We start from the raw sequence: 43,843 nt of genomic DNA, 5'->3' as shown, positions 1-43,843 counted from the left end.
TGCAGCGGTTGTCCCTATGCAGAACGATGCAAGAAGACTCCGCGTAACAAACGGATCAGCCTGAATCGGGAACTCACGAAATTCCATGAGGAGGTTAAAGGACGGCTGACAGATAGCCGCGGATTCCTGCTGAGACGGAATCGTGCGATACAGGCAGAAGGTACTTTCGGGGTCATAAAAAATGACCGGGAGTATGATCGGATTGTCCGAAGAGGTCTGGATTCAGTGAAAATGGAAGTTTTCCTGGTTTCTATTGGCTTTAACTTATACAAATACCATAAGAAACAGCAAGCACATATGGATATGGCAGCTTAATTAAAAAAGCTGATTTTTGGGGAAAGGGGGAAGTATGCTCTTTTCTCCTCAAATTTTGTTGAGGGAGCCATAGAGATAAAAAAAGAAGGGGCTGTGAAGAAATGAATTCTCATTTCTTCACAGCCCCTTTGTTGAGGATTTGTCGCAAAACCATTCTAACATGAAACTTCACTATGGATTTTTGTTTTTTTAGTTAACTATTCAAGTTCATTCTGTAACAGACCAACTAAATTTTAAAGTTGATATCAAAAAAAGCTTTAGGAAATTTTGTAATTCCCTCTTGGGTTAATTTGATGATATCTTTTGTTTTTCTATAATATCTTTCTACAGTATTAGGTTGATAATAAGGATTTTCCAAAGGATTTACTTCAGGTTTAATGGTCAATTGATCCATTGCAGAAAGAATACTAGCTGTATCGCAAGTAACATCAATTACGCTGTTGCCTCTGACTCTTCCTTTCTGTCGATCACCAACATTGATAGTATAAATGCCCAAGCTAGGTGCTTCTATAATTCCAGAAGAAGAATTGCCTAATAAACATATAGAATTCTTCAACAGAGCATGATAACCATCTGTTGGTAAATTTTCAAAATACTTAGCATTATCATTTGCACTTACGAAACTCTTAATAGCTTGACGAATTTCATCACCATGTGTATCAGCATTTGATCCAAGAAAAACGTACTCAAATTCTGGATGTTTTTTTACCGCCAACAGAATTTGATTAACCTGCTCCACCGGATTTCGCTCAGTCAGCGTTTCCGGATGAAATAAAACAACAAAATATTGTTTTGAAGGCATTTTTTTTACTGTCTCAGGTACTAAGGCGTCATTAATTTCCAGGCAATTTTCCGCCCCTAAAGCACCTAAGTTAAATACTCTTTCAGGTGCTTCTCCTAACTGGATAACTCTTTTTCGATATATTTCTGTAGCCGTAAAATGGAACCAACTCATTTTTGTAATAGCATGACGAATAAATTCATCATAATTAGCAAATGTAGCTTCTCCCCCATGAATATGTAGAATAGGGATACGTTGCATAGCTGCTGCCAATGCTACAGGTAGAATTTCATATCTATCTCCTAGAACCAAAAGCAAGTTATAGCAATGATTCTGGAAATATTCGCCAAATTTATCTAACGCAACTGCCATAGTATGCAAGACACCAGCATTACTAGAAGGATTTATAGGCAAAGAAATTTCTACACCAATAGGAAATCCATCATTTTCAATTAGACTTACTTGCTTGCCAAATCTTGAATCAAGCAATGCTCCTGTTACCAACAGTTCTAAATCAATTGATGCATCTTCTTTTAGTTTTCCTAAATAATGTCTCATAATGCCATAATCGGCCCGAGAACCCGTTACAAAAGCAATTTTTGTTTTACTCATCCTTGCTTCCTTTCATTTTTTATTCATGCAGAAACAAGCAAATTCATAATCTAGTTCATCATCAATATCAATAGAATCTTGCTTATTCATCATGTATGCCAGGCTTTTTGCACCAAAAAAATGTTTTTGCTTTAAATATGCTGCAGGTTTTGCCATGAAAATAGCACCATTAGGGGAATATGCTTTATAGCTTTGTCGCTTATAATTAGAGAAATCCGTATCAAAGTGTTTTAAACTTTCGTCTTTCTCAATTGGTTTAACCAAAACCCCTGCATGCTCAGCTTCCTTAACTGAAACAAGAAAATCAAATGCTTGATAATTCAGCTCAAACTTGTTTACTGCTTCTAAAATATGCTTATGTGTTCTCATTGGCGAAGTGGGCTGTAATAAGACAAAATAATCGAATTCAGTATCTAATCGATTTAAAAGATCTTTCAAAACATCAAAGGTTGTTGCGGTATCATTTGAAAGTTCTTTCGTCCGATACATAACTTCTGCCCCATATTTTTTAGCAATACTACCATATTCTCTTGAATCTGTTGAAACAATAATTTTATCAAATATTTTACTTTTTACTGCTGCTTCAATAGAATAAGCCATTAAAGGCTTGCCACAAAGATCAATAATATTTTTATTCTTTAACCCTTTAGATCCTGACCTAGCTGGTATAATTGCGATTTTTCTCATTATGTAACTCCTTACTTATTCTTGCCATCTGAATCCTGAAGCTTCTATCAACTGTTCTTCACTGAAATCTTTTTCTGCTTTTTTCCCTAAGATTTTATACCATTCCATTGGACTAATCCCATTTCCTGGGCGTTTACATGTTAAATTATCCATTGTAAATAATTCACCTTTTTTAATTATATGGCTCGCAACAATAGATTTTCTAGCTACAATTTTATTTTTACGTTCAGACTCTGTTACGATTTTTTTCCCTTCTCCAGCCAACAGTTCCATTCTGCGTACATTATGACACAATGCTTTAAGTTCTTCAGGCGTAGCAGAAGCTTTGTGATCAGGCCCAGGGAAATCCTTATTCAGAGTAAAATGTTTTTCAATCATTGTGATGCCAAGAATAGAAGCACCAACAGCCGCAATATAACCTACGGAATGGTCAGAAAATCCCACTTTATACCCTGGAAAATGTTTTTTTATATCCTCAATAGCTAAAATATTTACATCTTTATCTGGTGTAGGATACTCAGTGTTACAATGTAAAATTGTAATTTCATCTGCTTTAGTACCCGCTTTTTCTAAGATGTCTAAGCTTTGTTGAATTTCATCCAAATTGGCCATACCTGTAGATAACAGGATTTTTTTATCTGGACATTGGAAAGAACCAATTTCCTCCAAATAAGGTAAATTTGTAATTTCCCCTGAAGGAATCTTCCAAACATGTTGATTATTTTCCTCCAAAAATTTAATGGATGGCATATCAAACGCCGTAGAAAATACTTCCAACCCTAAACTTTCTGCATATTTTTTTAATTCTAAGTAGTCAGCAGGTGCTAATTCAAGTTTCCGGGTCATTTCAAGTTGGCTATCTGCTGTACCAGTTGTTACTTTCTGATACTCTGCTTTAGGAGCATAACGAGAAATTAAAGCATCCGCTTTAAAAGTTTGAAACTTAACTGCATCCACACCACATTCTTTTGCTTTTTCAACCATGATTCGAGCAAGTTCCTTACTTCCATTATGATTGCACCCTATTTCTGCCACAATGTAAACATGTTTCATCCTAACATAGCCCCCTTCTTGATAGTTTTAGCCGGTACACCTGCCACCGTTATGCCGTCACCAACATCGCGAATAACCACTGACCCGGCTCCAATCGTTGACCATTGACCAATATGTAATTGACCAATGGTAACACTGCAGCTTCCTACAAAACTGCCTTCTCCGACTACGACATCCCCATTAATTACAGAATTTGTTGAAAGATTAACATGATCATGAACAGTACAGCCATGCTCGACCAACGCTCTTGTATTGACAATACAATCATTACCAATCACGGCCTTACTATTGACAATTGTTAGCTTACCTACAAAACAGCCGTTACCTATTTCAGCCCGAGGTGAAATGATAGCACTACGATCCACAACATTTATCAAACGTAATTTATTGTCAATCAATCGTTTATACCAAATACTTCGTTTTTCATTATTCCCAATTGATATGAAATAAAAATACTGATGCATATCGTCTAAATCATTTAAAGATCTGCCGAGAATCGGATATCCTAAATGATCTTTTTCATTAGAAATTTCATCGATAAAACCAACAACCTGGTAATTGTAATAATCAATCGAATCTAATATGGATTTGGCATACCCGCCAGCCCCTATTAAAATGAGTTTCTCCATGCCTATCCCTCTTTTATTTTTCTGCTTTCAAACGAGAAGTAGTTGTTTTAACGAATCTAATCATATCACGAAATGTTTCCTTAAAACATAAAAACATAATAATCCAAATGCAAAATATAACTAGCAATTCATAGTAATAGTGATCGTTAAAGATATAATTTGAAATGCCAAGTACAAGAAGCAGTACCACGCCAATTGCAGTCTTTTTAATATTTTTAATACTTTTATAATAGTGCTGTCCCCGCCATGTAGCTAAAGTGAAACGAATAACAGAAGCTATAGCAGCTGCCATTGCGACACCAGGCAATCCACAAAGAGGAATCAATGTATAAGCCAATATTAAATATAAGGCAATCGCTAAAAGATAAATAGCAGTCATTTCACGATTTCTTTTAGCTAATGCCATACCATAATTTGTCGTTTGTTCTAATAAAATAATTAAGGGATCAAGCAACACCAACGAAAAGAAAAGACGGCTACTTTGGAATGCCTTACCAATAAATAAATATGCCACATGCTGGAATATCAAAAAACCACTTAATAGAGCTATGACAAAAATAATGATGTAATCATGAACTTGAATGATACGTTTTTGCTCTGTTTTGTAATGCGCATACATAAAAGCAGCCCAGTAAGTACGAAAACCACTTTGTACTACATTAAAAGCAGTAACAAAAAAACCTGTAGAAGCAAATATACCTAGAGAGTAACTATCTGTACGGATTTTAATAATAAAAGGAATCAAAAAACTGCTGGCAGAAAACGCCATGGATAATGGCCATCCCCATAACCCATATCGAAAGACCTCGCCAAACCCTTGATTGCTCCAATGAAAATGGCCTGGCCAAATTGACTTTTTTTGGACAAACGAATAAACGACCATAAGCACAAAAAGGCCAGACGTATTAAATAGCAATACCGTATCAGTTGTTGGAGAAAGTAATGCTGCTGCTACCACAAATAGTTTAGAAAAAAATTGAACCAGTACTGTTTGGATAGTATAATGCAAAGAATCGTTATCAAGCCGATAATATTGAGAATAATAATTGTTCAATACCACCATAGATAATGCATTCATTGATAACAAAACTGTAAAAAATAGGCTTACCCTATTAAATAATGTAAGGGAAATCTTTCTATAATAGAAAGCAGAAGAAAAACAAGTAAGGATCAACAAAAATAATACAGAGTAGAACAAGCATTTTGTAAATACTTGTTTTTTATCCCACCCGACTGGCGGTTCATTAAAGAACCGTAGCATCGCCCCATCAAGCCCAAGACAGGCAAAACTAGCCAAGAAGGTACTTGCTGTATTAAATATATTCAATGTACCATAAATTTCCGGTGTAAAAAGTCTCGTTGTAATAACTACTGAAGCAATACCGATAAAAAAATTAATCCAAGAAGATACAGAGAATTTTAATATGGATTTTAAAAATCCGGATGTAGATATAGAATTACTTTGAGTCCCCATAATTACCCCAATGCATTTTTTCTAGCAAGATATGACCTGCATATCCCCAAGAAAAACATTAAAAAAATACAGATCATCGTTTGATAAGAGAAAATCATATAAAAATCAGATTGTGTCAGAACCGTGTTCATTATTACCATCATTTTTCCGCTTATGATTAATTCTGGAATATGCATATAAGAATATGCTGCTAAAAAATATCTTGTAAGTCCCCAAAATAATATGCCAAAAAGAATCGCCGAAATCATCAATCCTGGTTCTTTGAAATAATAATATATTGATGCAAATGTAGAATCGGCATACCGGCTGTTACTATTAATTTTATTCCAAAACAAATCTAATGGCGTTGTTTTTTCCATGATCTTATAAATTCCAGATTTATAAGTAGGCTTATTGTTAAGTGTAAAAAACATATCTAATTCATCATTTAATTCGTAAGTATCAAGATTTGAGGCATTGCTTAAATCATACATGGCCCACCACAATTGACCATTTTGCGCAATCCGCTGAATCAGATAATTTTTATTCTGGCTGACAGTTGAATGATATAAGAGGATACGATGCCCAAAAATAACTCCTGTTAATAGGAATAAAACCAATAACGCTCTAGTAAGATATTTGATTGTTGATTTTAAATCTAAATTTTGCTTTAAATAACTGATAATAGTAAATATATAGCAAAATACTAGAAAAAAAGCACCAAATTTTTCGCCTGTCCAAAATTTGTAAACAGCAAATACTATCAATGCTCTCAAACTCATCTTACGATAGTTTGAATGAAAAATACCTGCAACTATGGCTGGAAGAATGTATGTAAAATATCCAATCAATTTCCCCTGCAATGGTGAAATATATTTTTCAGCATACAAAAAACGATCCATCTGCTCTAAAAAGAAAGGATGGAAAAATACAGATAAAAATTGCAGTAAAAAAAATCCAGTAAAGACAATCCCAACAATTGAAAATATCGGAACACCAATATTTCGTATTTTTAAGTTCAATGAGGTTTCTTTCTTAAAAATAACAGATTCACTTGAAGGTAAAAAAAATTCTAATATATAAATGGATGATAAAACTAAAAACCAGGTAAAAACTAAATAGAATAGGGAATGTTTGGAATAACCGTATGTATTCAATTCTGGTAAAAAAAGACTTGTCCGCTCAATAATTAAAACGCCTAAAATGTTGGTAACAGCAGTAAAAATAACAAAGGGATAACGCAAATAAAACATAGGAAAATGAAAAAAAACAACAATTGCCCAAATCTCTAAAATAAGCAGACCAAGCCAATTTGCCTTTTCTCCAACACTTGCTGCCCAGCAGACAGCAAATAAAATGTATGCTATTGCAGTACATATCAGAGTTATATTGCTATTCTTTCCCATATAATCATTACTCCAACAACGTTTAATAACTATGGTGTCCCTTAGCTTTAGAAGTTAAAAGATAATGCAACATACTTATACAACCAGAGAAAATAATTGATCCCAAAAATATAGTTAACATTTTTTTTGATTTTCCTTGTTGCGCATATTGAATATTACCCTGGTCGCCAGTCAAATCAGTTGCACTTGCTAAATGAATCTTATCATAAATAGAATTATAATCAGTAATATTCCCACTTTGTGCATTTTTCAATTGCCACTCATAAGCGAAGCGTTCTTGCATTAATTGGTTAATTTCTTCAAGTAATTTAGGTTTAACTTTCTGAGTAAAAGCAAGAACTCTTTCTTTATCCTGACCCGTTACAGTAAAATTAATAATTGTTGTTCCTGGATTTGTATTTCCTTTAAATTTTACGCCATAATTTTTAATTCCAACTTCGTTTGCAACATAATTCTCTCCAAGATAAATTATAGTCTGTGTATCTGGATTGGTAAAAATATATTGGGGTAATTTAATAGTTATTTTACTTTGAAAATCAGATTTTTGTGCTTTAAACAATACAAATGTTGCAACGACATTAATTAAGATCATAATAACAAGTGTAATTTTCCATTCTTTTTTAATATAATCAATAACGTCAAATTCCATATATTCTTGTATGATGATTACAGAAGCAAAATCTCATATTTCCTTTCTTTTTATTCTGTGGTTCAATACATTCAGATACTGTGGGACTTTTAATGGTTTCCTGTAGCTCTGGCTACTTTATAGGAGTATATTGCCGCTGCCTTTATCTGAATTGTTTATTAGCTGGATGTGCCGGAGAACTTCTCTTAAGTACTTATTTCAATCAAGTCTACGATGATAATCGCTGGTAGATGCCACAGTATCAGGAACCCCGAAGGAGGTTTTCTTCATGTACTACGTCGACATCGATATTGCCAAACTCAATCATTTTGCCTCTGTTGTTTCAGCAGACGGTGAAGTACTTGTCAAGCCGTTCAAATTTACGAATGACAATGATGGCTTCTGTAAGCTGCTCTCTACGCTCGCACCATACGAGCAGGGCAGCCTCATCATTGGTATTGAATCGACGGTACACTATGCAGATAACCTGGTGGAATTTCTTGTGTCCAGGCGCTACCAGGTCTGCGTCATCAACCTCATCCAGACTTTCTCGATGCGTAAGAACAACATCCGAAAGACCAATAAGGTGGATACGCTTGTCATCGCCAAGACACTCATTACACAGCCTCACCGACTCATCTCGCAGGAGGATATTGACCTCATGCACTTGAAGAGTCTCGGCCGTTTCCGGCAGAAGAACATCAAGGAACGCACTCGACTGAAGATACAGCTCACGGCTTACATGGACCGTGTCTTTCCAGAGCTCCAATACTTCTTCAAATCCGGACTTCATCAGAAGGCCGTTTATGCTCTCTTCTGAAAGAGGCTCCTTCGCCTGAACGGACGGGCTTCTATGCATCTGACCCATCTGGCGCGTCTGCTTGAAGTTGCACTTCCATAAAGGGCAGGCCAAAGAATTAAGGATTCTGGCACAGAAGTCTGTCGGTCCTAGCGACAAAGCCCTATCCTTATAAGTAACACAGACTGTAGAGCAGATTGAGTTACTGGATAGGCAGATCAAAGATATCGAATCCCAGATGAACGAAATTATGCTGGGACTTGATTCCGTTATTATGACCATTCCCGGCATTGGATACATCAATAGTGGGATGATTCTGGGCGAGATTGGCGATATCCATCGCTTCTCCAAGCCCTGTCAACTGCTTGCATTTGTTGGACTGGACCCTTTGGTGTATCAGTCCGGCAATTTCAATGCTCACCACTCAAGGATGTCCAAGCGTGGATCCCGAACTCTCCGGTAGGCATTGGTCAATGCAGCTCACAACGTAACAAAGAATAACAAGACCTTCAAGGCTTACTATGACTATGACGCCAAGATGGCCGAAGGCCGGACTCACTACAATGCCTTAGGGCATTGTGCCGGCAAGCTCGTCAGGGTCATCTTTAAGATGCTGACGGATGATGTGGCATTCAATCTCGAGTAAGTTCTAACCCGAGACCATAGTAGATTTTAAAAAACACCCGTAAGGGGGTTCTATTAGAGTTACCCTTTTTACAGCCACAGACAAAAAGATAATTTTCTGCTAATCTATACTTGACTTTTCATAGCTGGTCTCCCTTCTTACAACACTTTAAGATATTTTTCCAATTGATTCCAATTATTAGGTTCATATATTCTACCACCATATCGACTATAAACTATTTTAAATTTTTTTATAAATTTATTTAATCTACTAGAATTTATTGATTGATTAGCAATCTGATATAATAAAATTATTTTGGGCGTATAACCCCAAAACATAAATGGAGTAAATGCTGCTGTTGAAAATAATGTTATCAATACAGTATCATTAATATCTGAGGATATAGAGGCTTCAAAAATATCCGTTCCATTAACTTTTAATACTTTGGAAGGTATGCTATAACTTTTAGGAGTTCTAGGATGAATTTTTATATATAATTTTTTATCTTTGCAAATATTACATATCTTACTAATAGATTTAGTCTGTGTATCCTCAAAGCATGCTAATTTTTTAGAATCATAAATAAAAGGCTGTTGTAAATATAGAATATCACATTTAGGTATCATACCTTTAGTAAATATCTTCTTTATTAATTCTTTAAATCCGTTGTTTTTTAAATCAGGGTGATTGATATGTTTTAGAATAAATTTTTTGTTATCTACTACTAAATCCGGTTCCATAACATATAAAGTTTTATACATTTGTAGATATTGATTATAATTGAGCAAATTAGATATTTGATTCTGACTTTCGCTTAGCATCGTATATTCATCGTGATTAATATAACTAGCTAATCCATCATCGCCAAATCCAAACTCACAATCATGACTATATTTAGAAATATATTTCGCAAACAAGCTGGCAATAATAAGATTCCCTGGAAAAAAAATAAATTTTTTAAAAGTATACTTTTTACATAAATCTATAGCCTTTCTATAAAAGAAAAAGAATCTGATTTTACGTTCGATAGCATATCTTTTTGTTCCAAAATAGTCATTTAGTATTACAATTTTTTTAAACAATTTTTTCCCTATATTACTATTTAAATTATTTATGATTTTCTTATTATCAACAAAATGAGGGGAAACAAATAAGATTACTTCTTGATTTTTAAAATCGTTTTGAGTTAGGGAAATTGCCACCAACAAATGATAAATTGTAGTGCAATAAATGCCTATCATTTCTAAATCAATCCTTTACAATTTTTTATAAGCAATAATATTATGTCCTACTCTCATTTCTACTGGCGGCAATTTAGTATAGTCTGTATACATATTCTTAAGATATTGTTTCCAGCACGACATAACAGAAAACTGTTTGCCTTCAAACTCTATTATTGTCATTCTTTCAAAATCACTTTTTAATAATTTTTCTTTAACTCCTTCTCCCCAAGCAATGACACCTACATATTTAGCATCTTCATAAGGATAAGTTTTAGCTAAAGCATCCATTTTCTTTATACAACGATTAATTCCATACAGGCGACATAACGGGACAATAAATAATTTTCCCAACACATGTGCTACAGTCTTTCCTTTAAATAATCTAGCAGATGCTAAAGTTACTATTTTTTGTAATTTTTGTGATTGATTGTAGATTTTTTTCATTTTAGAAATGTCTTCCGTAAATCCATCTACAGGAAATACATCTATCCACAAATACTGACTCCTTTTTGTCATACTATACGTATTTTTACAAGGAATATCCCGATTAATAACCGCAGCATAAGTTGCGTCTAGACTATGGTTTAAATCATCAGCAATTAATTCTATTGCTCCATGGTTAAAAGAACTATGCAACGTCACTAATTTTTCATAATCAGGTCGTGGCATAGCTACGTCAATATCATCATCCCAAGGAATGAAGCCTTTATGGCGAGCTGCTCCAATCAAAGTTCCATATACGAGAGAATATTTTAGCTCATTTTTTTTGCAAAATTCGTCAAAATAGGATAAAAGGTTCAATTCTTCTAATTGAATCTCTCTCAAAGTTAATTGTTTCATTTCATAGCATCCCTTAAAAGTAACTAGTTAAATTTTTATTTTGAAATACTTGCAATACCTTGCTCTCTGCTAAAATGTCATCTTCAGCAAGGTACAGATTTTCTTTTTCTTTTATATTTTTGATAAACTCAACTATTTCATATCGCAATCCTTCCCCTTCAAACTTATAGAAGAACTTGCTATTTTTATTTATATCTTCATAGCGAAGTTCATAATACTCCGTTTTCCACCAGGGAGCTGGCACATATACATATCCTTTTGTACCAGAAATGACCAAATCTCCTTCTGCTTTCGCATTGATAGCCACCAATGCAGATGCCATTGCATGGTCATACACAAAATTCATCCGTGTCATTGTATCTACACCATTTTCCTGATGACTAATGAAATCGATTTTTTTATAATCATAACCGAGTAATTTAAAAATAGCCAAAAGAGGATAAGCACCTAAAGACAACATGCTGCCACCAGCAATACGGATCTGATTTTCCAACTCTTTACCAAGGATTTGCGTAAAATTAGCCTCTACACTTAAAACTTTCCCAATCCGGCCACTTTTCACTAACGCTATCAGTTTCCCAAATGCAGGACAGTAGGCAGTCTTTAAGCCCTCCATGAGAAGAAGATTATTTTCTCGTGCTAAATCAAGTAGTTCTTTCGCCTTGTTATAATCTGGACAAAAAGGGAATTCCGTTAAAACATGTTTTCCTGCTTTCAATGCCTTCTCTATCAAATCAGAACGCTGAGAAAGAGGAGCATTAATATAAACAGCATCTATATTTTTAAACAGATTCTCTAATGAAAAATATTGAAGTAAATCTCCACTTTTCTTAGCTTTATATATATAGTCTATATCGTCATTTTCGGCAAATTGGCCAGCAATCTCCATGCCACTAACAAATTTACTTTCATCCAGAAAGCGGTCTAAAATACGTTCATTACCAATGACACCCAAGCGAATACAATGAGCATTTCTGATTTTCGTACTGGAAATCCCTTCTGTACGTTCTAAATAAATGACTTTACAGTATTCATTCAGATAGTCAAAGTAGCCTTTCCAGTCAGAACCAACAGTAAAGATGTCCACATTGTATTTTTGAATATCATCAATTTTTTGGCCCACATATTCTTCGATAACGATTTTATCAGCAAAGCCGGTTTTTTTGACATTTTCAACCCGGGTCATTAGATCGTCGTGAACATTAAATTTACCTCGAGATTTATCAAAATAATCCGAAGTAATGCCAACGATCAAATAATCGCCCAGTGCTTTAGCTCGTTTTAGTAAATTATAATGGCCTTGGTGAAATAAATCATAAGTGCCATAGGTAATAACTTTTTTCATTCCTCTTCCTCAAGAATTGATTTAATGACATTATCCATCACTTGAATTAACATCTTGTTATCCTCTACTGTGGTGTCCCCGATATGAGCTACCCGCAGCACATAGTTTTCACGAGCTCCACCCGTGGGATTAACAAAGATATCATATTGATCTTTCAATACTTCAAAGACTTTCTTAGCGATTGGTTTATCAAAAATGATAGGAGTAACAGCATTACTCAAAGGAAATTTAGGAATTTTTACAGGTAATACCTGTACTCTTTTTCGAAAGTCTTTTGCTACTTCGCCAATCCGATTGAGAAAATCCGTTTCTCCTTCTTCATCTATTAAGTGAAGAGCTCTATTCATTTCCAGGCAAATACCTACGCAAGGAGTAAACGGAGTTTGCCCCCTTTGGAAGTTCTTGAGGTACTCTTTAAAGTTAAAATATAAATTTTGAACTTTGCTCTTTTTAACACGTTCCTCGATAATTCTAGGACTCAGCATGACTACAGAAAGGCCTGGAGCAATACACATGCCTTTTTGAGAGCTGACAACTACAACGTCAATGCCATTTTTCTCCATATTAAAAGGGTCAATCAGATAAGAGCTGATTGCATCAACAATAAAATAGCAATGGTTACGTCGACAAAAATTAGCCAGCATGTTCACATCATAAAGTTGCCCTGTTGAAGTCTCATCAATATTAACTAACAAAGCAGTAAATCCAATATTATCAAAAGGAGCTAATTTGTCCTCAGTCAACTGTTCATCGGCTTTTAAGTGTACACATTCATAAGGGATTTCATGAATGGCACATAATTGAGCAAAGCGGTGTCCAAAGGTCCCACCATCAATGACCAATACTTTATCTTCCTTCGTAAGACAATTCATAATAACTGCTTCCATTGCGCCTGTCCCAGAAGCTGTTAAATAAATTCCTTTAGAACCCTCAGGAGCATGCATGAATTTCTGAACCAATCGATCCGAATCTAACATCAAATTAGAAAATTCCTGGGTTCTAAAATAAGGAACCATCTGTCCCCCGACTTCCATGATTTCTTTTCTCATTTGTGTAGGACCGACCGTAAAAAGTTTCATGATAATATTCTCCTCTATTCTTAACGCCAATATACTTTAAAATTATGATGTGGAACCCGTCTATCTACTGGCGGCATCTCCATATAATTATGAAATAAATGGGTTAGATAAAAATCATAATTTCCAATTCCTATGAATTGATACTGTTCAAAGTTATACAATTTCGGTTCAAGGAATATATTCTTTGGAAGAATTTCCTTCTTATTCCCTGAAGAACAATCGACCAATACACTCACATTTGTGGATTGATCAAAAGAATATCGACTAGCATCCCGATTGATTTTTTTTACCAAGCTGGCTGTAGGTAATGGATGCATCAACGTAATGGCAATAAATTTTAAAATAGTACGACTTAACGCTTTTATTTTAACATAAGAATCTTTAGAATCAACATAATGATGACTAAAAGTGTATTTCATACATGATCCATGCAACAATAGATTTAATAATTGTTGGTGTTTGAACAATTTACGCTGTTCTAACATAGTTTGAGGAAGTCCGTCGATGGGGAAAATATCTACGAATACTCCTCCATACGGATACTGCTTCCATAATGTAAAATCTTTCAATTTTGTCCTCTGATCAAACACTTTAGCCATTGTATAAGGATAATTATCATCAGATTCAATCGAGCAAACTTTATATTTTGAATCATATCCATTGTATAAAGAAATGAATCGATTATAATCACCTCTTGGCATCATAATGTCAATATCATCATCCCAAGGAATAAAGCCTTCATGCCGTACAGCTCCAAGCATCGTACCATATGCCAAGTAATAACGTAAATTATTTTTCTTACAAAAATCAGCAATGCTTTTTAATATTTCAAGGGCAAGTTTTTTTTGCTCTTCCATCAGAATTTCTCTCATTTTTAATACCCTTCAATAATCTAACGGCTTTATTTTTTCGATCATCTTTAATAATTCTTTTGCTCTTTCATTATTAATACCTTGGCATATAATATTAAAAAAATTCCTTGCATCATCATTTTTAAGATAAAATTTAACCTGTTGATTTAATAAGGCGACATCTATCAATTTGTTTTTCTGACTCATAGTCCAATTGGGTATTTTAGTCATAGTAGAAATAAGATTATTTGTTTGTGCAAACGATTGACTGTCTTCCAAAGCACTAATTAAAGCATCTTTTTCTTGTTCTTCATTCGATTGACTCTGGCATTGTTTATAAGCTTCATTTTGGGCATTATAGTAAGCCATCTCAAGTACTTCATTTGCTTGAGTACGATCTATGATTTTATGAATTAGCTCTTCAAGCTGTGATCCTTTAGTATAGTCAGCTGGCATAAAATAACGAATACGATGTTCATTCATCATTTTATATACTTTGGTTTTATCCTTAGTCTCACTATTATATACACCAATAGAATAGCCTCCATTTAAATTCACAAGTTTCATGCAAGGTACATCTGTGTCACTATCACCAATATAAACTATATTACGAAAAGGAATTCTAATTTTTTCAGGAGGATAAAAATCATTTACTCTCTGATCATTCACGTCAAGAATTCCTTTTTCTATTCTGAAAAGAAATTGTGTTTTATTCGTATAATTAACAACCTGAGCCGGCCATACAGCTATTCCTGCCTGATCATAGTAAAAAGAACTAGCATAAATTTTCTTAAAGTGTGTAGCAATTATATTTCCCTCAATCATTTCTTTGAGACCGGAAGAAATGATATAATGTTCAACTACAACATTACGCCTTTTTGCATAAGTATCAATCCGTTTAAACCATGTTGACACACCAGGGAACAATTTTAGTTTTGCTCCATAATCCATTAACATTTTTTTATTAAAGACATGCGTCCCTCTAGATTTTGTTGCCATCAAATACATATAAGCTAGATTCTGATCCATGTCATTATTTTTAGCTAAACCATTAGATTCTTGCCAAAACTTCCCCACATCCGAGTGGACTGATTGAATAAAGCCTTGTGACTGCATATCGTCAAGAGACAAAGTTTTATCAAAGTCATAACAAATAGCAATGATAGGTTTCTTTTTCAAATCAGTCATTCTAAATCACACTTTCTATTTATGAACCCAATTAATTCAAAAAATGATAATTAATAAAAGGTTCGTTGTAAAATGAATTTAAACAGTTGATCAGAAAAAAACAAAATCCATAGTGAAGCTTCATGTTAAAATATTTTCGCAACAAATCATCAACAAAGGCGAGGACGTACATACACCCGGCCGCCATCCACATGGCATGAATTCAGTCTCTGTATCGTCAAGAACTTTTCCTTCGTGATAACGCTGCTACAGTGGTTTGTTTCCACACGAACGTTTTCTACGAACTTTGACTTTGTTCAAATGCAACTTGCAATTTACCTGGCTTTATCCTTGCTATCTATTATAGCAGAATCGGAGCCAGTTGATGGGAAGTTTTTACACTAAATTGGAGATGCCAGAAGTCAGAACGGCCCTTCGGGCCTAAAGATGTCAGCTTGGTAGTGCGGACAGTTCGGTTCTACCCACAACCGCCACTTTTGCGTAATTTTTTTACTTTTGTTTGGCTTATCAGTACTATCTTACTTCTTATCGCCAAACAAGCTGACGTCTGACTTCTTGAAGCGAATGTAGCGAGCGCTCTAACTTCTTATCCAGTGCTCGCTGACATCTGACATCTTTCAGCCCCTTCAGGAAGCGCTCTGACGTCTTCTCCAAGGCATGCTGACTTCTGACTTCTCAATCATTTCTCAGTACCATTCCAACTTTCCGCATCATTTCGTACAAATCCATGTAAGGAACACCCATCCGCTTGCAGATATCAGGAATTTTAACTTTCATTGTATTCGATGGCGGCATTTTTTCGAATGTTACCACTGTATCTCCCCAAGCCTTTGCGGCAGCAATAATCCAAGGATCTGCCCCTGACAAAAAGTTTTCCTTGTTTTCAGGTTTAAATTGCGCATTTCCATAAACCAGTTCTGCAATCTGGCGATAATATTCCACTACTTTTGCATCTTCTTTAGCCTTGTGGATAAAATTTTGCGGTGTCGCTTTTTCTATGTTTTTGATCCAATCTTTTAAATCATCATTTCCCTTAGTGATTTCTTCCTCTATAGCGTCAATCAGTTTACATTGTCCTGCAATCATTTTTCCTTCAAGCTGATTCCAGAATCCAGGAGCAATATCAAAGGCATAGTATTCATTTTTAGGATTGATGAACGTATTTGAATCTAACAAATAGTGCATCCCTTATTTCGCCTCCGCTTCTTTCATCGCATGTTGGAACGTTTTACCCCTGATTCCCAGCAAACGATAGGCATCCGTATAGAGCAGATTTCCTTCCTGCACGGCATTGAATACGAAATGACTGAAACTACGTCCAATTCGATTGGGTAGGATATAATTAAAATTGCCACCGCCGCCTGTTTCTTTTTTATTCAACTGTTTGAGAAAGCCAAAGTGTAATTTTTCCCATTCATTCTGAGATATCAATCCAAGAGTCAATGCAACTCGATAAAGGACCAATTTGCTTACAGGAAAGAGATCAGCTAAAACATCAAAATCATTAGGGTACTTCCTCCATTCTTTCTTGAAAGATGCATAAGGTACCAGAATCCCTGCGGCAATTTTATTACAGAAGGCCTCTGTTCCATCATCCAAAGCTTCCTGCCCTAAAAAGAGATGGACCAATTCGTGCAGCAGGGTAAATAATCTTCCATTACTGGTATCAGCGCCGTTAATAAAAATCAGCGGGGCATATGGCTCTGGCAATGCAAAACCACGGAACTCTTCCAGATTTAATTTTCGATGGGTGTTATTCCCTACAATCCCATTCATAAAGACAACAACACCCAAAGCTTCTATCCTGTTTCTAAAATAGGTCATGGATTCATTTTTCTTACAATCTTCAAACCACTTTTCTGGTATCCCCAATGCCTTCCGGATGACAGAGAATATCTCCTGCTCATCCATAGTGGTAGTTATTGTACCGAGAAAAGTTACTGGAGCATAGGAATTTTTCTTCTTATATTCACTTAACCACTCCTGCCGTTCCCGCATGGTCCTAATGGTATCTCTTAATTCCGTGCTATACCCTTCTGGACGTTGTTTACGATTCCGAATCGTGCGAAAATCTTTGACCGGTTTTACCTTGATTTGCGGAACTTCCTTCAACAGCAGATAGCCGAAAGGAACTCCTGTAAATTTGGCAACTCCTTCCAACTGGCGAATGGTAGGATTCTTATCACCATAGATCCATTCTTCATATTTAGGAAATTTTTTGAGGATTTCCCCTTGATTTTTTCTTGCATAAGAAAACGCCCATTCAAGGACTTGGGGATTAATCGTTACCTGCATGGGTGCTCACCTCTACAATCATCATTTTATAGTACAAGTATACGCCATTTTAAAAGAAGAATTCAATTGGGATTTAGAGCAGTTCTGTAATAATTGTCAGTGGCTTGTTAAAATGTCAGATGTCAGAACGGCTCTCAGAGCCTAAAGAAGTCAGCTTGGTAATGCAAACAGTTAGACTCTACATCTAGCCGTTACATTTGCATAAATTCTTCACTTTTGTCCGGCTTAGCCGTATTAGCCTGCTTCTTATCACTAGATAAACTGACATCTGACATCTTTAAGCGAGCAAAGCGAGCGCTCTGACTTCTTTACTGTTTTCTACCAAGAAACTTTCTCGCCAAAAACTCCCGAATCTTCTTCGGCCAGTCGACTCTCTCCAAAAACACCACCGGCACTTCCACTTCTTTCAGCCCCTGCTTTTCCAGCCAGACGTTAAAGAGGCGTTCGGACAGGAAGCCGTAGATCCGGGCTTCATACGGACTGTAGCCGGAGATGTCGATGCGGCTTTCCAGGGTGAACAGGATGTCGAACAGCCAGCTGCAGTACGCATCGAACAGGCTCTTTTTCATGGCGAACATGTTCAGGATGTGCAGTTTGCGCCGGTTCATAACGGTGGTGAAAGCAGCGCTGTATGCGGGATATTTTTCGGCAATGATGGCTTCCACTTCGTCCAGATCTTTTTTATAATGGGCATGCTCGTACTGGCTGCGCACGGTTTCAATATAATAGTTCCGTTTTACCGGCAGGATCACGTCATACTGGCCCAGGAGCTTTTCGTAATCGGAGCTGCTGAAGATGGCGGTCTTTTTCTTTTCCAGGTCATCCGTATGGACCCGATGCCCGAAATACCTCCGGTAATGACACAGGCCGATGTATTCGCAGGAAAGGTTCTTCCAGGCCCAATACAGTCCGGTCAGTTCGCAGTAATGGGGATTCTTCGCCGAAATGTTGTCCCCAGTATTGTCCGGCGTATACCCCGGAATGAGAGCTTTTCCCTCAGCCCCCACCTGCAGCGGCAGGTAGACAGGGTCGGTGGGCATCCAGTAGGGTTTATGGGCGGCGATGAGGATTTTGAGGTCCAATTGATTTCGTTCCTTTCTTTTAAAACGGCGTATGTCGATTGGCAACGTCGTTGTAGATACAGTATAGTTTTATGAGATGTCAGAAATCAGACTCAGTCCTATCGGACCTCGAGATGTCAGCTTGGTAGTGCGGGCGTTCGATTCTACATCCAACCACTACTTTTGCATAAATTAATTTTTCACTTTTATCCGGCTTAGCAGTACTATCCTACTGCTTATCACCAAACAAGCTGACATCTGACTTCTTATCCTAGTCATAAGTTTCTTTCGCTATGAGCGACGTCAGCATACGTCTTACTTCATCCGACAATGCCATCAGAGGTTTGACTTGCTCGAGGGTCAGGTATTCCAATTCTTGACAGACTATTAATTGCGCATGGAGTTCGTTGACAGAACCACGAGCAATGCCCAGGAAATAACGAGTTTCCCGGGCTGTGACTCTGCCAGAGCCTTCAGCAATATTGGAGATGATGGAAATGGCTGCACGACGCATTTGGTCAGATAACGAGTACAATTCTTCTTTGGGTAAAAATTTCACAAGGCGATAGGTGTCAATGGTCAGTTTCTTTGCTTTATCCCACACAATCATCTTCTGGAAGAACACGACTTTCATCATCCTTTTTAAGATGTCAGAACCGACCCTAACGGGCCTAAAGATGTCAGCGGCTTGTTAAGATGTCAGATACCAGACTCGGCCCTACCGGGCCTAGAGATGTCAGCTTGGTAGTGCGGGCAGTTCGGTTCTACATCTAACCGATACTTTCATATATATATTTCACTTTTGATTGGCTTAGCAGTACTATCCTACTACTTATCACCAGTCAAGCTGACATCTGACTTCTTTCAGTCCCCTTTAGGGGACGGTCTGTCTTCTTATCCAAGCCAGGCTGACATCTGACTTCTTTCAGCCCCGTCAGGGGCGGTCTGACTTCTTACCTACCGGGGCAATCCAGCAGCACTACTTACGCAATTCTTTCTTTGCCGCAGTCAGTGCGACCTCGAGGACCTTGTCCATATCATAATACTTGTACTCTCCAAGCCGGCCACCAAACAGGATTTTTTTCTCGTCCGTGGCACGCAGCTTGTATTTCTGGTACAGGCTGCTGTTCTTCTCGTTGTTCACCGGATAGTAAGGTTCATCTCCGGGTTTCCATTCGCTGCTGTATTCTTTGCTGATGACGGTTTTGGGCAGGTCGTTGCCCTTGTCGTCCTTACCGAACTGGAACCATTTGTGTTCGATGATCCGGGTCCAGGGTGTTTCCCGGTCGGTGTAGTTCATGGCCGCCACGCCCTGGTAGTTGGGTTTATCCAACAATTCTGTTTCGAACCGGACGCTGCGGTATTCCAGGGGGCCGTATTCATAGCCAAAGTAGGCGTCGATGGGGCCGGTATAGACCACTTTGTTAGCCATAGCATCCCATTTCTCCTTGTTGGCCAAGTAATCTTCATTCAGACGCACTTCGATGCCTTCCAGCATATTGGCCACCAGTTTGGTGTATCCGCCCACGGGGATACCCTGGTACAGGGCGTTGAAATAGTTGTTGTCAAAGGTCAGGCGCACGGGCAGCCGTTTGATGATGAAGGCAGGAAGTTTCGTACAGGGACGTCCCCACTGCTTTTCGGTATAGCCCTTGATCAACTTTTCATAGATGTCGGTGCCCACCAGGGAAATGGCCTGTTCCTCCAGATTTTTGGGGTTGGTGATGCCCGCCTGACGTTTCTGTTCTTCGATTTTGGCTGTGGCTTCTTCCGGCGTCACCACGCCCCACATTTTGTTGAAAGTATACATATTGAAGGGCAGGGAGAACAGTTCCCCATGATAGTTGGCCACCGGGGAGTTGGTAAAACGGTTAAAAACGGCGAACCGGTTCACATAATCCCATACTTCCCTGTTATTGGTGTGAAAAATGTGGGCGCCATACTGGTGTACATGGATGCCTTCCACATCCCGGGTATATACATTGCCGGCGATCTGGGGCCGTTTGTCGAGGACCAGGACGGATTTGCCCGCTTCCCGGGCCTGCTGTGCAAAAGCGGCGCCATACAAACCGGCGCCGACGATAAGGTAATTATAAATCATTGAATCTCCTTTTTCAGCCCCGTCAGGGGCGGTCTGATTTCTGATAGATAGACCCAGCCATAATACTATTATTATACGTTTCACAGGGGAAAAAGGCAACGAAAGTATATTCCATACAAAACAAGGGGGTGTGAAAAATGCTTTTTCACACCCCCGTCACTAGTCACCAGTCACTGGTCACTAGCCAATAGAAACCAGCTTCTGATGCTAGTAAAATACTGGAGCTGTGGAGATTATTTCACAGCCCCTTCACAGCCCTATTTCACAGCAAATACGGCAAAAACATCTTGGCCAGGCCCAGGAATACGAAGAACCCGCACACATCGGTGAAGGTAGTGATGAAGATGCTGGAGGCCACAGCCGGGTCGTAGTTCAGCGCCTTTAAAATGACGGGCACCAGGAACCCTACCAATGCCGCAATCATCAGGTTCACGATCATGGCCACCAGGATGATGATGCCCAGGGCGATGTTGTGATTGATCCACACAATCACCGCTCCGGCAATGAGTCCGTTCACCAGGCCGTTGATGAACCCTACGGCAATCCCTCTGGCAATCCGCACTCCGTTGCCGTGGAGCTTAATGTCGCCCAACGCGATGCCCCGCACCACCACAGCCAGAGTCTGGGTACCGGAGTTTCCCCCCATGCCTGCCACGATGGGCATGGCGGCAGCCAGTGCCACCACCTGGCTGATGGTATCTTCGAACAGGGAGACCACGGAGGATGCCAAAAACGCCGTCACCAGGTTGATGAGCAACCAGGGAAGCCGCAACCGTACGCTTTCCAGTACGGTGCTGTCCACGTCTTCTTCCTTGCTGACACCACCCATTTTCAACATGTCTTCGGTATTTTCTTCTTCGATGACATCGATGATATCGTCAACGGTGATGATGCCCAGCATACCTTTCCGCTTGTTCACCACAGGGATGGCGTGCAGGTCGTATTTGGAAACCAGCCGGGCAACGTCTTCCTGGTCGGCCTCAGGTTCAACGGAAATCACGTTGTCCTCCATGATATCCTGCAGGGTATCATAGTTCTTGGCCACCAGCAGTTCCCGCAAAGAAATGGTACCCACCAGCTGTTTCTTGTCGTTCAGTATATATAAGATGTTGATTTCTTCCGTCTTGGGAGCGATTTCCTTCACTTTTTCCAGTGCCTGGCTCACCGTAAGGCTGGCCCGCATGGAAATGTATTCGGTGGTCATAATACCGCCGGCGGTACTTTCCCCATAGCCCAGCAGGTTCCGAATGACCTCCTGGTCGCTGGTCTTCATGAGCTTGACAAGCTCTTTCCGACGGTTGGCAGGCATGTCGCCCAAAATATCGACGATATCGTCCTTGGACATATGCTGGAAGATGTTCAGGATCTTGTTCAGATCGAACAGCTTCATGATCCGCACCTGGAGCTCATCATCGGCCTGTTCAATGATCTCGGCCATCTGCTGGTCCGTGAACAGGCTGGCCAGGAACAGGATCTCGCTGTCGCTGGCTTCTTCCAGAGCGTAGGCGATATCAATGGGATGAGCGTCCTCCATCAGCCGACGGACGGATTTCTCATCTTTATTTTTCAGGGCGGAAATCAGTTCATTCTCTACCCGTTCTTCCAGTTCTTCCTGTTTTTCCTCTACGGAATGGTTCTCTTTCTGTTCATCCATTCGGATCTCTCCCCTCGCCCGCCTTCCCCTGAGGCGGTGCCTGACGGCTATGCGGCCCCTTGCCGGCCGCATCCCGGATAATTATTTGCGAGTCAGCGCTACATCGTCGGAGCATAGCCATCCGACAGCACCGTCAAAACGGATGCACAGATTGTAGATTTTTCCTTCTTCCACATTGCGGGTCTGGTTAATGGGCACGAACATGGTGCCTTTGGGATAGAACCCCAGAGTCAGAGCTTCTTTGTTGGGTTCAGCATAGAAGGCCGCCCCATTCTTGGTGGTCATCATGATGATCTTGGACTGCTGGAACCGTTCTTCAGTGGACTGGGCTGCTGCCAGTTGAGGCACCAGGACCGCTCCGCCCATTCCCACCAGGGAACACAGGGCCAGCACCATACGCATTTTTTTGAACATGGGACACCTCGCTAACCCCAGGAGGCGGAAAACCGGGCAGAGCCAGTTTTCTTACACCACCTGGAAAATATAAAATTTCAGATAATCCGTTTCCGGCACATTGTACAGGATGGGATGATCGGGAGCCTGCTGCCGGGCTTCCACCTGACGCAGGGAAACGGCTGCATCGTGGGCCGCTTCATGGAGCATTTCCACAAACAGCTCGCTCTTCATGAAATGGCTGCAGGAGCAGGTAGCCAGATAGCCGCCCCGTGGCAGCAGTTTCATGGCTTTCAGGTTGATTTCCTTATATCCCCGGAAGGCGCTTTTCACAGTATGGCTGCTCTTGGTGAACGCCGGCGGATCCAGGATGATGAAGTCAAAGGGATGCTGTTTTTTCTCTTCCAGGTCCGTCAGGTATTCGAACACATTGGCTTCCACGGTCTGGATCTTGTTCTCGTATCCGTTCAGGGCAAAGTTATCCCGGGCCCGCTTCAGGGCTTCGCCAGAAATATCCACCGCTGTAACACTGGCCGCACCGCCCCTGGCCGCATTCATGGCAAAGGGACCGGTGTGGGTAAAGCAGTCCAGCACGTGCTTGCCGGCACAGATGCGGGACACCGCCAGCCGATTGTACTTCTGGTCCAGGAAGAACCCTGTCTTCTGACCGTTCACCACGTCCACATGATAACGCAGGCCGTTTTCGGTGATGATGGGCATCAGGTCGGCTTCCGTCAGGGTGCTGCCCGGAACGGCGGCGATGCCCTTGCCTTCGGTCATCCCCTCCAGCTCGCGGATTTTCACGTCATTGCGTTCGTAGACGCCCTTCACATCCTCGCCCATTTCCCGCAGGATCTTCAGCAGCAGGGTGAACAGCAGGTCTTTCCGCTGTTCGATGCCCAGGCTGAGCACCTGGGCCACCAGCACATCCTGGAACCGGTCCACGGTCAGCCCTGGAAAGCCGTCGGCTTCGCCGAAAATCAGGCGGCAGGCTTTGAAGTCATCACCGGGCATGACGGTTTTGCGGTAATCGATGGCGTACCGCAACCGCCGTTCAAAGAAAGCTTCATCGAATTTGTCATTGGCATTCCAGGAAATCAGACGCACCCGGATCTTGGAATGATCGTTATAGAAGCCCGTACCAATGTACTTGCCCTTCTTTTCGCTGACCACGTCCACCAGGGCGCCGTTTTCAACAGGCCCGGCTACGTCCAGCACTTCGTCCGCAAACACCCAGGGGTGGCCGCCCCGGGCCATCCGTTCCCCTTTCCGGGTGATGGTAATCTTGGTAAATTCCCGCATTTCGTTCTCCTATCTATCCAAAGCCACTCAAATAGCCAAATTCACACATATATTATTGTACCATATGGAACGGACGATGGGAACAGAATTTGCAAATGGGCAGAGGTCAGTGAGCTTCCCCGCTCTTTCCTATTCTCCCCCGATACGCTATACTATAACCAATCGTACTATGGGAGGAAACCACATGGAAATTTTATTTTTGGGCACAGGGCATGCCATTTCTACCCGCTGTTACAACACGTGCTATGTCCTGCGCCAGAACGAACGGTACCTGCTGGTGGACGGCGGCGGCGGAAACGGCATCCTGCGCCAGCTGCAACGGGTCCGGCTTCCCTGGCAGAAGATCAAGGACATCTTTGTCACCCACCGCCACATGGATCATGTGCTGGGCATTTTCTGGCTGATCCGCATGATCGTAAAGGCCATGCGCCGGGGCACCTATACCGGCGAGGCCCGGATCTACGGTCATGATGAAATGATCCATCTGCTGCGCACCACGGCACCGCTGCTGCTGGATCCGGTGGACCTTCCCTATCTGGATACCCGGCTGCACTTCATTGAGGTGAAGGACGGCGAAACCCGGAAGATCCGGGGCTGGGACGTAACCTTTTTCGACATCCATTCCACCAAGGCCAGGCAGTTCGGCTACATCCTGGAAAGCCACGGTCACAAGCTGGGCTGCTGCGGGGATGAACCCCTGAACGATGATAACTTCACCCGGCTTTCCGACAGCGAATGGCTGCTCCACGAGGCTTTCTGCCTATACCGGGACCGGGACCGCTACCGCCCGTATGAAAAACATCATTCCACGGTAAAGGAAGCCTGCGAAAACGGAGAACGGCTGCAGGTACCCAACCTGGTACTCTACCATACAGAGGACAATCACCTGGCCCAGCGCAAGGCCCTGTACACCGAAGAAGGCAAGGAATACTATGGCGGCAATCTGTTCGTCCCCGACGATCTGGAAACACTGAGGCTCTGGTGACGGCCATGGAATATCCAAATATTACAGAAGGAACGTTCATTGCCCGTCCCAACCGGTTCATTGCCCAGGTGGAAATCGACGGTCAAGTGGAGATCTGTCATGTCAAAAACACCGGCCGCTGCAAAGAGCTGCTGGTGCCCGGCTGCAGGGTGTACCTGGTGTACAGCGGCAACCCGGCCCGGAAGACCCGGTACGACCTGGTAACGGTGCGGAAAGGAAACCGCCTCATCAACATGGATTCCCAGGCCCCCAACAAAGTGGTGCAGGAATGGCTGGAAGGCGGCGGTCTCCCCGGAGTGACCCTGGTGCGCCCGGAAGTGAAGTATGACCATTCCCGGTTCGATTTCTATTTCGAGCAGGGAAAACGGAAGGTTTTTATGGAAGTAAAGGGCGTGACACTGGAAGAAAGCGATGTGGTCCGGTTCCCCGATGCCCCTACGGCCCGTGGCAGCAAACATCTCCACGAACTGGTAAAAGCCCGCAGGGAAGGATATGAAACGTATCTGTTCCTGGTGGTGCAGATGGCGGATGTGGACCATTTCGAGCCCAACTGGCGCACGGATCCGGATTTCGGCCAGGCCCTTCTGGAGGCACAGAATCAGGGCGTACGCATTTTGTGTTACGATTGCCATGTAACGCCACAGACATTGAAATTAGGCAAAAAAATAGAGGTCCGATTGTAACATCGGACCTCATTTTTTGCAATCAGAATGCCGGGATGATGGCACCCTTGTATTTGTCTTCGATGAATTTCTTCACTTCGGGACTGTTCAGAGCCTTCATCAGCTTCTGGATTTCCGGCCGGTTCTCATCGCCTTTGCGTACGGCTACAATATTGGCATAGGGAGAGTCCTTGGCTTCAATGAACAGGGCATCCTTGGTGGGGTTCAGTTTGGCTTCCATAGCGAAGTTGGAGTTGATCACAGCAATGTCCACATCATCCAGAGTACGGGGCAGCATGGCTGCTTCGGCTTCGGTGATCTGCAGGTTCCTGGGGTTGTCCACGATGTCATTGGCCGTGGCCAGTACACCCACGCCTTCCTTCAGTTTGAGCAGGCCGGCTTTTTCCAGGATGGCCAGGGCACGGCCGCCGTTGGTGGGATCGTTGGGGATGGCAACTTTGGCGCCGTCCTTCAGTTCCTTCAAGTCTTTGATCTTCTTGGAATATACGCCCATGGGTTCAATGTGCACAGTGCCCACGGATACCAGTGACAGGTTCCGGTCTTTGCAGAACTTATCCAGATAGGGTTTGTGCTGGAAGAAGTTGGCATCAATTTCCTTGTCGTTCAGGCTCAGGTTGGGTTTCACATAATCGGTGAATTCCACCACCTGCAGGTCAACCCCTTCTTTGGCCAGCATGGGTTTGATCTGGTTCAGGATTTCCGCATGGGGCACCGGAGAAGCCCCCACTTTCAGGACCACTTTCTTGTCTCCCCCACTGGATTTGGAGTCTGTAGAGCTGCCGCAGCCGGCAGCCAGCCCCATCAGTGCCAGCAGTCCGGCCAGCACCAGAGCCAGTTTTTTCATTTTCATCATCGATTCCTCCCTCAGTTGTTCCAGTTCTTTTCTACCCGTTCTGCCGCTTCTTTACGGATATCTTCAGGGTCACGTTTCACACGGGCGATACCCTGATCCATAGCCACCTTGGCTACGGCAGCGGCGATAGCCGGTACAATACGGCGGTCGAAGGCACCCGGCACCACATAATCTTCCTTCAGTTCGTCATCGCTGACCAGACCGGCAATGGCTTTCACAGCAGCCACCTTCATTTCTTCCGTGATGGCGGAAGCACGGACGGCCAGAGCACCCCGGAAAATGCCCGGGAATACGCATACATTGTTCACCTGGTTGGGAGCATCGCTGCGGCCCGTACCGGCTACCGCAGCACCGGCAGCCTTGGCTTCCTCATAGGTGGTTTCAGGCACCGGGTTGGCCAGGGCAAACACAACGGGATCCTTGCCCATGCTCTGGATGATTTCTTTGGTGAACAGCCGGGGAGCAGAAACGCCCAGCAGTACATCCGCGCCCTTCACAGCGCCCTTCAGATCGCCGGTATAGCGGCGCTGGTTGGTGCAGCCGGCCAGGTATGCAGTAGCCATATCCATATCGCCGGGACGGCCTTCATACACAGCCCCGTGGACATCGATCATGGTCAGGTCCTTCACGCCCAGTTTCACCAGCAATTTGCCGATGGCGGAACCAGCGGCGCCGCAGCCGTTCACCACGACTTTGACCTTGTCGATTTCCTTTTTCACATACCGCAGGGCTCCCACGATGGCAGCGCAGGCGATGATGGCAGTACCATGCTGGTCATCATGGAACACAGGGATTTTGCAGCGTTTGATCAGTTCGGATTCGATTTCATAACACTTGGGAGAAGAGATGTCTTCCAGGTTGATGCCGCCGAACGAAGGCTGCAGTTTTTCCACGATATTCACGAATTCTTTGGGATCTTTGGTATCGATGCAGATAGGTACTGCATCCACATCGCCGAATTTCTTGTACAGCACGGCCTTGCCTTCCATTACGGGCATGGCAGCTTCCGGCCCGATGTCCCCCAGACCCAGCACACGGGTCCCGTCGCTGATGACGGCTACCATGTTGCCCCGGCAGGTATATTCAAAAGACAGGTCGTGATTTTCTTTGATCTTGCGGCAAGGCTCAGCTACACCGGGGGTGTAGGCGATGGACAGGTCATGTCCGTTTTCCAGAGGCACCTTGCAGCGCACTTCTAGTTTGCCATGGTTTTTGGCATGCATTTCCAGCGATTCACGGTTCAATTCTTCCGTATTTGCCAATTTCATTCCCTCCTCTATATCTGCCCCTTCCAGGGGCGGGAGACCGTTGCGTTTTGCAATGGCGGCGGATGTTCCCAGATCCGCACTTATCTTATTCTTTCACTTCTACCACTTCGAACTTGGGCTTTTTCCCTTTTTCCAGCGTCAGGATTCCAAAACTGGGCACCCCATTGCGGGGTCGACTGGGACTGCCGGGGTTCACCAGCAGGATGCCTTCTTCTTCCATACATACAGGCACGTGGATGTGGCCGAAGATCACCACATCGGCGTGTTTTTCTTCCCCAAAATAGAAGAGCCGGCTCCAGTCATTGTACCGCACGTACCGATGGCCGTGAGTCATGGCCAGGGTAAAGCCCAGCTGCTTCGTCACCAGTTCGGCCGGGGCCCGGTCGGTATAGCTGTCGCAGTTGCCGCACACAGCATACACGGGGATACCGGTTTCTTCCTCGATGTAAGGAGCATCCTGGCTGTAATCACCGGCGTGGAGCCACAGATCCACTTCTCCTGCCTGGTCCAGTACCTGATGCAGGGCATGGAGATCGCCGTGGGTGTCACTGACCACCCCGATTCTCATTTGTTCATTTTTTTCCATTGGTTCACCAGCTTGCGGATGGCCTTGGCCCGGTGGCTGATACCGTTTTTCTCTTCCATGGTGGCTTCGCCCAGGGGCTTGTGCAGTTCCGTGGACCAGAACAGCGGATCGTAACCAAAGCCGTTGGTTCCATGGGGTTCATGCAGCAGGATGCCGTCACAGATCCCGGCGCTTTCCAGCAGGATTTTCCCTTCGGGATTGGCCACGGCCAGGGCGCAGAAAAACCGGCAGTTGCGGCGCACCTGCAGTTTCATATTGGCCAGCAGCAGATTGTTGTTCTCTTCATCAGTGGCATCCTCGCCGGCATACCGGGCAGAACGCACACCGGGAGCCCCTTTCAGGCTCAACACTTCCAGGCCGGAATCGTCGGCCAGACAGATCTTCCCCAGGGCTTTGGCATAGTACCGGGCTTTCAGGCGGGCATTGGCCGCAAAAGTACGGCCTGTTTCCTCGGGTTCCGGCACAGGGGGATAATCGCTGAGGCAGGTAAAGGTGATGCCGAGTTCATCCATAAGCGATTTGAACTCCTCTACTTTACCCAAATTATGGGTTGCGATTACAACTTCCAACATCCAATTCACCTACCTTTTCTACAACCTTTATTGTACCGATAAAAACAGGATAAATCCAGTCAAAAAAGAAGGATATGGAAAAAATATTTTCCATATCCTGTCGTTGTCCCTCTGGCAGGCCCGGGATGGGTCTACCGGGCGATATTTTGCCTTCGGCAAAAATCTTGGTAGACCCCTACGAATCCATACGGTATACCATCGGATGTTCGACGAAAATCCGTAGGGGCGCACCAAGACCGGCGAAGCCGTGTCGCCCGGTGCGCCCATCCCTGGCCTGAGGTTTTAATCGATATAGTTTTTAATGACGCAGATCGGGGTCTTCTGGCTGTCATTGCCAAAGGGGTTGTTGATCAGAATCCGTTCCACCTTGCGGGGATCCACACCCCGGGTGCATCCCAGGCAGCAGGACCGTTTCAGGTCGTTGACGTCGGCCACAGCCGCACCGAAGCAGCCCAACCCTTCTTTGATACTTTCGGATACCTTCACCGGGTTCTTGGGCCCCAGCACGATGTGCTTATCATAGGGAGGCATGGTCCCGGTGATATCATCGATCAAACGGGCCTGTTCACCGCCCATCATATAGAAGACGCCGTTCTTGCCCACACATTTTGCGAAGAAGCCGCACACCACAGCGAACAGCACCTTCAGGGTCCCGGATTCGTTCAGCAGGCTCTGCATGGCGGACCAGTTGCCGATGCTCCCGATACCGGGGAACAACTGGCTCAGCACTTTGGCTGCAAAGGAAATCTTCAGGCTTTCAGGACGGATAGCCCGGTTTTGGGTGATGGCCACCACACTTTCAGCTACACATACCACATCACGGGGGCCGATTTTGTCCCCGCCGAATTCCCGTACTGCGTCCACGATGTTGTCATGGACCGTCAAAATCCGGGTCGGAATCGGAATGATTTCATATTTCTCAGCCATTGTAGGCACCCCCCAGTTTCTTCAGTTCATCTGCAAACACCGTGAAGAAGAATTTCCGTACGTAATGGGCTTTCCGGCCCACGCCGCATACGAAGATGCAGCTGTCCATATCCACCATATGCTGCAGCAGATCGCGCATATCCTTACCGTTGCGGGCATGGAGAGTCAGGGTGACGATCAGTTTCCATTCAGACCATTCTTTCAGCACCAGAGCTTCGAAATAATGGTCGTCACGGCGACGGTCGCTCTTTTCCACATTGCCTTCCGCCCAGGCATCCGGGAACTGTTCCTGAGGCAGGTAGGGCCGTACGAAACAATCGGTGATGGCGGCGCTCTCCTGGCACTTGTTCCGCAGGGGAACTTCAAAACTCAGGACCGCTGTATCATGGTCCAGATGGTCCAGTTTCAGCGGAGTTTTTTCTTCCATCACTACCCGGGTCGCATCGGTAGGTTTCAAGGCGGCATAGACGATCATTACCAGCAGCCCCAGCACGCACAACCCCAGAATCAGTAAAATCACATTGATCATGCTTGGATCTCCCTTTCTTGAGCAGCCAATTGCTGCAATTTGTCAAAATATTCCCCTCTCAGCCGCTCCGGCTTCCCTTCCAGGTTCACAAACGCATTCCGGGAAGTGCCTTCCACCAGTAAGGCACCATCGTTCTTCCGGAAAATCTGATACCGGAATTCAATGGTAATGCGGCTGACTTTCACCAGGGTGGTCTGGACTTCATAGATATCATCGAAACGGGCCGACTGCCTGAAATGGGCCTGGACATCCACAATGGGGATCATGTATCCGGCCTTCTGCAAATCGTTCAGATTGATGCCCGCCTCGCGGAAATACGCCACCCGCCCGGCTTCGAACCAGCGCAGGTAGTTGGTATGATGGACCACCGCCATCAGATCCGTTTCTGAAAAACGCACGCGATCAGTGATTGTAACCACGGCATAACCTCTTTTCTCTCGCACTGGATTGACAACTTTTTTATTATAGCACGTTTTGTCTTTTTCGTCTGTCTGAAAAAAGGTTCCGTGTAACAAAAAACCTCATACCCCGCTGACGCGAACTATGAGGTAATTTTTGAATGGTACGCCCGAGTGGAATCGAACCACCGCACACGGCTCCGGAGGCCGTTGCTCTATCCACTGAGCTACGGGCGTGTTTACCGAACGAATGTAATTATAGCACAAGAGGTTAGAAGATGCAACTTTTTTTTAAGATAGCTGAAATGCCTGCGGCTCCAGCCACTGGTAGCCAGTGACTGTGCCTTATTCCTCCCCTGCAATGGCACGGTTGATGGCGTTTACGATGCCCAGAAGGGAAGCGGTGTTGATGTTGGGATGGATGCCTACACCGAAGATGTGCTTGCCATCCGGTTTTTTCAGTTCAATGTAGGAAATGGCCTTGGAATTGGACCCCTGGCTGATGGCGTGTTCATGGTAGTTGATGAATTCGAACCCGTCCACCCCGATTTTGTTCAGAGCGTTGAAGAACGCATCGATGGGCCCGTTGCCGTCACCGGTAATGTGCATCTCGGTGCCGTCAGCCTTGATATCCCCTTCAAAGGTGGTACTGGTGTTCTCATCGCCGTCGTGGTTATCGTACACCTTATGGGCTTTCAGTTCATACTTGCCACTAAAGTCCACGTACTTCTTGTTGAACAGTTCCACGATCTGGGTAGCACTCAGTTCATCTCCGTATTCATCGGCAGCGGCTTTGACCATATGGCCGAATTCCGGATGCATCTCCTTGGGCAGATAGTACCCCACAGCCTGCTGCATCACAAAGGCTGCACCGCCCTTGCCGCTCTGGCTGTTGATCCGGATGACCGGTTCGTACTCCCGGTGGATATCCGCCGGGTTAATAGGCAGATATGGAACTTCCCAGTACCGGCTGTTGGTATCCGCCATATATTTGAACCCCTTGCGGATGGCATCCTGGTGGGACCCGGAAAATGCGGTGAAGACCAGTTCCCCGGCATAGGGATGACGCGGTTCCACCTTCATCTTGGTCACCCGTTCACAGATCCGTTTGATCCGGTTGATATGGGAGAAGTCCAGTTTCGGATCGATATTGTGGGTGTACATGTTCAGAGCCAGGGTGACGATATCCACATTGCCGGTCCGTTCGCCGTTGCCGAACAGGGTCCCTTCTACCCGGTCAGCGCCGGCCATCAATGCCAGTTCAGTAGCAGCTACGCCTTCACCTCTGTCGTTATAAGGATGCAGGCTGATGATGGCACGATCCCGATCCTTCAGATGACGGATGAAGTATTCGATCTGGTCAGCATAGGTGTTGGGCGTGGACATTTCCACAGTGGAGGGCAGGTTGATGATCACCGGGTTTTCTTTGGTGGCACCCAGGGTATCCATGACAGCTTCACAGATTTCCACAGCATAGTCGGTTTCGGTACCGGTGAAGCTTTCAGGGGAGTACTCATAGCGGATATTCATGCCGCTCTTGGCCACTTCCTTTTCGGTCAGTTCCCGGATCAGTTTGGCCCCATCCACAGCGATTTTGGTGATGCCTGCCATGTCCTTGCGGAACACGATTTTCCGCTGCAGGGTGGACGTGGAATTATAGAAGTGGATGATGACATTCTTGGCGCCGTCCACAGCTTCGAAAGTCTTCTTGATCAGTTCGGGCCTGGCCTGAACCAATACCTGGATGGTCACGTCATCGGGGATGTAGTGATCCTCGATCAGGGTCCGGAGGATTTCGTATTCCGTATCGGAAGCGGAAGGGAATCCCACTTCGATTTCTTTGAAGCCGATTTTCACCAGGGTGGTGAACAGCAGCAGTTTTTCTTCCAGCTGCATTGGAGTGACCAGAGCCTGGTTGCCGTCACGCAGATCGACGCTGCACCAGACGGGGGGCTTGGTGATCACTTGATCCGGCCAGGTACGGTCGGGCAGGCTGACACCTTGAAACGGGATATACTTTTTAATGGGCTTATGCATAATCAATTCCTCCTTGGTTTTCCGAGGCGGGTAAAAAATCCCCGCCCCTCATGAAAATGAAGGGGCGAGGATAAAATTCCACGCTGTACCACCCTTGTTCAGCCGACTTACGCCGACCCTTTCGCCTCTCACGTTCGCTGTAAGGCTAAGGTCTGTAACGGGACCTCCCGTTCCGGACTACGTATCACCCGGACGACTCTGGAACCAGTTATCATTCAGGATTGAACCGTCGGCTCGCAGCACCTGCCGACTCTCTGGAGATTCAGCATCCTGATCTTTTTTCCTTCGCAGTCATTGTTGGTTACATTTTTGAACTTGATGGTGCTTATTATAAACGGTTTTATAACCTTTGTCAACAGTTTTGTGGAAAAATGTTTTTGTGAAGGACGTGGAAAGATGCACGCTCCCATGATCAATGATGGAACAGGCGGACGCCGGTCATGGCCATAGCGATGCCATACTTGTCACAGGTGTCGATCACGTTCTGGTCACGGATGCTGCCGCCGGTCTGGGCCACGTATTCCACGCCGCTGCGATGGGCCCGTTCGATATTGTCGCCAAACGGGAAGAAAGCATCGGAGCCCAGGGAAACACCGGTGTTCTGGGCAATCCATGCCTTCCGTTCTTCCCGGGTCATGGGTTCGGGTTTTTCGGTGAAGAACAGTTCCCAGGTGCCGTCAGCCAGTACATCTTCCCAATCGTCGGAAGTGTACACGTCGATGGTATTGTCCTTGTCCGGGCGACGGATGTCCGTCTTGAACGGCAGGTTCAGGACTTTCGGACATTGTCTCAGCCACCATTTATCAGCCTTGTCCCCTGCCAGACGGGTGCAGTGGATCCGGCTCTGCTGGCCGGCTCCCACGCCGATGGTCTGGCCATCTTTGACGTAGCACACGGAGTTGGACTGAGTGTATTTCAAGGTAATCATGGCGATCAGCAGATCCCGCTGTGCAGCTTCAGGGATATCCTTGTTTTTGGTGGGACGATCCTGCAGCAGGTCGGTAGTAATGTGGTCGTTGTTCCGTTTCTGTTCAAAGGTAACGCCGAAGACCTGTTTCCGTTCCAGTTCTTCCGGTTCGTAATCCGGATCGATCTGCACCACATTGTAGCGGCCTTTTTTCTTTGCGGACAGGATTTCCAGCGCTTCCGGTTCATAGCCCGGTGCAATGACGCCGTCGGATACTTCATGCTGCAGAACCAGGGCAGTGGCTTTGTCACACACATCGGACAGGGCCACCCAGTCGCCGAAGGAACTCATGCGGTCGGCTCCACGGGCACGGGCATAGGCAGCGGCCAGCGGGGACAGTTCCAGATGTTCCACGCCGTAGATTTTTTTCAGAGTATCCGTCAGAGGCAGGCCCACAGCCGCACCGGCGGGGCTTACATGTTTGAAGGAAGCGGCGGCAGGCAAACCCGTAGCCCGTTTCAGTTCCTTTACCAGCTGCCAGCTGTTGAAGGCATCCAGGAAGTTGATGTAACCCGGTTTGCCGTTCAGCACGGTTACAGGCAGATCAGCACCGCTGGCCATGAAGATCCGGGCAGGGATCTGGTTGGGGTTGCAGCCATACTTCAGTTTCAATTCTTTCATGAACGATTCCTCCTTAATTGACCAAATAAAAAAACCGCCCCGGGACCCACTCAGGTGCCCAGACGGTCGGCAAGCAAAGATCATGCTCCCTGTGGGTAAACCCACTTCCGTCAGTCACATGATCCGTTGCCCAAATTATAATATGAGAGGAGGGATGATGTCAATGGGATTCATTGCAGCCGCCAGAAAGTACACCACCAGCCAGAAGCGGCTTGGCTTCCTTCAGCTGATGGTACAAAGCTCATGGCCCTGTTTGTGGTATAATAAACACATCATACACGAAAGAAGGCTCTTTTTTATGACCCTTTGTACCCTTTGTCCCCACGAATGCCGGGTGGAACGGCCTGTCATCGACGGTGCGGCCGGCACCTATGGCTACTGCCGCATGCCCTGGCAGCCAAAAGCCGCCCGGGCGGCCCTGCACCTGTGGGAGGAACCCTGCATCAGCGGTACCAGCGGTGGCAGCGGTACGGTGTTCTTTTCGGGCTGCACCCTGCAGTGCGTGTTCTGCCAGAACAGTGAAATCAGCTGTGGAGGCAAAGGCTGGCCGGTAACAGCCGAGGGCCTGCGACAGGTATATCAGAACCTGATCACCCAGGGAGCCCACAACATCAATCTGGTGACCCCTAGCCACTTTCTTCCCACCATCCTGGAATCCCTGGAACCGAAACTGCCTGTGCCAGTGGTATACAACTGCGGAGGCTATGAAAAGGTGGAGACCCTGCAGCAGCTGGAAGGCAAGGTGCAGATTTACCTGCCCGACCTAAAATATGTAAATGAAGAAGCCGCTCTGCATTACAGCCATGCAAAAGATTATTTTGCAATCGCCACGAAAGCCATTCTGGAAATGTACAGGCAGACAGGGCCCTACCAATTGGACCAGGAAACGGGCCTTTTGAAGAAGGGTGTGATTATCCGTCATATGATCCTGCCCGGACAGACAAAAGACAGCAAACGGATCATCGACTGGGTGGCAGACCATTTCGGCCCCGGCGAAGTCCTGTTCAGCCTAATGCGGCAGTATGTACCCTGCAGCAAGGCTGCCAGCGGACAGTATCCGGAAATTGCCAGTCCCCTGTCTGATGAGGAATACCAAGAAGTAGAAGACTACCTGTTCCAGAGCCCTGTGGAAGACGGTTTCGTCCAGGAAGCTTCCAGCGCCGACAGTCAGTTCATACCGCTGTTCGACGGAACCGGGATCAAGGGGATGTGAATCCCCTTATCGCCCCCCGAAATAGTTCAGGAATATCAATCAAAAAAGAACTGCCGCACAACAATTTGCGGCAGTTCTTTTTGATTAAAACTTATATCCCATGGAATACCGTCCCCGATAATTCTGGGGGAAAATGGTGATATCATAATGGGCGTTGTCCAGTTCGTGAACGATTTCATGTTTGAAGGGTGCCAGGGCCAGATGCAGGACTTTGAAGGCCTTGCTGCCCCACATGGCGCCGTCATCAGAAATATCCACCTTGTAGCCGTTGCCGTGGGAGTAGGTCCCCAGGGCATGGTATCCTTTTTCAGAACCGCCGGTAATCACGAAAGTCACGTTGTTGCGGCGTGCCAGATCGTTCAGATGGTCCAGGAAAGCAACAGTGGATGCTTTGAAATGCACCGTATCCGTCACATCATTGCTTCTCCAGGGTGTATCCATCCCTTCCGCGCTGCTCCATTTGCGCAGGTTGCTTTTACCGAAATCTCTGCGCCAGGCATAGGCCTGTTTGGTGGAAATGGAATTGTAGACCAGCGGCGTATTTTTACTGGAAGTCCGGGTGCGAACCCGATAAGAAGAATTGGCGGCAGCAGAATAACTGGCAGTCTTATGGGCAGGAGCCGTAGAACGTACCCCGTAAGTAAAGGGTACAGCCCGCCGCACCATACCGGCAGCAGAAGCAGAAACGGAAACAGTCAGCGAAGAAAAAACAACAGCAGTCAGAACGAATTTATTCATGCGGCTCGCACATCTCCCAACGTTAAGAATAAAAATTATCGTTTTAATTATACACTTTTTTCGATATTTCCGCAAGGAGAGGGACAGCACGGAGAGGTCAGATTCGCTCGCTGCGCTCACTTCAAGATGTCAAAGCAAGCCTGCCGCCGTTCTTTTACAATATACCGTTTGACTTTCCTAATTCCCTGATTTGTTCCACCGATACCTTTGTAATGCGGGCGATGGTTTCCATAGAGATTTTTTCCCGCAGCATACCTAGGATATTTCTGTTTTGTTCCTGTTCAATTCCTTCCGTGCGACCTTCTGCACGGCCTTCCGCAAGGCCTTCCGCAAGGCCTTCTATTCGAGCTTCTTCCTGGCGTCTTCTGATTTCATCACTCAAAATCATATATTCTCGCCTCACTTTTTCCAAACCTTTGACCCGCTGGACTTCCTGGTCCACGCTTCTGACAAACTCCCCTTCCGGAGCTTTGCCATCCACGTAGCGGAGAAAGGCTACGATATCCGGATCAGCAGCATTTTCGCTGCCTTTACTATTTAAGAACACACGAGTCTCCTCATCATTTAATTTTACTGTATTATCCTCTTCACAGCAATGCGTGAATGTATAAATCGGTAGATTTGCGGCAAAGGGATCAAAGGTACAAATGAAGATTACATAGGAAGGGTTCAGTTTCTCATACTTCTCCCCTTTACCCAAAAGTTCCATATCAATCATGGCCTGGTAAAAACGGCTCCGTTTGGCCAGCCCATTGTTTGAAGCATTGGTGCACTGCATTTCGATGTCGTACACCCGGCCCTCCTTGTCTTCTACGTACACATCCAGTCGGATCCCCTTACTGACCAGACCCATATTGATTGTCTTTTCGTAATCCTGATAATGCAAGTCCTGGATTTTGATCTGCAGGATTTTCTCAATCATGTACTTACAGATCCGTTTGTTGCGAAGGACACACTGGAACATGAAGTTATCCAGAAAGGTCAGTTCTTCAAAGGGTTTGATTTTGTCCACGGATGATACCTCCTTAAAATGATTATGGAGATACCATTCGACAGGAAAGCAAAAATTCCTCCCGTCAAAAATGCAAGCCGTCATTATCGGCAATTTTACCGTCACATTTGGCAATCCAGAATGAAAAACCACCAGACCACAAAAGGCATCCCTTACTCTGCGGCCAGAATATTGGTGCGCTCAACACAGTCAAATCTTTCATAAGCAGTTAAATCCTGACACGAAAGGGGACTTTCGATTCGCAGGAATCGAAAGTCCCCTTTCGTGTCTAAGCAGCCATGATTCCACAGCTCCTTTTGACTATCAACAGACTTGTCCAGGCAGCCCTTATTCGTTCTTCAACGTTCCTTCGGTTTTGGCAATGACCACAGCGGAAGCAGCATCGCCTACGATGTTGGGAATAACCCGTCCCATATTCAGGATCCGGTCGATCCCGGCCAGCAGCCCGATCGCTTCCATGGGCAGATGGTCCGCACTGAGGACGATAGTCAGCATCACCAGCCCGGAACCGGGGATCCCGGCCGTCCCGATGGCAGCCAACGTGGCGGAAACCATGACCATCAGCTGATCGGTAGCACTTAACTGGATACCGAAGATTTCGGCAGTGAAGACAACAGCAACTGCTTCGTAAATAGCCGTCCCGTTCATGTTCATGACGGCGCCAAAGGGAATGACGAAGTTGGCAGTGTCTTCATCCACACCCAGGTTCTTGGTGCATTTCAGGTTAATGGGGATCGTCGCTACCGAAGAACAGGTAGCAAAGACGAAGGCCATAGCTTCTTTCATAGTCCGCAGGAAGCGCAGCGGTGAAATATGACCGATCATGCCTCCCATGACCCCTGCCTGCACTACGATGACATACAGGAAGCCGGACAGGTACAAAGCGGCAATGCATTTCAGATAAGGAATCATGATGGCAGAGCCGTTTTTCCCTACCACAGTGGCCATCAGACCGAACACACCATACGGAGTGAATTCCAGGACCCGGTTGGTCAGCTCGCCCATAACATCCTTGCCGACCCGGAAAATGTTCAGGAGGGGTTCACCCTTCTTTCCCATTTTCATCAGGCAGAAGCCCAGGATCAGGGCAAAGAAAATAATCTGCAGCAGGTTCTGCTGGGCAAGAGACTGGAAGGGGTTGGACGGAATGATATTGACCAGCGTACCGATGAGAGATACGTCCTTGTTGCTTTTCTGCACTGCCTGTACCGTACCGGACAGGTCCACCCCCGTCCCTACATGGAACAGGTTGGAGAAGAACAGGCCCACGACAATGGCAACCGCAGTGGAAATCAGGAAGGATGCCACCGTCTTGACACCCATACGGCCCAGTTTTTTCCCGTCCCCCACATCAGCTGCGGCGACTACCAGGAGGCACAGCACCATGGGTGCAACCACCATGGTCAGCAGCCGGGTCAGGATGGTACCCAGCGGATTCAGGATGGCAGCCTTTGGACCGAAAAACAGCCCTGCCAGGATGCCCAGTACAAACCCGATCATAATCCGGGTGAACAGACTCAAACGATTCCAGGGTTTACAGATAAATCCCATTTTGATTGCCTTCTTTCTTTTCCCGCTTGCTTACACGTACCGGCACACATGGTCCACCGCAATATCGGAGAACCCGTAGGCTTCTGCCTTGGTCAGTTTTCCGTTGGCCACATCATGGATTTCATCCACCAGTTCCCGGCCCATCTGCTTGTAGGTCTTTTCGCCCCGGACAATGGCACTGAGGTCTACATCCATGTTGTCTTCCATTTTCTGATACGTCCGTCCATTGGCGGTTACCTTGATGACCGGTGCAATGGCATTGCCGGTAGGAGTACCCCGGCCGGTAGTGAAGATGACAGCCTGGCAGCCGGCAGCCACCATGCTGGTCACGGAAGAAATATCATACCCTGCCGTATCCATTACCAGAGCGCCCTTTCGGGAAGGCTTTTGGGCCTGTTCCAGGACTTCCTGGATGGGGCGGGTGCCGCCTTTGCGAATGCAGCCCAGGCTCTTTTCATCCAGAGTGGAAAGGCCCCCGGCTTTGTTGCCCGGCGTGGGCTGCCCGGCCCGGCAGTCCTGTCCAGCCCCGGCCAGATGCTTTTCGTAAGCCCGGCAGACTTCAATGATCTGGTTGTGGATTTCAGGCGTTGCAGCCCGTTTGGCCAGGATGTGTTCCCCGCCGATCCATTCGATGGATTCACTCATCATACTGGTGGCGCCCAGATCCACCAGGATATCACTGGCTTCCCCTACAGCCGGATTGCTGGCAATGCCGCTGGTGGCATCACTGCCGCCGCATTCGATGCCCAGGAAAAATTCGCTCATGGGGAACTGTTCCTTCTGCTGCCGTCCCGCTTCCTGAGCCATATCCCGAGCTGCCCGTACAGCTTTTTCAATGGTCTTGAGGGTACCTCCCTCGTCCTGGATCCCGAAATCCACAACGGGTTTGCTGGTCATTTTCCGGATTTTCTCCGCCAGTTTGGCATGGCCGACAGTTTCACAGCCCAGGCCGATGATCACCACCCCATAGACATTGGGGTTGGTGGCAAAACCCGTCAGCACTTTCTGGCTCATCTCCGTGTTGGCTGCCACGTCGCTGCAGCCCGTATTGAAGATGATATTGACGGCGCCCCGCACCTGGCTGGCCACTACCCGGCAGGTTTCACTGCCGCAGGCGCAGGTGGGGAGGATCAGCACGTGGTTCCGGATGCCCGGACGGCCTTCTGCCCGCCGATACCCCCAGAAGGACATTTCCTTCAGATCCGCATCCCCTGTGGACTGTTTCGCCGTGGTTGTCCACTGTTCTCCAACCCGTTCCGCATCATAATCCCGGGGAACACTTTTTAAATTGTTATCATTGACCCAGTGCCCTTTGGCAACCGGAGCAACAAGTTTTCCCAGGCTTTCCCCATATTTCAGGACTTCCTCACCGACTGCAAGATCCTGCAGCGCAATCTTATGGCAGTAAGGGATGGTTTCTTCTGCCTTGACCGTACATTCCCGGTCTCCATCCCGATATACCACAGTGGCTCCCGCCGGAATTTCTTCCACACAGGTCACTACGTTATCTTTTTCATCCATTAATAGCGCATTGACTTTCATTGCATTTCCTCCCCTTTGGAATCTCTTTGCCATTATAATAGAATTTTCTGTACATAAAAGCAATTAAATGTTATTTACATATCTATAAATATGTTTTATACTGTTTTGAAACATCCAAAAGGAGGAAAATTCCCTGTGGAACTGGATAATGAATATATATTGACCATTGCCCGCTATGGCAGTTTTTCCAAAGCAGCAGATGTGCTGCATATGACCCAGCCCGCCCTCAGCATTGCGATCCGTAAGGCGGAAACCCGGCTGGGCATGCCTCTGTTCGATCGAAAAAAGCACCCGCTCCAGCTGACGGAAGCGGGTGCCATCTACATACGCGGACTGCGCAAGATCAGGACGGTAGAAGAAACAATGCAGCGGCAGTTAAAGGATCTGGCGGACCTGATTACCGGCAGTCTCCGAATCGGAGGATCCCATTATCTCAACGCCCATATCCTGCCCCCGCTGCTGACCCATTTCAGTTCGTCCTATCCCGGCATCCAGATTGATTTATTGGAGAGCAGCTCTGCCCATCTGGCCTCCCTGCTGAAAGAGCGCCAGCTGGACCTGACCTTCAGCTGTGATCCGGAATTCGTCGCGGCTTTCAGGCACTACCGGATTTTCCATGATACCATCCTCCTGGCCGTCCCCTCCGCTCATCCCTTTCAACAGCAATACGGGCAATATGCGCTTTCCGCAGAACAGGTAGCAGCCGAAAAATACCTGGAAGCCTCCTGCCCTGTCCTTCCTCTTGAAGCACTTTCTGCCCTGGACTATATCCTGCTCCGTCCAGGCAACAATCTCCATGACCGGGTGGCAGAACTCTTCCGGGCTGCAGGCTGTGTTCCCCGGATCAAGACCCAGGTTTCCCAGCTGGCCACGGCCTATCACCTGGCAAAAGCCGGCTATGCGGCGGCTTTTATCTGCAATCGGCTGGTCAATCCCTATGACAGGGGCCTGGCCTTTTACAAGGTGGGTCTGCCGGTTACCGATCGGGAATTTTTCCTGCTTTTGCCCCAGAAGGAATATACCCCACGGGCCGTGAAGGCCTTTATCCGCTTCTGCCAGGAATACCAGTCAAAAGATGGCGGGCAGGACGCCAATCCTCATCTGCATGATCTGGGTGTATGATTCCTTATACCTCTACTCAAGCTCGAATGCTCCGGTATACAACTGGTAGTACATCCCTTTCTTCGCCAGCAGCTGCTGATGGCTGCCCCGCTCAACGATCCGTCCCTGGTCCAACACCAGGATCTGGTCGGCATTGCGCACAGTGGAAAGCCGATGGGCGATGACAAAGACCGTCCTTCCTTCCATCAGGGCATCCATACCCCGCTGTACGATCTGTTCCGTCCGGGTATCAATACTGGAGGTTGCTTCGTCAAGGATCATCACCGGGGGATCGGCCACGGCAGCCCGGGCAATGGCCAAAAGCTGGCACTGTCCCTGGCTCAGGCTGGCCCCGGCACCTTTTAACACGGTATCATATCCATGGGGCAGATGGCGGATGAAAGCATCGGCTCCGGCCAGTTTCGCCGCTGCGATGCACTCTTCGTCAGTAGCCTCCAGCCGCCCGTACCGGATGTTTTCCAGCACGCTGGCAGTAAACAGCACTGTATCCTGCAGCACGATGCCCAGGGATTTCCGCAGGGACGGCTTCTGGATCTGCTCCAGGGGAATGTCGTCATAAGTAATGGTGCCTGCGGAAATGTCATAGAACCGGTTCAGCAGATTGGTGATCGTAGTCTTACCGGCGCCGGTAGCCCCCACCAGGGCAATCTTCTGCCCGGGCAGGGCATCGATGGTGATGTCGTGGAGGATGGTCTTGCCGGGCTCATATCCGAAATCTACATGGGCAAAGTGCACTTCGCCGGTGAGCGGCCGCAGTTCCGGCTGCCCCTCTGCATGGGGGATGGCCCAGGCCCAGTGGCGCACGCCTCTCCCTTCTTTCCGGGGCAGGGACTGCAGTACCACGCTGCCCCCGTCCTGCTCAGGCTGTTCATCCAGAAGGTCAAAGATCCGCTGTGCTCCTGCCATGCCCATGACGATGGAATTGATCTGGGGAGAGATCATCTGGATGTTGGTGGCGAACTGACGGCTCATACCCAGAAAGGGGATCATCACCGCCAGGCTGAAGAGCATTCCGGACACGGACAGATTGGGCACCTGATGTTCCAGGAAAAAGCCCCCGGCGCAGGCCACGATGATATAGATGAGGTAGCTCACGTTGTTCAAAATCGGCATCAGGGTATTGGAATACTGATTGGCCTTGCAGGAGGCTTCGTACAGTTCCTGGTTCACCCGGTCGAATTCCGCCCGGGCTGCCGCCTCGTGGTTAAATACCTTGATGACCCTGCTTCCGTTGATGCTCTCTTCCATGAAGCCTTCACAGGCGGCCAGCGTATGCTGCTGCTTCATGAAATAGGCAGCGCTGCGGCCTCCCACTTTCCGGGTGATGACGATGGACCACAGTGAACCGCCCACTACCACCAGGCTCATCCACAGGCTGTAATACAGCATGATAGCCAGGAGTGCGGTCAGGGTCACTGCCGTGACACACAGCTGGGGGAACGACTGGGAAATCATCTGCCGCAGGGCATCCACGTCGTTGGTGAAATAGCTCATGACATCCCCTCGCTGATGCTGGTCGAAATACCGCAGGGGAAGGGTTTCCAGATGACTGAACAGCTTTTCCCGGAGCCGGGCCAGGCTGCCCTGGTTCAGTATGGCCAACAGCTGGTTGTAGGTCACATTGGCCGCCAGGGAGATGATATACAAAAAGGCCAGGATCCGTACGCAGCCGAAGATCTCGCCCTGCACGTCCGTCCAGCCCAGGCCCAGGTCCCAGGCCTTCTGCAGGGCGGCCACCACCTTCTGCATGAAAATGGCAGGCAGGGACAGGATGCCGGCGTTCACCAGGATCAATACAAGGATTGTGGGCAGCAGCCGAGGATAGAAGCCCCACAGGGTGCGGAAGAACCGCCAGGCCAGGTGGAAGTTCAGGATATGGTTCGATTGGGCGGCAGGATGGGTTTCAGTCATGGTCTCTC

General features: G+C 45.9%; 40 protein-coding genes, 1 tRNA gene, 1 pseudogene and 1 riboswitch. Of the genes and pseudogenes, 6 read left to right on the top strand and 36 right to left on the bottom strand.

Translation table 11 applies throughout. The features are described from left to right. A partial coding sequence (locus tag ACR0QW_RS03610; protein ID WP_432642355.1) for a transposase occupies window positions 1–315 on the top strand: 315 nt, incomplete at its 5' end. A gap of 226 nt (window positions 316–541) precedes the next feature. Here the strand turns inward: ACR0QW_RS03610 and neuC are convergent. The 7 genes from neuC to ACR0QW_RS03575 are packed head-to-tail and all read right to left on the bottom strand — an operon-like array spanning window position 542 to window position 7,585. Then, window positions 542–1,708 (bottom strand): UDP-N-acetylglucosamine 2-epimerase, encoded by a 1,167-nt coding sequence (gene neuC / locus ACR0QW_RS03605; RefSeq protein WP_432642354.1) that lies wholly within the window; start codon window positions 1,706–1,708, stop codon window positions 542–544. A gap of 12 nt (window positions 1,709–1,720) precedes the next feature. After that, the gene (locus ACR0QW_RS03600) at window positions 1,721–2,395 is read right to left on the bottom strand and encodes a cytidylyltransferase domain-containing protein (RefSeq protein WP_432642353.1); all 675 of its coding nucleotides are present in this window, start codon (window positions 2,393–2,395) and stop codon (window positions 1,721–1,723) included. A gap of 15 nt (window positions 2,396–2,410) precedes the next feature. Then, complete coding sequence (neuB, locus tag ACR0QW_RS03595) at window positions 2,411–3,448, bottom strand: N-acetylneuraminate synthase (protein WP_432642352.1); 1,038 nt, start codon at window positions 3,446–3,448, stop codon at window positions 2,411–2,413. Continuing rightward, on the bottom strand, window positions 3,445–4,077 hold the full coding sequence (locus ACR0QW_RS03590; RefSeq protein ID WP_432642351.1) for an acetyltransferase: 633 nt from the start codon (window positions 4,075–4,077) through the stop codon (window positions 3,445–3,447). Before ACR0QW_RS03590 ends, neuB begins: the two co-directional genes overlap by 4 nt. A 13-nt stretch (window positions 4,078–4,090) precedes the next feature. After that, window positions 4,091–5,551, bottom strand: coding sequence for a lipopolysaccharide biosynthesis protein (locus ACR0QW_RS03585; RefSeq protein ID WP_432642350.1), 1,461 nt, complete (start codon window positions 5,549–5,551; stop codon window positions 4,091–4,093). 2 nt (window positions 5,552–5,553) lie between these two features. Then, a complete protein-coding gene (locus ACR0QW_RS03580; RefSeq protein WP_432642349.1) occupies window positions 5,554–6,936 on the bottom strand; it encodes a DUF6418 domain-containing protein in 1,383 nt (460 codons plus the stop codon). A 22-nt stretch (window positions 6,937–6,958) separates the two neighbouring features. Continuing rightward, window positions 6,959–7,585, bottom strand: coding sequence for a hypothetical protein (locus tag ACR0QW_RS03575; RefSeq protein ID WP_432642348.1), 627 nt, complete (start codon window positions 7,583–7,585; stop codon window positions 6,959–6,961). A gap of 268 nt (window positions 7,586–7,853) precedes the next feature. Between ACR0QW_RS03575 and ACR0QW_RS03570 the strand changes: the two are divergent. Beyond that, a pseudogene (locus ACR0QW_RS03570) lies at window positions 7,854–9,009 on the top strand (IS110 family transposase). Between the two features lie 137 nt (window positions 9,010–9,146). On the opposite strand, the gene ACR0QW_RS03565 reads toward ACR0QW_RS03570, so the two are convergent. From ACR0QW_RS03565 to ACR0QW_RS03500, 14 genes are all read right to left on the bottom strand, one after another. Continuing rightward, window positions 9,147–10,229, bottom strand: coding sequence for a hypothetical protein (locus tag ACR0QW_RS03565; RefSeq protein WP_432642347.1), 1,083 nt, complete (start codon window positions 10,227–10,229; stop codon window positions 9,147–9,149). Window positions 10,230–10,244: 15 nt separating this feature from the next. Beyond that, a complete protein-coding gene (locus ACR0QW_RS03560; RefSeq protein ID WP_432642346.1) occupies window positions 10,245–11,051 on the bottom strand; it encodes a LicD family protein in 807 nt (268 codons plus the stop codon). Between the two features lie 13 nt (window positions 11,052–11,064). Beyond that, window positions 11,065–12,396 carry an adenylyltransferase/cytidyltransferase family protein gene (locus tag ACR0QW_RS03555; protein ID WP_432642345.1) on the bottom strand — a complete coding sequence of 444 codons (1,332 nt, stop codon included), beginning with the start codon at window positions 12,394–12,396 and terminating at the stop codon, window positions 11,065–11,067. After that, on the bottom strand, window positions 12,393–13,475 hold the full coding sequence (locus tag ACR0QW_RS03550; RefSeq protein WP_432642344.1) for a pyridoxal-phosphate-dependent aminotransferase family protein: 1,083 nt from the start codon (window positions 13,473–13,475) through the stop codon (window positions 12,393–12,395). Before ACR0QW_RS03550 ends, ACR0QW_RS03555 begins: the two co-directional genes overlap by 4 nt. A 20-nt stretch (window positions 13,476–13,495) precedes the next feature. Then, the gene (locus tag ACR0QW_RS03545; RefSeq protein ID WP_432642343.1) at window positions 13,496–14,347 is read right to left on the bottom strand and encodes a LicD family protein; all 852 of its coding nucleotides are present in this window, start codon (window positions 14,345–14,347) and stop codon (window positions 13,496–13,498) included. Between the two features lie 12 nt (window positions 14,348–14,359). Continuing rightward, window positions 14,360–15,514: an HAD family hydrolase gene (locus ACR0QW_RS03540; protein ID WP_432642342.1), complete on the bottom strand. Its 1,155-nt coding sequence runs from the start codon at window positions 15,512–15,514 to the stop codon at window positions 14,360–14,362. A 675-nt stretch (window positions 15,515–16,189) separates the two neighbouring features. Continuing rightward, window positions 16,190–16,699 carry a DUF4411 family protein gene (locus ACR0QW_RS03535; RefSeq protein WP_432642341.1) on the bottom strand — a complete coding sequence of 170 codons (510 nt, stop codon included), beginning with the start codon at window positions 16,697–16,699 and terminating at the stop codon, window positions 16,190–16,192. Between the two features lie 3 nt (window positions 16,700–16,702). Beyond that, entirely contained in the window at window positions 16,703–17,809 is a 1,107-nt protein-coding gene (locus tag ACR0QW_RS03530; RefSeq protein WP_432642340.1) for an ImmA/IrrE family metallo-endopeptidase, read from the bottom strand. A 308-nt stretch (window positions 17,810–18,117) separates the two neighbouring features. Then, window positions 18,118–18,891: a DUF4422 domain-containing protein gene (locus ACR0QW_RS03525; RefSeq protein WP_432642339.1), complete on the bottom strand. Its 774-nt coding sequence runs from the start codon at window positions 18,889–18,891 to the stop codon at window positions 18,118–18,120. Between the two features lie 250 nt (window positions 18,892–19,141). Continuing rightward, a complete protein-coding gene (locus ACR0QW_RS03520; protein ID WP_432642359.1) occupies window positions 19,142–19,504 on the bottom strand; it encodes a four helix bundle protein in 363 nt (120 codons plus the stop codon). Window positions 19,505–19,849: 345 nt separating this feature from the next. Next, a complete protein-coding gene (gene glf / locus ACR0QW_RS03515) occupies window positions 19,850–20,971 on the bottom strand; it encodes a UDP-galactopyranose mutase (RefSeq protein WP_432642338.1) in 1,122 nt (373 codons plus the stop codon). Between the two features lie 262 nt (window positions 20,972–21,233). After that, on the bottom strand, window positions 21,234–22,625 hold the full coding sequence (gene mgtE / locus ACR0QW_RS03510) for a magnesium transporter (RefSeq protein WP_432642337.1): 1,392 nt from the start codon (window positions 22,623–22,625) through the stop codon (window positions 21,234–21,236). 81 nt (window positions 22,626–22,706) lie between these two features. After that, the gene (locus tag ACR0QW_RS03505; protein ID WP_432642336.1) at window positions 22,707–23,039 is read right to left on the bottom strand and encodes a hypothetical protein; all 333 of its coding nucleotides are present in this window, start codon (window positions 23,037–23,039) and stop codon (window positions 22,707–22,709) included. Between the two features lie 51 nt (window positions 23,040–23,090). Then, window positions 23,091–24,320, bottom strand: coding sequence for a class I SAM-dependent rRNA methyltransferase (locus tag ACR0QW_RS03500; protein ID WP_432642335.1), 1,230 nt, complete (start codon window positions 24,318–24,320; stop codon window positions 23,091–23,093). Between the two features lie 184 nt (window positions 24,321–24,504). On the opposite strand from ACR0QW_RS03500, the gene ACR0QW_RS03495 reads away from it, so the two are divergent. Together ACR0QW_RS03495 and sfsA are read left to right on the top strand one after the other, a co-directional pair. Next, window positions 24,505–25,305, top strand: a complete 801-nt coding sequence (locus ACR0QW_RS03495) for an MBL fold metallo-hydrolase (RefSeq protein WP_432642334.1) — start codon at window positions 24,505–24,507, stop codon at window positions 25,303–25,305. Window positions 25,306–25,310: 5 nt separating this feature from the next. Next, window positions 25,311–25,988: a DNA/RNA nuclease SfsA gene (gene sfsA / locus ACR0QW_RS03490; RefSeq protein WP_432642333.1), complete on the top strand. Its 678-nt coding sequence runs from the start codon at window positions 25,311–25,313 to the stop codon at window positions 25,986–25,988. A gap of 22 nt (window positions 25,989–26,010) precedes the next feature. Here the strand turns inward: sfsA and ACR0QW_RS03485 are convergent, their stop codons facing one another. The 10 genes from ACR0QW_RS03485 to ACR0QW_RS03440 form a co-directional block, all read right to left on the bottom strand. After that, entirely contained in the window at window positions 26,011–26,832 is an 822-nt protein-coding gene (locus ACR0QW_RS03485; RefSeq protein ID WP_432642358.1) for a MetQ/NlpA family ABC transporter substrate-binding protein, read from the bottom strand. 20 nt (window positions 26,833–26,852) lie between these two features. Then, window positions 26,853–28,109 (bottom strand): NAD(P)-dependent malic enzyme, encoded by a 1,257-nt coding sequence (locus tag ACR0QW_RS03480; protein WP_432642332.1) that lies wholly within the window; start codon window positions 28,107–28,109, stop codon window positions 26,853–26,855. Window positions 28,110–28,194: 85 nt separating this feature from the next. Beyond that, complete coding sequence (locus tag ACR0QW_RS03475) at window positions 28,195–28,695, bottom strand: metallophosphoesterase (RefSeq protein WP_432642331.1); 501 nt, start codon at window positions 28,693–28,695, stop codon at window positions 28,195–28,197. After that, entirely contained in the window at window positions 28,674–29,267 is a 594-nt protein-coding gene (rdgB, locus tag ACR0QW_RS03470) for an RdgB/HAM1 family non-canonical purine NTP pyrophosphatase (RefSeq protein WP_432642330.1), read from the bottom strand. Before rdgB ends, ACR0QW_RS03475 begins: the two co-directional genes overlap by 22 nt. A gap of 282 nt (window positions 29,268–29,549) precedes the next feature. Continuing rightward, complete coding sequence (locus tag ACR0QW_RS03465) at window positions 29,550–30,194, bottom strand: coenzyme F420-0:L-glutamate ligase (RefSeq protein WP_432642329.1); 645 nt, start codon at window positions 30,192–30,194, stop codon at window positions 29,550–29,552. Continuing rightward, entirely contained in the window at window positions 30,187–30,723 is a 537-nt protein-coding gene (locus ACR0QW_RS03460; RefSeq protein ID WP_432642328.1) for a hypothetical protein, read from the bottom strand. The genes ACR0QW_RS03465 and ACR0QW_RS03460 overlap by 8 nt, the downstream gene beginning before the upstream one ends. Next, a complete protein-coding gene (locus ACR0QW_RS03455; RefSeq protein ID WP_432642327.1) occupies window positions 30,720–31,142 on the bottom strand; it encodes an acyl-CoA thioesterase in 423 nt (140 codons plus the stop codon). Before ACR0QW_RS03455 ends, ACR0QW_RS03460 begins: the two co-directional genes overlap by 4 nt. 141 nt (window positions 31,143–31,283) lie before the next feature. Further along, a tRNA-Arg gene (locus ACR0QW_RS03450) sits at window positions 31,284–31,358 on the bottom strand. Window positions 31,359–31,466: 108 nt separating this feature from the next. Continuing rightward, window positions 31,467–33,158 carry a 2-isopropylmalate synthase gene (gene leuA / locus ACR0QW_RS03445; protein ID WP_432642326.1) on the bottom strand — a complete coding sequence of 564 codons (1,692 nt, stop codon included), beginning with the start codon at window positions 33,156–33,158 and terminating at the stop codon, window positions 31,467–31,469. 412 nt (window positions 33,159–33,570) lie between these two features. After that, window positions 33,571–34,746: a phosphoribosylaminoimidazolecarboxamide formyltransferase gene (locus ACR0QW_RS03440; RefSeq protein ID WP_432642325.1), complete on the bottom strand. Its 1,176-nt coding sequence runs from the start codon at window positions 34,744–34,746 to the stop codon at window positions 33,571–33,573. Window positions 34,747–34,795: 49 nt separating this feature from the next. Next, window positions 34,796–34,874: riboswitch (ZMP/ZTP riboswitch) on the bottom strand. 170 nt (window positions 34,875–35,044) lie between these two features. Here ACR0QW_RS03440 and ACR0QW_RS03435 point away from each other — a divergent pair. Then, window positions 35,045–35,959: a 4Fe-4S cluster-binding domain-containing protein gene (locus ACR0QW_RS03435; RefSeq protein ID WP_432642324.1), complete on the top strand. Its 915-nt coding sequence runs from the start codon at window positions 35,045–35,047 to the stop codon at window positions 35,957–35,959. An 84-nt stretch (window positions 35,960–36,043) separates the two neighbouring features. Here the strand turns inward: ACR0QW_RS03435 and ACR0QW_RS03430 are convergent, their stop codons facing one another. The 4 genes from ACR0QW_RS03430 to ACR0QW_RS03415 form a co-directional block, all read right to left on the bottom strand. Next, window positions 36,044–36,697: a hypothetical protein gene (locus ACR0QW_RS03430; RefSeq protein WP_432642323.1), complete on the bottom strand. Its 654-nt coding sequence runs from the start codon at window positions 36,695–36,697 to the stop codon at window positions 36,044–36,046. Window positions 36,698–36,851: 154 nt separating this feature from the next. Continuing rightward, window positions 36,852–37,814, bottom strand: coding sequence for an Rpn family recombination-promoting nuclease/putative transposase (locus ACR0QW_RS03425; protein WP_432642322.1), 963 nt, complete (start codon window positions 37,812–37,814; stop codon window positions 36,852–36,854). A 222-nt stretch (window positions 37,815–38,036) separates the two neighbouring features. Next, on the bottom strand, window positions 38,037–39,260 hold the full coding sequence (locus ACR0QW_RS03420; RefSeq protein ID WP_432642321.1) for a dicarboxylate/amino acid:cation symporter: 1,224 nt from the start codon (window positions 39,258–39,260) through the stop codon (window positions 38,037–38,039). Between the two features lie 30 nt (window positions 39,261–39,290). Then, window positions 39,291–40,451, bottom strand: coding sequence for a UxaA family hydrolase (locus ACR0QW_RS03415; protein ID WP_432642357.1), 1,161 nt, complete (start codon window positions 40,449–40,451; stop codon window positions 39,291–39,293). A 486-nt stretch (window positions 40,452–40,937) separates the two neighbouring features. Between ACR0QW_RS03415 and ACR0QW_RS03410 the strand changes: the two genes are divergently transcribed. After that, entirely contained in the window at window positions 40,938–41,924 is a 987-nt protein-coding gene (locus tag ACR0QW_RS03410) for a LysR family transcriptional regulator (RefSeq protein WP_432642320.1), read from the top strand. A 12-nt stretch (window positions 41,925–41,936) separates the two neighbouring features. Here ACR0QW_RS03410 and ACR0QW_RS03405 read toward each other — a convergent pair whose 3' ends face one another. Then, window positions 41,937–43,835 carry an ABC transporter ATP-binding protein gene (locus tag ACR0QW_RS03405; protein ID WP_432642356.1) on the bottom strand — a complete coding sequence of 633 codons (1,899 nt, stop codon included), beginning with the start codon at window positions 43,833–43,835 and terminating at the stop codon, window positions 41,937–41,939. Window positions 43,836–43,843 lie beyond the last annotated feature (8 nt).

Source organism: Acidaminococcus sp., from assembly GCF_050873445.1.
Classification (GTDB): Bacteria; Bacillota; Negativicutes; order Acidaminococcales; family Acidaminococcaceae; genus Acidaminococcus.
Note: the sequence above shows the minus strand (reverse complement) of the source record. Positions and strands in the feature narration are given on the sequence as shown.

Bases quoted from the DNA above. Each gene is read 5' to 3' on its own strand.
- ACR0QW_RS03565 (WP_432642347.1), bottom strand. From the start codon at position 10,229: ATGATAGGCATTTATTGCACTACAATTTATCATTTGTTGGTGGCAATT.
- ACR0QW_RS03495 (WP_432642334.1), top strand. From the start codon at position 24,505: ATGGAAATTTTATTTTTGGGCACAGGGCATGCCATTTCTACCCGCTGT.
- rdgB (WP_432642330.1), bottom strand. From the start codon at position 29,267: ATGTTGGAAGTTGTAATCGCAACCCATAATTTGGGTAAAGTAGAGGAG.
- ACR0QW_RS03555 (WP_432642345.1), bottom strand. From the start codon at position 12,396: ATGAAAAAAGTTATTACCTATGGCACTTATGATTTATTTCACCAAGGC.
- glf (WP_432642338.1), bottom strand. From the start codon at position 20,971: ATGATTTATAATTACCTTATCGTCGGCGCCGGTTTGTATGGCGCCGCT.
- ACR0QW_RS03580 (WP_432642349.1), bottom strand. From the start codon at position 6,936: ATGGGAAAGAATAGCAATATAACTCTGATATGTACTGCAATAGCATAC.
- ACR0QW_RS03435 (WP_432642324.1), top strand. From the start codon at position 35,045: ATGACCCTTTGTACCCTTTGTCCCCACGAATGCCGGGTGGAACGGCCT.
- ACR0QW_RS03590 (WP_432642351.1), bottom strand. From the start codon at position 4,077: ATGGAGAAACTCATTTTAATAGGGGCTGGCGGGTATGCCAAATCCATA.
- ACR0QW_RS03520 (WP_432642359.1), bottom strand. From the start codon at position 19,504: ATGAAAGTCGTGTTCTTCCAGAAGATGATTGTGTGGGATAAAGCAAAG.
- ACR0QW_RS03485 (WP_432642358.1), bottom strand. From the start codon at position 26,832: ATGAAAAAACTGGCTCTGGTGCTGGCCGGACTGCTGGCACTGATGGGG.
- ACR0QW_RS03420 (WP_432642321.1), bottom strand. From the start codon at position 39,260: ATGGGATTTATCTGTAAACCCTGGAATCGTTTGAGTCTGTTCACCCGG.
- ACR0QW_RS03600 (WP_432642353.1), bottom strand. From the start codon at position 2,395: ATGAGAAAAATCGCAATTATACCAGCTAGGTCAGGATCTAAAGGGTTA.
- sfsA (WP_432642333.1), top strand. From the start codon at position 25,311: ATGGAATATCCAAATATTACAGAAGGAACGTTCATTGCCCGTCCCAAC.
- ACR0QW_RS03475 (WP_432642331.1), bottom strand. From the start codon at position 28,695: ATGGAAAAAAATGAACAAATGAGAATCGGGGTGGTCAGTGACACCCAC.
- neuC (WP_432642354.1), bottom strand. From the start codon at position 1,708: ATGAGTAAAACAAAAATTGCTTTTGTAACGGGTTCTCGGGCCGATTAT.
- ACR0QW_RS03440 (WP_432642325.1), bottom strand. From the start codon at position 34,746: ATGAAAGAATTGAAACTGAAGTATGGCTGCAACCCCAACCAGATCCCT.
- ACR0QW_RS03505 (WP_432642336.1), bottom strand. From the start codon at position 23,039: ATGTTCAAAAAAATGCGTATGGTGCTGGCCCTGTGTTCCCTGGTGGGA.
- ACR0QW_RS03550 (WP_432642344.1), bottom strand. From the start codon at position 13,475: ATGAAACTTTTTACGGTCGGTCCTACACAAATGAGAAAAGAAATCATG.
- ACR0QW_RS03460 (WP_432642328.1), bottom strand. From the start codon at position 30,723: ATGATCAATGTGATTTTACTGATTCTGGGGTTGTGCGTGCTGGGGCTG.
- ACR0QW_RS03575 (WP_432642348.1), bottom strand. From the start codon at position 7,585: ATGGAATTTGACGTTATTGATTATATTAAAAAAGAATGGAAAATTACA.
- ACR0QW_RS03480 (WP_432642332.1), bottom strand. From the start codon at position 28,109: ATGAAATTGGCAAATACGGAAGAATTGAACCGTGAATCGCTGGAAATG.
- ACR0QW_RS03545 (WP_432642343.1), bottom strand. From the start codon at position 14,347: ATGAGAGAAATTCTGATGGAAGAGCAAAAAAAACTTGCCCTTGAAATA.
- ACR0QW_RS03500 (WP_432642335.1), bottom strand. From the start codon at position 24,320: ATGCGGGAATTTACCAAGATTACCATCACCCGGAAAGGGGAACGGATG.
- ACR0QW_RS03560 (WP_432642346.1), bottom strand. From the start codon at position 11,051: ATGAAACAATTAACTTTGAGAGAGATTCAATTAGAAGAATTGAACCTT.
- neuB (WP_432642352.1), bottom strand. From the start codon at position 3,448: ATGAAACATGTTTACATTGTGGCAGAAATAGGGTGCAATCATAATGGA.
- ACR0QW_RS03535 (WP_432642341.1), bottom strand. From the start codon at position 16,699: ATGCACTATTTGTTAGATTCAAATACGTTCATCAATCCTAAAAATGAA.
- ACR0QW_RS03530 (WP_432642340.1), bottom strand. From the start codon at position 17,809: ATGCAGGTAACGATTAATCCCCAAGTCCTTGAATGGGCGTTTTCTTAT.
- ACR0QW_RS03585 (WP_432642350.1), bottom strand. From the start codon at position 5,551: ATGGGGACTCAAAGTAATTCTATATCTACATCCGGATTTTTAAAATCC.
- leuA (WP_432642326.1), bottom strand. From the start codon at position 33,158: ATGCATAAGCCCATTAAAAAGTATATCCCGTTTCAAGGTGTCAGCCTG.
- ACR0QW_RS03465 (WP_432642329.1), bottom strand. From the start codon at position 30,194: ATGGCTGAGAAATATGAAATCATTCCGATTCCGACCCGGATTTTGACG.
- ACR0QW_RS03430 (WP_432642323.1), bottom strand. From the start codon at position 36,697: ATGAATAAATTCGTTCTGACTGCTGTTGTTTTTTCTTCGCTGACTGTT.
- ACR0QW_RS03415 (WP_432642357.1), bottom strand. From the start codon at position 40,451: ATGTCCTTCTGGGGGTATCGGCGGGCAGAAGGCCGTCCGGGCATCCGG.
- ACR0QW_RS03405 (WP_432642356.1), bottom strand. From the start codon at position 43,835: ATGACTGAAACCCATCCTGCCGCCCAATCGAACCATATCCTGAACTTC.
- mgtE (WP_432642337.1), bottom strand. From the start codon at position 22,625: ATGGATGAACAGAAAGAGAACCATTCCGTAGAGGAAAAACAGGAAGAA.
- ACR0QW_RS03540 (WP_432642342.1), bottom strand. From the start codon at position 15,514: ATGACTGATTTGAAAAAGAAACCTATCATTGCTATTTGTTATGACTTT.